Origin of the sequence: Janibacter sp. LM, from assembly GCF_039631275.1 — a bacterium.
GTDB lineage: Bacteria > Actinomycetota > Actinomycetes > Actinomycetales > Dermatophilaceae > Janibacter > Janibacter terrae.
Genome location: NZ_JBDIVG010000020.1, coordinates 115,344 through 161,903, shown reverse-complemented (window position 1 = coordinate 161,903; position 46,560 = coordinate 115,344). Strand labels below are relative to the sequence as shown.

50 protein-coding genes and 1 tRNA gene (1 of these 51 cut by a window edge) are annotated in these 46,560 nt (G+C 71.8%); 20 read left to right on the top strand and 31 right to left on the bottom strand.

All coding sequences use genetic code 11. From position 1 onward, the window contains the following. Positions 1-191: 191 nt before the first annotated feature. A tRNA-Leu gene (locus ABC138_RS12345) sits at positions 192-277 on the bottom strand. A gap of 115 nt (positions 278-392) precedes the next feature. Further along, positions 393-806: a VOC family protein gene (locus ABC138_RS12340; RefSeq protein ID WP_068421410.1), complete on the bottom strand. Its 414-nt coding sequence runs from the start codon at positions 804-806 to the stop codon at positions 393-395. 58 nt (positions 807-864) lie between these two features. Between ABC138_RS12340 and ABC138_RS12335 the strand changes: the two genes are divergently transcribed. The 3 genes from ABC138_RS12335 to ABC138_RS12325 are packed head-to-tail and all read left to right on the top strand — an operon-like array spanning position 865 to position 2,594. Continuing rightward, positions 865-1,632, top strand: coding sequence for a HipA family kinase (locus tag ABC138_RS12335; RefSeq protein WP_345913835.1), 768 nt, complete (start codon positions 865-867; stop codon positions 1,630-1,632). Further along, entirely contained in the window at positions 1,629-2,009 is a 381-nt protein-coding gene (locus ABC138_RS12330; RefSeq protein ID WP_345913834.1) for a DUF3037 domain-containing protein, read from the top strand. Before ABC138_RS12335 ends, ABC138_RS12330 begins: the two co-directional genes overlap by 4 nt. A gap of 39 nt (positions 2,010-2,048) precedes the next feature. Next, on the top strand, positions 2,049-2,594 hold the full coding sequence (locus tag ABC138_RS12325) for a YbhB/YbcL family Raf kinase inhibitor-like protein (protein ID WP_068421401.1): 546 nt from the start codon (positions 2,049-2,051) through the stop codon (positions 2,592-2,594). A gap of 6 nt (positions 2,595-2,600) precedes the next feature. Here the strand turns inward: ABC138_RS12325 and ABC138_RS12320 are convergent, their stop codons facing one another. The 6 genes from ABC138_RS12320 to ABC138_RS12295 are packed head-to-tail and all read right to left on the bottom strand — an operon-like array spanning position 2,601 to position 7,452. Next, entirely contained in the window at positions 2,601-3,410 is an 810-nt protein-coding gene (locus ABC138_RS12320; protein ID WP_345913833.1) for an RNA methyltransferase, read from the bottom strand. Positions 3,411-3,419: 9 nt separating this feature from the next. Further along, positions 3,420-4,145, bottom strand: a complete 726-nt coding sequence (locus tag ABC138_RS12315) for a sulfite exporter TauE/SafE family protein (protein ID WP_345913832.1) — start codon at positions 4,143-4,145, stop codon at positions 3,420-3,422. Further along, entirely contained in the window at positions 4,142-4,915 is a 774-nt protein-coding gene (locus ABC138_RS12310) for a sulfite exporter TauE/SafE family protein (protein ID WP_338538084.1), read from the bottom strand. The genes ABC138_RS12315 and ABC138_RS12310 overlap by 4 nt, the downstream gene beginning before the upstream one ends. A gap of 56 nt (positions 4,916-4,971) precedes the next feature. After that, complete coding sequence (locus ABC138_RS12305; protein ID WP_345913831.1) at positions 4,972-6,126, bottom strand: SPFH domain-containing protein; 1,155 nt, start codon at positions 6,124-6,126, stop codon at positions 4,972-4,974. Between the two features lie 37 nt (positions 6,127-6,163). Next, positions 6,164-6,619: an NfeD family protein gene (locus ABC138_RS12300; RefSeq protein WP_245634674.1), complete on the bottom strand. Its 456-nt coding sequence runs from the start codon at positions 6,617-6,619 to the stop codon at positions 6,164-6,166. Between the two features lie 44 nt (positions 6,620-6,663). Next, complete coding sequence (locus ABC138_RS12295) at positions 6,664-7,452, bottom strand: ABC transporter ATP-binding protein (protein WP_068323968.1); 789 nt, start codon at positions 7,450-7,452, stop codon at positions 6,664-6,666. A gap of 37 nt (positions 7,453-7,489) precedes the next feature. Here ABC138_RS12295 and ABC138_RS12290 point away from each other — a divergent pair, with 37 nt between their 5' ends. Further along, positions 7,490-8,245 carry a hypothetical protein gene (locus ABC138_RS12290; RefSeq protein ID WP_345913830.1) on the top strand — a complete coding sequence of 252 codons (756 nt, stop codon included), beginning with the start codon at positions 7,490-7,492 and terminating at the stop codon, positions 8,243-8,245. Next, the gene (locus ABC138_RS12285; RefSeq protein ID WP_068323962.1) at positions 8,227-8,763 is read left to right on the top strand and encodes a GNAT family N-acetyltransferase; all 537 of its coding nucleotides are present in this window, start codon (positions 8,227-8,229) and stop codon (positions 8,761-8,763) included. The genes ABC138_RS12290 and ABC138_RS12285 overlap by 19 nt, the downstream gene beginning before the upstream one ends. Here the strand turns inward: ABC138_RS12285 and glgA are convergent. Beyond that, positions 8,736-9,932, bottom strand: a complete 1,197-nt coding sequence (glgA, locus tag ABC138_RS12280) for a glycogen synthase (RefSeq protein WP_345913829.1) — start codon at positions 9,930-9,932, stop codon at positions 8,736-8,738. The genes ABC138_RS12285 and glgA overlap by 28 nt on opposite strands. Before the next feature lie 57 nt (positions 9,933-9,989). Between glgA and glgC the strand changes: the two genes are divergently transcribed. Continuing rightward, positions 9,990-11,240, top strand: a complete 1,251-nt coding sequence (gene glgC, locus ABC138_RS12275) for a glucose-1-phosphate adenylyltransferase (protein ID WP_345913828.1) — start codon at positions 9,990-9,992, stop codon at positions 11,238-11,240. Positions 11,241-11,250: 10 nt separating this feature from the next. After that, positions 11,251-11,949: a phosphoserine phosphatase SerB gene (gene serB, locus ABC138_RS12270; protein WP_068323952.1), complete on the top strand. Its 699-nt coding sequence runs from the start codon at positions 11,251-11,253 to the stop codon at positions 11,947-11,949. A 138-nt stretch (positions 11,950-12,087) separates the two neighbouring features. Here serB and fabI read toward each other — a convergent pair whose 3' ends face one another. Together fabI and fabG are read right to left on the bottom strand one after the other, a co-directional pair. After that, positions 12,088-12,843, bottom strand: coding sequence for an enoyl-ACP reductase FabI (gene fabI / locus ABC138_RS12265; RefSeq protein WP_068323893.1), 756 nt, complete (start codon positions 12,841-12,843; stop codon positions 12,088-12,090). A gap of 48 nt (positions 12,844-12,891) precedes the next feature. After that, positions 12,892-13,602 carry a 3-oxoacyl-ACP reductase FabG gene (fabG, locus tag ABC138_RS12260; RefSeq protein ID WP_345913827.1) on the bottom strand — a complete coding sequence of 237 codons (711 nt, stop codon included), beginning with the start codon at positions 13,600-13,602 and terminating at the stop codon, positions 12,892-12,894. A 134-nt stretch (positions 13,603-13,736) separates the two neighbouring features. Between fabG and ABC138_RS12255 the strand changes: the two genes are divergently transcribed. The 3 genes from ABC138_RS12255 to ABC138_RS12245 are packed head-to-tail and all read left to right on the top strand — an operon-like array spanning position 13,737 to position 15,000. Continuing rightward, on the top strand, positions 13,737-14,018 hold the full coding sequence (locus ABC138_RS12255; RefSeq protein ID WP_245634673.1) for a DUF3099 domain-containing protein: 282 nt from the start codon (positions 13,737-13,739) through the stop codon (positions 14,016-14,018). Next, a complete protein-coding gene (locus tag ABC138_RS12250) occupies positions 14,015-14,230 on the top strand; it encodes a hypothetical protein (protein ID WP_068323887.1) in 216 nt (71 codons plus the stop codon). Before ABC138_RS12255 ends, ABC138_RS12250 begins: the two co-directional genes overlap by 4 nt. After that, complete coding sequence (locus tag ABC138_RS12245; RefSeq protein ID WP_345913826.1) at positions 14,230-15,000, top strand: SURF1 family protein; 771 nt, start codon at positions 14,230-14,232, stop codon at positions 14,998-15,000. Before ABC138_RS12250 ends, ABC138_RS12245 begins: the two co-directional genes overlap by 1 nt. A gap of 4 nt (positions 15,001-15,004) precedes the next feature. On the opposite strand, the gene ABC138_RS12240 is transcribed toward ABC138_RS12245, so the two are convergent. The 5 genes from ABC138_RS12240 to ABC138_RS12220 form a co-directional block, all read right to left on the bottom strand. Beyond that, on the bottom strand, positions 15,005-16,888 hold the full coding sequence (locus ABC138_RS12240; RefSeq protein ID WP_068323882.1) for an ABC transporter ATP-binding protein: 1,884 nt from the start codon (positions 16,886-16,888) through the stop codon (positions 15,005-15,007). An 80-nt stretch (positions 16,889-16,968) separates the two neighbouring features. After that, positions 16,969-17,616 (bottom strand): CbiX/SirB N-terminal domain-containing protein, encoded by a 648-nt coding sequence (locus ABC138_RS12235; protein ID WP_068323880.1) that lies wholly within the window; start codon positions 17,614-17,616, stop codon positions 16,969-16,971. 10 nt (positions 17,617-17,626) lie between these two features. Further along, positions 17,627-18,367, bottom strand: a complete 741-nt coding sequence (locus tag ABC138_RS12230) for a phosphoadenylyl-sulfate reductase (protein WP_345913825.1) — start codon at positions 18,365-18,367, stop codon at positions 17,627-17,629. Beyond that, positions 18,364-20,013: a nitrite/sulfite reductase gene (locus ABC138_RS12225; protein WP_345913839.1), complete on the bottom strand. Its 1,650-nt coding sequence runs from the start codon at positions 20,011-20,013 to the stop codon at positions 18,364-18,366. The genes ABC138_RS12230 and ABC138_RS12225 overlap by 4 nt, the downstream gene beginning before the upstream one ends. Before the next feature lie 80 nt (positions 20,014-20,093). Beyond that, positions 20,094-21,692 carry an ABC-F family ATP-binding cassette domain-containing protein gene (locus tag ABC138_RS12220; RefSeq protein ID WP_345913824.1) on the bottom strand — a complete coding sequence of 533 codons (1,599 nt, stop codon included), beginning with the start codon at positions 21,690-21,692 and terminating at the stop codon, positions 20,094-20,096. A 115-nt stretch (positions 21,693-21,807) separates the two neighbouring features. On the opposite strand from ABC138_RS12220, the gene ABC138_RS12215 reads away from it, so the two are divergent. Further along, positions 21,808-22,728, top strand: coding sequence for a neutral zinc metallopeptidase (locus ABC138_RS12215; RefSeq protein ID WP_345913823.1), 921 nt, complete (start codon positions 21,808-21,810; stop codon positions 22,726-22,728). 10 nt (positions 22,729-22,738) lie between these two features. Here ABC138_RS12215 and ABC138_RS12210 read toward each other — a convergent pair whose 3' ends face one another. From ABC138_RS12210 to ABC138_RS12165, 10 genes are all read right to left on the bottom strand, one after another. Beyond that, entirely contained in the window at positions 22,739-24,454 is a 1,716-nt protein-coding gene (locus ABC138_RS12210) for a BNR-4 repeat-containing protein (RefSeq protein WP_345913822.1), read from the bottom strand. Between the two features lie 114 nt (positions 24,455-24,568). Beyond that, positions 24,569-25,129: an acVLRF1 family peptidyl-tRNA hydrolase gene (locus tag ABC138_RS12205; protein WP_345913821.1), complete on the bottom strand. Its 561-nt coding sequence runs from the start codon at positions 25,127-25,129 to the stop codon at positions 24,569-24,571. Between the two features lie 13 nt (positions 25,130-25,142). Further along, positions 25,143-25,472, bottom strand: a complete 330-nt coding sequence (locus ABC138_RS12200) for a metal-sulfur cluster assembly factor (protein ID WP_068323856.1) — start codon at positions 25,470-25,472, stop codon at positions 25,143-25,145. Continuing rightward, positions 25,469-25,939: a Fe-S cluster assembly sulfur transfer protein SufU gene (gene sufU / locus ABC138_RS12195; RefSeq protein ID WP_068323853.1), complete on the bottom strand. Its 471-nt coding sequence runs from the start codon at positions 25,937-25,939 to the stop codon at positions 25,469-25,471. Before sufU ends, ABC138_RS12200 begins: the two co-directional genes overlap by 4 nt. Next, positions 25,939-27,219 carry a SufS family cysteine desulfurase gene (locus ABC138_RS12190; protein ID WP_345913820.1) on the bottom strand — a complete coding sequence of 427 codons (1,281 nt, stop codon included), beginning with the start codon at positions 27,217-27,219 and terminating at the stop codon, positions 25,939-25,941. The genes sufU and ABC138_RS12190 overlap by 1 nt, the downstream gene beginning before the upstream one ends. A gap of 2 nt (positions 27,220-27,221) precedes the next feature. Beyond that, positions 27,222-28,001 carry a Fe-S cluster assembly ATPase SufC gene (gene sufC / locus ABC138_RS12185; protein WP_068323850.1) on the bottom strand — a complete coding sequence of 260 codons (780 nt, stop codon included), beginning with the start codon at positions 27,999-28,001 and terminating at the stop codon, positions 27,222-27,224. Positions 28,002-28,032: 31 nt separating this feature from the next. After that, positions 28,033-28,368 carry a non-heme iron oxygenase ferredoxin subunit gene (locus ABC138_RS12180; RefSeq protein WP_068421328.1) on the bottom strand — a complete coding sequence of 112 codons (336 nt, stop codon included), beginning with the start codon at positions 28,366-28,368 and terminating at the stop codon, positions 28,033-28,035. Beyond that, positions 28,365-29,534 carry a Fe-S cluster assembly protein SufD gene (gene sufD / locus ABC138_RS12175; RefSeq protein WP_068323841.1) on the bottom strand — a complete coding sequence of 390 codons (1,170 nt, stop codon included), beginning with the start codon at positions 29,532-29,534 and terminating at the stop codon, positions 28,365-28,367. The genes ABC138_RS12180 and sufD overlap by 4 nt, the downstream gene beginning before the upstream one ends. Continuing rightward, complete coding sequence (sufB, locus tag ABC138_RS12170; RefSeq protein ID WP_068323838.1) at positions 29,534-30,955, bottom strand: Fe-S cluster assembly protein SufB; 1,422 nt, start codon at positions 30,953-30,955, stop codon at positions 29,534-29,536. The genes sufD and sufB overlap by 1 nt, the downstream gene beginning before the upstream one ends. After that, positions 30,952-31,602, bottom strand: coding sequence for a MarR family transcriptional regulator (locus tag ABC138_RS12165; protein ID WP_345913819.1), 651 nt, complete (start codon positions 31,600-31,602; stop codon positions 30,952-30,954). Before ABC138_RS12165 ends, sufB begins: the two co-directional genes overlap by 4 nt. 162 nt (positions 31,603-31,764) lie before the next feature. Between ABC138_RS12165 and ABC138_RS12160 the strand changes: the two genes are divergently transcribed. The 3 genes from ABC138_RS12160 to ABC138_RS12150 all read left to right on the top strand — a co-directional run bounded on the left by ABC138_RS12160 (position 31,765) and on the right by ABC138_RS12150 (position 34,253). Then, entirely contained in the window at positions 31,765-32,475 is a 711-nt protein-coding gene (locus ABC138_RS12160; protein WP_345913818.1) for an ABC transporter ATP-binding protein, read from the top strand. After that, on the top strand, positions 32,465-33,235 hold the full coding sequence (locus tag ABC138_RS12155) for an ABC transporter permease (protein ID WP_068323829.1): 771 nt from the start codon (positions 32,465-32,467) through the stop codon (positions 33,233-33,235). The genes ABC138_RS12160 and ABC138_RS12155 overlap by 11 nt, the downstream gene beginning before the upstream one ends. 76 nt (positions 33,236-33,311) lie before the next feature. After that, positions 33,312-34,253 (top strand): COX15/CtaA family protein, encoded by a 942-nt coding sequence (locus ABC138_RS12150; RefSeq protein ID WP_082807473.1) that lies wholly within the window; start codon positions 33,312-33,314, stop codon positions 34,251-34,253. A gap of 338 nt (positions 34,254-34,591) precedes the next feature. On the opposite strand, the gene ABC138_RS12145 is transcribed toward ABC138_RS12150, so the two are convergent. Then, positions 34,592-35,542, bottom strand: a complete 951-nt coding sequence (locus tag ABC138_RS12145; protein ID WP_068323824.1) for a heme o synthase — start codon at positions 35,540-35,542, stop codon at positions 34,592-34,594. Positions 35,543-35,864: 322 nt separating this feature from the next. On the opposite strand from ABC138_RS12145, the gene tkt reads away from it, so the two are divergent. From tkt to pgl, 6 genes are read left to right on the top strand one after another with little or no spacing between them, the layout of a single operon-like run. Then, entirely contained in the window at positions 35,865-37,955 is a 2,091-nt protein-coding gene (gene tkt, locus ABC138_RS12140; RefSeq protein WP_345913838.1) for a transketolase, read from the top strand. Next, complete coding sequence (gene tal, locus ABC138_RS12135) at positions 37,952-39,094, top strand: transaldolase (RefSeq protein WP_338538064.1); 1,143 nt, start codon at positions 37,952-37,954, stop codon at positions 39,092-39,094. The genes tkt and tal overlap by 4 nt, the downstream gene beginning before the upstream one ends. Next, positions 39,091-40,710, top strand: a complete 1,620-nt coding sequence (locus ABC138_RS12130; RefSeq protein ID WP_345913817.1) for a glucose-6-phosphate isomerase — start codon at positions 39,091-39,093, stop codon at positions 40,708-40,710. Before tal ends, ABC138_RS12130 begins: the two co-directional genes overlap by 4 nt. Further along, the gene (zwf, locus tag ABC138_RS12125; protein ID WP_068323816.1) at positions 40,707-42,251 is read left to right on the top strand and encodes a glucose-6-phosphate dehydrogenase; all 1,545 of its coding nucleotides are present in this window, start codon (positions 40,707-40,709) and stop codon (positions 42,249-42,251) included. The genes ABC138_RS12130 and zwf overlap by 4 nt, the downstream gene beginning before the upstream one ends. Next, complete coding sequence (locus ABC138_RS12120) at positions 42,248-43,372, top strand: glucose-6-phosphate dehydrogenase assembly protein OpcA (RefSeq protein ID WP_068323813.1); 1,125 nt, start codon at positions 42,248-42,250, stop codon at positions 43,370-43,372. The genes zwf and ABC138_RS12120 overlap by 4 nt, the downstream gene beginning before the upstream one ends. Beyond that, entirely contained in the window at positions 43,369-44,097 is a 729-nt protein-coding gene (gene pgl, locus ABC138_RS12115; protein ID WP_345913816.1) for a 6-phosphogluconolactonase, read from the top strand. Before ABC138_RS12120 ends, pgl begins: the two co-directional genes overlap by 4 nt. Here pgl and ABC138_RS12110 read toward each other — a convergent pair. The 4 genes from ABC138_RS12110 to ABC138_RS12095 form a co-directional block, all read right to left on the bottom strand. Further along, positions 44,087-44,437 (bottom strand): RNA polymerase-binding protein RbpA, encoded by a 351-nt coding sequence (locus ABC138_RS12110; RefSeq protein ID WP_082807470.1) that lies wholly within the window; start codon positions 44,435-44,437, stop codon positions 44,087-44,089. The two genes, pgl and ABC138_RS12110, sit on opposite strands and share 11 nt — an antisense overlap. Before the next feature lie 31 nt (positions 44,438-44,468). Continuing rightward, positions 44,469-44,714: a preprotein translocase subunit SecG gene (gene secG / locus ABC138_RS12105; protein WP_338538059.1), complete on the bottom strand. Its 246-nt coding sequence runs from the start codon at positions 44,712-44,714 to the stop codon at positions 44,469-44,471. 115 nt (positions 44,715-44,829) lie between these two features. Continuing rightward, the gene (tpiA, locus tag ABC138_RS12100; protein WP_338538058.1) at positions 44,830-45,624 is read right to left on the bottom strand and encodes a triose-phosphate isomerase; all 795 of its coding nucleotides are present in this window, start codon (positions 45,622-45,624) and stop codon (positions 44,830-44,832) included. A gap of 1 nt (position 45,625) precedes the next feature. Further along, positions 45,626-46,560: the 3' portion of a phosphoglycerate kinase gene (locus ABC138_RS12095; protein WP_068323803.1), read on the bottom strand. It continues 274 nt past the right edge of the window; the window shows 935 of its 1,209 coding nt (coding positions 275-1,209); its start codon lies off the right edge, out of view; the stop codon is at positions 45,626-45,628.

The window sequence follows — 46,560 nt, the reverse complement described above, 5'->3', positions numbered from 1 at the left end:
TCACCGCCACCACCACCCCCCGCGGCGTCACCTGGCACACCTAGCTGCCCCGCGCTGTCCTGAGGTGCGACGAAGGAGCCTCGAAGGGCCCCGCACCCGGCCCCCACGGACCGGGCCACAGGCACGCCCACACTCCCTGGGACACGCAAGAGGCCCCCCGCTCCGATGGAGCGAGGGGCCGATCTCTGCTGTGTCCGAGGGGGGACTTGAACCCCCATGCCCTAATACGGGCACTAGCACCTCAAGCTAGCGCGTCTGCCAATTCCGCCACCCGGACGAGTGGTGCATTCCGGTGGCTGGGGGCCACCGGGGCAACGACGTGAAACTTTACACGCGGATGACCGGAGTGCGAAATCCGGTTCGACGGCGAGATCGCGCGGCTCGTGCGCCGCTCACCCAGGTGTCTGCGCCGCCTCCTCGGCGGCCCCCACGTAGAGGCAGAAAGGATGGCCGGAGGGGTCGATGATGACGCGCACGCCGAGCTGCGGCTGGTGCTCCGCGACGTGCCCGCCGAGCCGCTGGGCGGCGGCCACAGCGGCATCGAGATCGGAGACCTCGATGTCGAGGTGCATCTGCATCTGCTGCTCCCCCGGCTGGGCCGGCCAGGCCGGCGGGGTGTGCTCGCGCTCGAGCTGGAAGCCGAGGTAGACCTTGCCCTGGTCCGGCGCGATGGTCGCCCAGTCCTCCTCGTCGGAGTGGATGCGCCACCCGAGGACCTCGGCGTAGAACCGTGCCAGTCCCCTCGGGTCGGGAGTGCCGAGCACGGTGCCGAGGTAGTCGTGGGGAGGTCGTCGTCCGGACAGCATGCGCTCCAGACTGCGTGAATCGGCGGCCAGACGCCAGCCGGGGGCCTACTGTGGGCCCGTGCTCGAGACCGTCACCGCGACCCGATTCGCCGTACCGCTGCGCGAAGGGGGCTCCCTCCCGGGGCTCGTCGAGGCCGACGACCTCGGGATGTACGTCGTCAAGTTCCGCGGCGCCGGACAGGGCGTCAAGGTCCTGGTCGCCGAGGTGGTCGTCGGTGAGATCGCCCGCGTGCTGGGCATCCCGGTCCCCCGCCTCGCCGTCGTCGACCTCCCGCGTGACATCGCCCGCTACGAGGCCGACGAAGAGGTCCAGGACCTCCTCACCGCCTCTCTCGGCACCAACCTCGGGCTGGACTACCTGCCCGGGTCCTTCGGCTACGACGGCAGCCGACCGGCGACCCCGGAGCAGGCGGCGCCGATCATCTGGCTCGATGCGTTCACCGCCAACATCGACCGGACGTGGGCCAACCCCAACCTGCTGGTCTGGGGCGGCCGGCCGTGGGTCATCGACCACGGGGCCGCGCTCTACTTCCACCACGCGTGGGCGCGACGGGCACCAGATGCCCAGCGGTTCGCCGAGCAGCGCTTCGACCCCTCGGACCACGTCCTCGGCGACCTCGTCGACGACGTGCGTCCGGCGCACGAGGACCTCGCCGCGCGGCTCGACGACTCGACGCTCGCTGCCGTCCTCGACCTCGTCCCCGACGCGTGGCTCGAGACGTCCGAGCAGCTCGCGACCCCGACCGACACCCGCCGGGCCTACCTCGAGCACCTGGTCGCCCGACGTGACCAGCCGGCTGCCTGGCTCCCCGGAGGTGCCCGATGACCCGCCTGCCCTACCAGTACGTCGTGCTGCGCTGCGTGCCGCGCGCGGAGCGCGAGGAGTTCATCAACGTCGGGATCGTCCTGCACAGCCAGGCCGGCGAGCACCTCGAGGCGGCCTTCGCCGTCGACCGCGACCGCCTGCGGGCCTTCGCCCCGGACCTCGACCTCGACGAGCTGGACGCCGCGCTGCGGACCGTCTGCGACGTCGCCGCAGGGCACGAAGGGGGCGGACGCCCACGTCTCGGGGACGACGGGCGACGGTTCGGCTGGCTGAGTGCCCCCCGCTCGACGGTCGTGCGGGGGGGACCGGTGCACAGCGGCCTCACCGACGACCCGGCGGCCGAGGTGCAGCGGCTCCTCGACCGCCTCGTGCGGTGAGCAGTTGACGCACGACGCGCACGTCCTAGGGTCGGGTTCATGGACCTCACCCGACCCACTGCACCAGCCCCCTACGACCTGCTCCCGGAGACCACCCCCTTCGAGGTGACGAGCGAGAGCTTCACCGACGGCGGCGAGCTCGCCGAGGCCCAGGTCTTCGACGACTGGGGCTTCTCCGGCGGCAACCGCAGCCCCCAGCTCAGCTGGAGCGGCGCGCCCGAGGGCACCAAGTCCTTCGCCGTCTCCTGCTTCGACCCCGACGCCCCGACGCCGGCGGGGTTCTGGCACTGGACGGTCGTCGGCCTCCCCGCCGGCACCACGTCCCTGCCCGAGGGCGCCGGGGCCGAGGGCGGGGCGCAGCTGCCCGAGGGTGCCTTCATGACGGCCACGGACTATGGCACCAAGGCCTTCGGCGGCGCGGCTCCGCCGGAGGGCGACGGTCCCCACCGGTACGTCTTCGCCGTGCACGCGCTCGACACCGACGACCTGGGCATCGACGACTCGGTCAGCTGCACGGTCGCGGCCTTCACCTACCTCCAGCACACGCTCGGTCGCGCGGTGATCACCGGCCTCTACACGGCCTGACCGGCCTCAGCGGACCCGCAGCTCCCAGACCGCGACGGCACCGGCCGCCGCGACGTTCAGCGAGTCCACGCCACCGGCCATCGGGATGGTGACCGTGACGTCCACGCGGCCGAGGGTGCGACGGGCCAGCCCGTCCCCCTCGGTCCCGAGGACGAGGGCGAGCCGCTCGGGGGCGTCGGCGGCGAGCTCGTCGAGCCCCACGGCATCGTCCGCCAGCGCCAGCGCGGCGACCGTGAACCCGGCGGCACGCAGGTCCTCGATCCCCGCGGGCCACGGCTCGACACGAGTCCACGGCACCTGGAAGACCGTCCCCATCGACACCCGGATCGCCCTGCGGTACAGCGGGTCCGCGCACCGGGGGGTGACGAGGACCGCGTCGGTCCCGAGTGCGGCGGCCGAGCGGAAGATCGCCCCGACGTTGGTGTGGTCGACGACGTCCTCGATGACGAGCACCCGGCGGGCACCGTCGAGGACGTCGGCGAGCGAAGGGAGCTCCGGCCGGTGCATCGAGGCCAGCGCCCCGCGGTGAAGGTTGTACCCGGTGATGCCCTCGATGACCTGCGCCGATCCGGTGTAGACCGGCACGCCGTCCGCCTCGGCCTGCTCGACGACGTCGGCGAGGTCGGTGAGCCAGCGCTCCCCCATGAGCAGCGCCCGCGGCCGGTGGCCGGCCGCCAGCGCCCGACGGATGACCTTCTCGCTCTCGGCGAGGTAGAGACCGCCCTCCGGCTCGAGGACGCGCCGCAGCTTGACGTCGGTGAGCCCGACGAAGTCGCGCAGGCGCTCGTCGGTCGGGTCGATGATGAGGATCGGCACAGGCGAAGGCTAGAGCAGCGCCCGGGCGATGACGCTCACGCTTGCGACGACGCAGAAGGCGAGGACCCCCCTTCGCACCGCCTCTGCCGGCATCCGGCGACGCAGCGGTCCCGCGAGGAGGTGGCCGACGACGACGAAGGGGATCCACAGCAGCCCGGTGCGCAGCTGCTCCCACGTCGCCTGCCCGGCCAGGGCCAGCCCGCCGATACCCATCACCGAACCGGCGATGAAGAAGACGGCGAGCGTCGAACGCAGCCGGTCAGGCGGCTCGTGGCGCAGGACGAGGGCGAGGAAGGGCCCGCCGATCGACGCGGCCGTCCCGGAGACTCCACTGATGGCACCCGCCGCCATCGCGCTCCCCCGCGTCAGCCGGATCTCGATGGCGACGACGGACGCGACCACGGTCACGAGGATGAGCACGCCCACGGCGAGGGCGATGGCGTCCGGGGAGGTCGACGCCACGACGAGCACGCCGATCGGGGTCGCGACCACGCGGGCGGCGACCGCCCAGCCGAGCGGCCGCCAGGCGATGTCCCGCGGCCCGCTCGCGAGCTGCACGACGGGCAGGACGAAGGAGCACACGAGGAGGGCGACCGGCATGAGCTCCGGTCGCAGGACGACGACGAAGGGGGCCGACACGACGGCGATCCCGAAGCCGATGGAGGACTGGACGAAGGAGCCGCAGAGGACGACCAGCCCCAGGGTCAGGATGGTGGGGTCGAGCCAGTCCGTCACGGGAAGAACACGAACTTCACGAGCCCGGCGACGCCGACGACGACGATGACCGCGCGCAGGGCGTTGGGCGGCAGGCGCCGGCCGTACCGTGCGCCGAGCACGCCACCCAGGAGGGCGCCGACGCCGACGAGGGCGGCGATGCGCCAGTCGATGAGCTCGGGCGCGGTGACGATGAAGACGAGCGAGCCGACGGCGTTGACGATCATCCCGAGCACGTTCTTCAGGCCGTTGAGCGTCTGGAGGGGTTCGGTCGACAGGGCCGACAGCAGCCCGATGAGGATGACCCCCTGGGCGGCACCGAAGTAGCCGCCGTAGATGCCGGCGACGAGCACGCCGGCCATGAGGGCGACGAGGTGACCCCTCGGCATCCGTCCGCCGTCGTGGTGGTGCCGCTTGGACCAGGCCTGCAGCCTGGGTCCGGCGATCACGAGGACGATGCCGATCCCGATGAGCACCGGGACGATCGCCTCGAAGGCCTCGGGCGGCAGCCAGAGCAGCAGCACGGCCCCCAGGACCGCGCCGAGGACGGACATCGGCACCAGCTGGGCGACCCGCTTGCCCATCCCCTTCAGCTCGGGGAGGTAGCCGATGGACCCGCTCACGCCGCCAGCGACGAGCCCGACGGAGTTGGAGACGTTGGCCGTCACGGCGGGCGTCCCGAGGGCGAGGAGCACCGGGAAGGTCACGAGCGTGCCCGACCCGACGAGGGTGTTGATGCCACCGGCCCACACTCCCGCGAGGACCACGGCACCCATCTCTACCCACGACACCCGGACACCCTAGATGGGCGGTACCGGGCGTCGCGCGGTGGGCCTCGGACCGAGGATCAGCGCGTGGTGTCGGGGCCCTCGACGGGTGGCGTCGGGTCCTCGGGGAGCGCCGGCGCAGGAGGCGCCTGGGGCAGCCGGACGCCCGGGCCCTGGGCGGGCTGGACCCGTGAGGCCGGGGTCGCGTGCTCGGTCGCCTCGCGGCTGGCCTGGCCGGCCTGGCCGCGTGCCTCGGCGAGCGCCTGCGCAGGGTCCTCGAGCGTGGTCTCCCCGAAGGCATTGCCCTCCTCCGGGCCCGGGTCGACCCAGTCCTCCGCGTCGAGCCCGCCGTCGGGGCCCCCGTCGGACTGGCCCAGCGCTCCCCCGATGCCCCGCAGGGCGTCGGTGAGCTCGCTCGGGATGATCCACATCTTGTTGCTGTCTCCTTGGGCGATCTGCGGGAGGACCTGCAGGTACTGGTAGGCGAGCAGCTTCTGCGTCGGCTTGCCGCGGTGGATGGCGTCGAAGACCTGCTTGATGGCCCGGGACTGGCCCTGCGCCTCCAGGACACGCGCCTGGGCCGAGCCCTCGGCCCGCAGGATCTGCGCCTGCTTCTCCCCCTCCGCGGTGAGGATCTGCGACTGCTTGAAGCCCTCCGCGTTGAGGATGGCCGCGCGCCGGTCCCGCTCGGCCTTCATCTGCTTCTCCATCGACTCCTGGATCGACATCGGCGGGTCGATCGCCTTGAGCTCGACGCGGTTGACGCGGATGCCCCAGCGACCGGTCGCCTCGTCGAGCGCGCCGCGCAGCTGGCCGTTGATCTGGTCGCGGCTGGTGAGCGTCTGCTCGAGGTCGAGCGAGCCGATGACATTGCGCAGCGTGGTGACGGTGAGCTGCTCGATGCCCTGGATGAAGTTGGCGATCTCGTACACGGCGCTCTTGGCGTCGATCACCGTGTAGTAGATGACCGTGTCGATGTTGACGACGAGGTTGTCCGAGGTGATGACCGGCTGCGGCGGGAAGCTCACGACCTGCTCGCGCAGGTCGATGCTTGCGCGCACCTTGTCGACGAAGGGCACGAGGATGTGGATGCCGCCCTCGAGGGTGCGGCTGTAGCGGCCCAGTCGCTCGATGATGAGCGCGGTCTGCTGCGGCACGATGCGCACCGTCTTGAAGAGGATGACGAGCGCGAAGACGAGCAGCGCCGCCAGGAAGATCAGGATGCCGCTGGGCATGTCGGTCCTTTCGTCGGGTGGGACGCTCTGCGTGCCTTCACGCGCTGGGTGCTCGGGTGACGATGGCGGTCGCGCCGTCGATGGACACGACCCGGACCTCCTCGCCGGGCTCGCAGGGCGCCTGCCCGGGGGGCACCCGGGCGCTCCAGGTCTCGCCGGCGAGACGGACGCGTCCGTCGGTGTCGGTCACCGTCTCGAGGACGCGGGCGGTGCGACCCGCGAGCGCGCGGGAGCCGATGTCCTTGGAGGCCGCGGGGTCGGTGAACTGACGTTGGACGATCGGGCGCACGACGGCGATCAGGAGGAGCGCGACGACGACGGCCAGGACGATCTGCACGGCGAGCGGCGCCCCGAGCGCGGCGGCCAGGGCACCGACGAGCGCACCACCGGTGAGCATGACGAAGACGAAGTCGACCGTGGCCGCCTCGATCGCGATGAGGACGAGGGCCAGACCCATCCAGACCAGCCAGAGGTTGTCTCCCAGGAAGTCCACGTCATCCCCCTTCGTCGCGTCGTGCCCTCATCATGCCCTGTCGCTCACTGGGTGCGGGCGCGTGCGGACCACCTGTTGCCGTGCTGCTCCAGGACGAGGTCGACCCCGAAGGTCTGCGACAGGTTGGCCTCCGTCAGGGTGATCTCGATCGGTCCCTGCGCGACGACCTCGCCCTCGCGGAGCAGGAGCACGTCGGTGAAGTGCGGCGGGATCTCCTCGACGTGGTGCGTGACCATGACGAGTGCCGGTGCCTCGAGGTCGCCGGCGATGACGCCCAGCCGGTGCACGAGGTCCTCGCGACCACCGAGGTCGAGACCCGCGGCCGGCTCGTCGAGGAGCATCAGCTCCGGGTCGGTCATGAGCGCGCGGGCGATCTGCACGCGCTTGCGCTCTCCCTCCGAGAGGGTGCCGTAGGTCCGGTCGACGAGGTGCCCGGCGCCGAGGGCGTCGAGCAACTCACGGGCCCGCTCGTGGTCCAGGCCGTCGTACGACTCCCGCCACCGGCCGACGACCCCCCAGGAGGCGGTCACGACGACGTCCGCGACGCGCTCGTCGCCCGGGATGCGCTCGGCCAGCGAGGCGGACGCCAGGCCGATGCGCGGACGCAGCTCGAAGACGTCGACGGCGCCCAGGACCTCCCCGAGGATCCCGACGACGCCGCGGGTCGGGTGCATGCGGGCCGAGGCCAGCTGGAGCAGCGTCGTCTTGCCGGCACCGTTGGGGCCGAGGACCACCCAGCGCTGGCCCTCCTCGACCTCCCAGTCGATGTCGCTGAGGAGGGTCGTCTCCCCGCGCACGACGGTGGCTCCGGCCAGGGCGAGGACGTCACTCATGCTCCGACCCTAACCGCCGCGAACTACCATCTGACAGATGCCCGAGCTGCCCGCCTCCGTCCGTGTCGCCCTGTGGGTCACGCACGCGTGGTCCGTCGGCTCGAGCCCTGCCCGCGCGGTCGAGCGGGCCCTGCCTGACGTCGACCACACCGAGGGGCTCGTGGAGCAGGTCGGCCTCTGGCACGACCTCGGGGAGGGAGCGCTCCTCGTCGCGCTCCCCGGCCCGGGTGACCTCGCCGGGCTCCCCCGCTGCGGACCGGTGGCCGCCGAGGCCGCCACCGTGGCCGGCGAGGCGCTCTACGTCGCCGGCATCGGCGGGATGCTCGTGCCGACGGTCTCGACCTACGGCTCGGCCGGCGCCCGGGGCCTGCGCATCGACTGGATGGCGCACGACGCCGACCCCGTGCCGCCGCACCGCGTCGAGGCCCTCGAGCTGTCCCAGCTGGAGCGCCATCTGCGGCGCCAGCTGCTCGAGTCGGTCACCGAGCTCGACGAGATCGGCGGCACCCCGTGGTCCGACGACCTCTCCCGCGACCTCGTCGACGAACGCCTCGGCACCGACTGGGCCCTGCCGGACGCCCTGCCGGACCGGGCGCGCCGGGTCATCGGCCTCGCCGGGACCGTCGCCGTCGCGACCGATCTGGGGCTGCAGGCGTCGGGGGCCGTCACGGCCGCGCACGACAACGCGCGCTCCGCCGCACTTCGCCGACTGGCCCGGGAGTGCGAGCGGACGCTCGCCGACGCGACCAACGCGGCCTGCGCCCAGCTGGCCGGGTGGGTGCCGAGCCGGTGACCCGCCGGCTGCGGACCGGCCGGATGACGCTCGTGCCGGCGACCGCGGCGCACCTCCCCTTCCTCGTCGAGCTCGACGCCGACCCCGAGGTCATGCGACACCTCACCGGTCGGGCGCGGACCGCCCGGGAGGCCAGGGAGTACTGGGCCCCGCGGCTGCCCGGCCCGATGTGGGTCGGGTACGTCGATGGGCGTCCCGTGGGGTGGTGGGCCCTGTGGCCGCGCGAAGGGGGGACCGCCGAGCTCGGCTACCGGCTCGCCCGGCGCGCGTGGCGGCAGGGCCTGGCCGTGGAGGGCTCCCGGGCCGTGCTGGACGACGGCTTCGCCGACCCCGCGCTGCGACTCGTGCGTGCCGAGACGATGTACGTCAACGCCGGGTCACGGGGCGTGATGCGTCGCCTCGGGATGCGGGAGGTGCGCGTCGAGGTCCGTCACTGGCCGGACCCGCTGCCCGGCGCGGAGCTCGGCGAGGTCGTCGCCGAGATGACCCGTCAGGAGTGGCCGAGCACGGCAGAGTAGACCTCGAGGGTGCGTTCGCCGATGCTGCCCCACGAGAAGTGCTCGACCGCCCGCTGCCGGCCGGCGCGACCCCGCTCGGCGGCACGGGCCGGGTCGGAGAGGGCGTCCGTGAGGGCGGCGACGAGGTCGCTCTCGAAGCGGTCGGCGTCGACGGGCGCCCCGGTCCCGTCCTGGACCTGCTCGATCGGGACCAGCCACCCGGTCCCCCCGTCGACGACGACCTCCGGGATCCCGCCCGTGGCCGTCGCGACGACGGGCAGCCCGCACGCCATCGCCTCGAGGTTGACGATGCCGAGCGGCTCGTAGACGGACGGGCAGGCGAAGACCGTGCCGGCCGTGAGCAGCGCGATGACCTCGGCCCGGGGGAGCATCTCGCGGATCCACACGACCCCGTCGCGCGACGCGCGCAGGTCGCTCATCAGCGCCTCGACCTCGGCGAGGATCTCGGGGGTGTCCGGCGCACCCGCGCACAGCACGAGCTGGACCTCGGGCGGCAGCTCGCGAGCCGCGCGCAGGAGGTGGGGCAGGCCCTTCTGCCGGGTGATCCGGCCGACGAAGACGACCGACGGACGGTCGGGGTCGACCCCGTGGCGTCGCACGACCTCCTCGTCGGGCTGCGCCCGCCACAGCTGCGCGTCGATCCCGTTGTGCACGACGTGGACCCGCTCGGGGTCGATCGAGGGGTAGCTGCGCAGGATGTCGGCCCGCATGCCGTGGCTGACGGCGATGACCCCGGCTGCCGCCTCGTAGGCGGTGCGCTCCACCCACGACGAGAGGGCATAGCCGCCGCCGAGCTGCTCGGCCTTCCACGGGCGCAGCGGCTCGAGGCTGTGCGCCGAGACGACGTGCGGCACGCCGTGCAGCAGCGAGGCGGTGTGGCCGGCGAAGTTGGCGTACCAGGTGTGGCTGTGCACGAGGTCCGCTCCCCCGCAGTCCGCCGCCATGGCCAGGTCGACGCCCATCGTCGTCAGGGCGGGGTTGGCCCCCACGAGGCCGGGCGGGTCGGGGTAGCCGGTCGTCCCCCCTTCGTCCCTGGGGTCGCCGAAGCAGCGCACGCGCACGTCGATGTCACCACGCTCCCGCAGGGCGCGGCTCAGCTCCGCGACGTGGACCCCGGCACCGCCGTAGACCGCCGGGGGGTACTCCTTGGACAAGATGTCGACGCGCACCCGCCCAGCGTAGGCCCGGAGGGACTAGGTTCGGCGGTGGAGCGAAGGGAGCACCGCATGGTCAAGCGTGGTCAGCCCAAGGTCCTGGCGATCGTCCTCGCCGGGGGCGAGGGCAAGCGCCTCATGCCCCTCACCGCGGACCGGGCGAAACCGGCCGTCCCCTTCGGGGGGATCTACCGCCTCGTCGACTTCGCGCTGAGCAATGTCGTCAACTCCGGGTACCCGAGGGTCATCGTCCTGACCCAGTACAAGTCGCACAGCCTCGACCGGCACGTGAGCCAGGCCTGGAACCTCGCCTCGCCGCTCGGTCACTACGTGGCCGCGGTCCCGGCGCAGCAACGTCGCGGCAAGAGCTGGTACACCGGCAGCGCGGACGCGATCTACCAGTCGCTCAACGCCATCACCGACGAGCGGCCCCACCTCGTCGTCGTCGTCGGCGCCGACCACGTGTACCGCATGGACTTCTCCCTCATGGTCGAGCAGCACCTGGACACGGATGCCGCGTGCACCGTCGCGGCGATCCGCCAACCGATCGCCATGTCCGACCAGTTCGGCGTGATGGAGGTCGGCGCCGACGGGCGCCGCATCACCGCCTTCCGCGAGAAGCCGACCGACCCGCAGGGACTGCCGGACGCGCCGCACGAGATCTTCGCGTCGATGGGCAACTACGTCTTCAGCACCGAGGCGCTCATGGACGCCGTGACCTCGGACTCCAACCACGGCGGCAGCAAGCACGACATGGGCGGGGACATCATCCCCTCCTTCGTCACCCAGGAGCGCGCCTACGCCTACGACTTCGCGGACAACGTCGTCCCCGGGTCCACCGACCGCGACCGGGGGTACTGGCGGGACGTGGGCACGCTCGACAGCTACTTCGATGCCCACCTCGACCTGACCTCGATCCATCCGGTCTTCAACCTCTACAACTACGACTGGCCGATCAACACCCTGCACGGCACCTACCCCCCGGCGAAGTTCGTCCACGGTGACGGCGAGCGGGCGGGTGGGGCCACGAACTCACTCGTCTCCCCGGGGGTGGTCGTCTCCGGTGGGCACGTGGACAACTCCGTCCTCTCCCCCGGGGTCTTCGTGCACAGCTACAGCCAGGTCCTCGACAGCGTCCTGCTCGACGGGGTCGACGTGGGGCGCCACGCCCAGCTGCGGCGCGTCATCATCGACAAGGGCGTGCGCCTGCCCGAGGGGATCCGGATCGGGCACGACCGCGAGGAGGACCGCGCCCGAGGGCTGCTCGTCACCGAGTCCGGGATCACGGTGGTCGGCAAGGGCCACGTCTTCGACCACTCCTAGACTGCGGGGCATGCCACGCACCCTCCCCGGCGACGGTCCGCTCGCCCTGGTCATGGACGTCGACAGCACCCTCATCCGGGACGAGGTGATCGAGCTCCTCGCGGAGCACGCGGGGACACGCGAGGAGGTCGCCGCCGTCACCGAGGCGGCGATGCGGGGCGAGCTGGACTTCGCGCAGAGCCTGCACGCGCGGGTCGCGACCCTCGAGGGCCTGCCCGTGGAGGTGCTCGACCGGGTCCGCAGCGCCGTGCGCCTCACCCCGGGCGCACGCACGCTCGTCACGACCCTCACCGAGGCCGGTCACACGGTCGGGATCGTCTCGGGCGGATTCACCGAGGTCGTCGACGACCTCGCCCGTGAGCTCGGCATCCCGTCGGTCCGTGCGAACCAGCTCGAGGTCGTCGACGGGCACCTCACCGGCCGCGTGCTCGGCGACGTCGTGGACCGCGCGGCCAAGGCCGAGTTCGTCATCCGCCTCGCCGCCAGTGCCGGCATCGACATGGACCGCACCGTGGCCGTCGGGGACGGCGCCAACGACCTGGACATGATGGCGGCCGCGCACCTCGGCATCGCCTTCTGCGCCAAGCCCGCGGTCCGCGAGCAGGCCGACGTCGCGATCGACGAGCCGGACCTACGTCTCGTCCTCGACGTCCTCGGCATCGACCCGCTTCCGCAGGCCGACGACGAAGGGGGCCACCCGCTCGCCTGAGCGTCCTTCGAGACGGTCGCTTCGCGACCTCCTCAGGGAGCGGGGCGCGGGGGCGCGGAGCGCGGGGGCGCGGAGCGGGGGCGGAGCGGAGCGCGTGGAGCGGAGCGCGGGGGCGCGGGGCGGGAAGGCGGTCGAGCCTCAGATGCCCATCGCGTGGACGCCGCCGTCCACGTGCAGGATCTCGCCGGTCGTGGCGGGGAACCAGTCGGACAGCAGCATCGTGCAGGCCTTCGCGGTCGGTACCGGGTCGTTGACGTCCCAGCCCATCGGTGCGCGGCCGTCCCAGGACTCCTCGAACTGCTCGAAGCCGGGGATCGACTTCGCGGCGGTCGTGCGGATCGGGCCGGCGGCGACGAGGTTGCAGCGGACCCCCTTCGGCCCGAGGTCACGCGCGAGGTAGCGGTTGGTCGACTCGAAGGCGGCCTTGGCCACGCCCATCCAGTCGTAGACCGGCCAGGCGAAGCTCGCGTCGAAGGTCAGGCCCACGACGGAGCCACCCTCGGTCATCCGCGGCAGCGCGGCGACGGCCAGGGCCTTGAGCGAGTACGCCGAGACGTGGACCGCGGTCGAGACGTCCTCCCACGACGCGTCGAGGAAGTTGAAGGCCCCCTCGGGCGCGAAGCCGATGGAGTGCAGGACACCGTCGAGGCGCTCGGCGTGCTCACCGATGCGGTCGGCGAGGGCGGCGAGGTCCTCCTCGCTCGTGACGTCGAGCTCGATGACGGGCGCCTCCTGCGGGAGCCGCTTGGCGATGGTCCTGGTGATCTTCATCGTCCGGCCGAAGCTCGTGAGGATGACCTGCGCGCCCTGCTCCTGCGCGAGCTTGGCGACGTGGAAGGCGATCGACGACTCCATGAGGACGCCGGTGATGAGGAAGGTCTTGCCGGTGAGCATCTGCTGGTGCCTTTCGTGCTGCGCGGAGGATGGGCTGTTGGGGCTCACTCAGTGGCCCATGCCGAGGCCACCGTCGACGGGGATGACCGCGCCGGAGATGTAGGACGCCTCGTCGGAGGCGAGGAAGGCGACGGCGGCGGCGACCTCGTCGCCCTGGCCGTAGCGACGTGCGGGGATGGCGCTCTCGTACTCGGCGCGGGTCTTCTCGGGCAGCTCGGCCGTCATGTCGGTCTCGATGAAGCCAGGGGCGACGACGTTGGCGGTGATCCCTCGGGCGCCGAGCTCGCGGGTCATCGAGCGCGCCATGCCGACGAGGCCCGCCTTGGAGGCGGCGTAGTTGGACTGGCCCGGCGACCCGTAGAGCCCGACGACGCTGGAGATCATGATGACCCGACCGAAGCGGGCCTTGACCATGGCGGTCGCGGCCCGGCGGACGCACCGGAAGGTCCCGTGCAGGTTGGTGTCGACGACCGCGGAGAAGTCGTCGTCGGACATGCGCATGAGCAGCGTGTCCTTGGTGATCCCGGCGTTGGCGACGAGCACCTCGATGTCACCGCCGAGCAGCTCCTTGGCCGCGGCGAAGGCCGCGTCCACCGAGTCGCTGTCGGTGATCTCGCAGGCGACGACGTCGAGTCCGTCGACCGCGTCACCCGACCTCGAGGTCACGACGACCCGGTGGCCGTCCGCCTGCAGCCGGCGGGCGATGGCCTCGCCGATCCCTCGGTTGCCTCCCGTGACGAGCACTCGCCGCGATGTCATCCCACTCCCGTCGTCGCTGGACCGGATGTGCCTCCGGTCACCTCGGCTCCGACGCTAGAGCACTACCGCCCGGTACGCGGAGTCCTCCCCGCCCCGCGGGACCCGCTCACGGGCCCGCGGCGTACCCTGAAGACGTGTCCCACGTCCCCGTCCAGTCCGTCACGACGGCCCCGATCTCGCTGCACGACGAGCAACGCGGCCGGATGCGTCAGTACCTCATGACGATGGCGCTGCGCACGGTGTGCTTCGTAGGGGCCTACTTCTTCGAGGGCTGGCTGCGCTGGACCTGCGTCCTGCTCGCGGTGGTCCTGCCCTACGTCGCGGTCGTCCTCGTCAACGCGGTCAACACGCGCGACGTCGACCCGGACGCCAGCCTGCGGACCTCCGACGCGCCCCGCCAGCTCGGGCCGCGATGAGCGAGCCCGACCTCGTGTGCAGCCGCAAGGCGTGCCGCGCCGCGGCGACCCGGGCGGTCCTGTGGCGCAACCCCCGCATCCACGACGAGTCCCGCCGCAAGGTCTGGTTGGCCTGCGACGAGCACGAGAGCGTCCTGCAGGAGCACCTGTCGGTCCGCGGGTTCCCCGTGACCACGTGCGCCCTCGACGAGATCCCGGCCGACGCGGGCTGATGCTGCGCCGTGCCCTCACCCCGAGGTGGCTCGGGTGGTTCTCCCTCGTCCTCCTCGTCTCGCTCGCATGCGTCTGGCTCGGCCAGTGGCAGTGGGGCAAGTACGAGGACCGCTCCGCGCGCGCCGACCGGATCACCGAGCACTACGAGGCCGAGCCGGTCCCGGTGGCCGACGTCCTCACTGCGGCACCGGTCGGGGTCGACGACGAGTGGACGCGGGTGAGCGCCACCGGCGAGTACCTCGCCGACGAGCAGCTCCTCGTGCGCAACCGTCCGCTCGACGGGACGTACGGCTACGAGGTGCTCGTCCCCCTTCGCCTCGGTGACGGGGACGTCCTCGTCGTCGACCGGGGCTGGGTCCCCAACAGCCCGAAGGGGGCCGACGTCGCCCCCGAGGTCCCAGCCGTCCCCTCCGGGGAGGTGACCGTGACCGGGTGGGTGCGCCTCGGCGAGGCGAGCCTGGGCCGGGACCTGCCCGCCGGACAGGTCGCGAGCATCAACCTCGACGAGGTGTCCGAGCAGGTCGACGGGCAGGTGCTCGGCGCCTACCTCGAGCTGCAGCAGGAGTCCCCGGAGGGCGAGCGCCCCGAGCCGCTCGAGGTGCCGGACACCGACACCGGGCCGCACCTGGCCTACGCCATCCAGTGGTGGCTCGTGATCCCGGCACTGTGGGTCTTCGTGGTCGTCGCGCTGCGCCGCGAGGCGCAGGAGGCCGACCCGTCCACCCCCCGCCCCAGGAAGGTGCGCATCTGGGACGAGGAGGACGGCTGAGCCGTCAGCCCACCTCGATCGGCTCCTCGCTCTCCGCGTACTGCGTGGTGTAGAGGTCGGCGTAGACGCCGCCCCGGGCGATGAGCTCGGCGTGCCGGCCTCGCTCGACGACGCGCCCGTCGTCGACGACGAGGATCTGGTCCGCCTTGCGGATCGTCGAGAGCCGGTGCGCGATGACGATCGCCGTGCGCCCCTCGAGCGCGGTGTCGAGCGCCCGCTGCACGGCCACCTCCGACTCGCTGTCCAGGTGCGCCGTCGCCTCGTCGAGGATGAGCACGGCGGGTGACTTCAGCAGCAGCCGGGCGATGGCGAAGCGCTGCTTCTCGCCGCCGGACAGGCGGTGGCCCCGGTCCCCCACGACGGTGTCGAGGCCGGCGGGCAACGAGTGCACGAGGTGGCCGATGCGCGCGGCCTCGAGGGCCGCCCACATCTCCTCCTCGGTCGCGTCCGGCTTGGCGTAGGCGAGGTTGCCGCGCAGGGTGTCGTGGAAGAGGTGTGCCTCCTGGGTGACCATCCCGACCGTGTCGGCGACCGACTCCAGGGTGGCCTCGCGCAGGTCGACGCCGCCGATCCGCACGGCTCCCTGCGTCGGGTCGTAGAAGCGGGTGACGAGCGAGGTGATCGTGCTCTTGCCGGCGCCGCTCGGGCCGACGAGCGCCACGAGCTGGCCGGGCTCGGCGCGGAAGGTCACGCCCTGCAGCACCGGGCCGCCCTCCTCGCGGTCACCGGTCGTCGCGCCCTCGAGGGAGCGCAGCGAGATGGTGTCCGCACCGGGGTAGGTGAAGTGCACGTCGTCCAGCTCGACGGCCAGGGCCTCGCCCTCCGGGAGCCGTCGGGCGTCCTCGGTCTCGACGATGCTCGAGGGCATGTCGAGCAGCTCGAAGAGGCGGGCGAAGGAGACCAGCGCGGTGAGCACGTCGACGTGCACGTTGGAGATCGCGGTGAGCGGCCCGTAGAGCCGCGCGAGCAGGGCCGCGAGGGCGAGGAGCGTGCCGACGGTGAGCCCGCCCTCGACGGCCATGAGGCCACCGACGCCGTAGACCATGGCCGTCGCGAGGGAGGCGAGGGCGGTGAGCATGACGAAGAAGAGGGCGCGGTTGACGGCGATCCGCACACCGATGTCCCGCACGCGCGCGGCCCGCAGGTCGTACTGCTCGATCTCCCGGGCCGGCTGGCCGAAGATCTTCACGAGCAGCGCGCCGGCGACGTTGAACCGCTCGGTCATCTGCGTGCCGAGGTCGGCGTTGAGGTTCATCTGCTCCGAGGACAGACCGGCGAGACGCCGGCCCATGAGCTTGGCGGGGACGATGAAGAAGGGCACGAGGGCCAGCGCCGCGAGGGTCAGCTGCCACGAGAGCGTGAGCATCGCGCCGATGATGAGCACGAGCGAGATGACATTGCTGACGACCGAGGACAGCACGGTCGTGAAGGCCTGCTGGGCGCCGATGACGTCGCTGTTGAGCCGGCTGACCAGGGCCCCGGTCTGGGCGCGGGTGAAGAAGGCGATGGGCTGACGGAGCACGTGCGAGAAGACCTCGGTGCGCAGCAGGTGGATCAGCCCCTCACCGATGCGCGCGGAGAACCACCGCTGCGCGAGGGTCGTGACTGCCTCGACGACCGCGATGAGCGCGACGAGCAGCGCCAGCGTCACGACGACGCGGCGGTCCTGCGGTGTCACCCCGTCGTCGATGAGGCGCTGCAGGAGCAGCGGCACGGCGACGACCGTGAGCGAGCCGACCGCGACGAGCGCGAGGAAGGCCGCGATCGTGCGCTTGAAGGGTGTGGCGTAGCCCAGGACCCGTCGGGCCGTGCCGGGCGGGAGGGGTGTCCCCTTCGCGCTCTCGCCGTGGCTCATCGACTGCATGAGTCCCCAGGCGCTGTTCATCATCATCTGCTGCTCCTCGTCGTCCGGGGACGACAACCGCCCGGGCGCCTGCGGGATTCCCCCGCACCCCCAGTGTGCGCGGTTCAGCCCAGGACGCGGCGCAGGACGAGTCGTGCGACGGCGCCGGTGTCCGCGAGCCCGCCGGGGACGAAGGGGGCGCCCGCCGCCCGGGCGAGCGCGGCCACCTTGTCGTGGAGCACGCCCTCGGCGAGGGTCGCGGGCACGACGACCCGACCGCTCGCCGCGCCGGCGCGGGGGGCGGCGAGCGTCATCGTGAGCCACCCCGGGCGAGGGTGGGCGTCCAGGAGCGTGCGGATGCTCTGCCCGGCCTGCCCGGAGCTGGACCCGCCGGCGACGAGCAGCACCGCGGCGTCGGCGTCGTGGCCGGCCGCGCGCAGGCGCTCCTCGACGGCGAGCAGGAGGAGCGGGTCGCCGCCCAGTGCCGGCGCGACGCGCACGGGCGCCCCGCCGGCGCCGAGGGCCCGCGCGGCTGCGGGGACGTCGACGCGGGCGTGGAAGGCGGGGGTGATGAGCATCGGCAGGAGGGTGACCTCGTCGGTCAGCTCCGCACCCAACTCGTGCGGTTGCGGATGGTCGTGCTCGAGGTAGACCAGTCGGGTCGCGCCCCGACCCATCGCCTCGAGCGGGGCCTCGACGCGTTGCCGCAGTCGCTCGAGGGTGCTGGCGTGCCGCGGGTCCGGGGACCCGTGTGCCAGCAGGACGGTCGTCACGGACCGACCATCACGTGTGCAGCCCGCACTCCACCTTGTCCGTGCCGGACCAGCGTCCGGCGCGCGCGTCCTCGCCCTCGGCGACGGGTCGGGTGCACGGGGCGCAGCCGATGGAGGCGTATCCGCTCTGGCGAAGGGGGTTGAGGAAGACCGACTGCTCGGCCGCGTACTGGTCGACGTCGTCCTGGGTCCAGCCCGCGATCGGGTTGAGCTTGACCATGGCGCGCTTGTCGTCCCAGCCGACGACGGTGATGTCCGTGCGCGTCGGGGCGTCCTCGCGCCGCATGCCGGTGACCCACGCGTCGTGCTCCTCGAGGGCACGGTCGAGCGGCTCGACCTTGCGCATCGCGCAGCACAGGTTGGGGTCGCGGTCGTGCAGCCGGGGGCCGTGCTCCGCGTCCTGCTCGGGGACGGTGAGCTTCGGGTAGATGGTGCGCAGCCGGATCGGCAGCATGGCCTCGTAGGCGTCCCGCGTCCCGATCGTCTCCGCGAAGTGGTAGCCGGTGTCGAGGAAGAAGACGTCGGCGTCCTGCAGTGTCGTGCCGACGAGGTGGACGAGCACCTCGTCGCCCATCGAGCTGGCGACGGTCAGGCCGGCGCCGAAGGTCTCGTGGGCCCAGGCCAGCGCCTGACGGCCCAGCTCGACCCTCCCTTCGTGCGTGTCGCCGAGCTCGCGCTCGAGCGCGGCGAAACGCTCCTCGCCGGCTCGGGCGAGCTCCTGCAGACGGTCGGTCGAGATGGTGCTCGTCATCGGATGTCGTCCTCCTCGGCGCGCCGGACCCACAGGCGGAAGGGCTCGCCCTCCTCGCGCTGGGCGAGGTAGGTGCGGGCCAGCCGCTCGATGTAGTCGGGCAGGTCGTCGCCGCGGACCTTCAGCGCGCGGGTCTTGCGCGCCAGTGCGGTGTCCTCGGCGAGGGCACCACCGAGGTGCACCTGGAAGACCTCCTCGTGGGAGCCGTCCTCCTTCTTCTCGAGCATGCCCTTCAGGCCCACGTCGGCGACCTGGCTGCGGGCGCAGCTGTTGGGGCAGCCGTTGAAGTGGATGCTGAAGGGGACGTCGATGTCGAGGCGCTTCTCGAGCTCCTCGACGGTCCAGCGGGCCCGGTTCTTGGTGTCGGTGAGGGCGAGCTTGCAGAACTCCAGGCCGGTGCAGGCCAGGACGTTGCGGCGCCACTCGCTCGGGAAGACCTCGAGGTCGAGGTCCTTGAGGTCGACGGCCAGCTGCTCGGACCGCTCGGGCTCGACGTCGAGCACGAGGACCTTCTGGTGCGGGGTGAAGCGGATGCGCTCGCTGCCCGCGGCCTCGGCGAGCTCGGCCAGCCGGGTGAGCTTGGTGCCCGTCATGCGACCGGCGATGGGGGCCGCGCCGACCCACACCCGGCCGTCCTGCTGCTCGTGGATGCCCACGTGGTCACGGCGGCTGCCGGGGGCCGCGACCGCCTCGGGCCCGTCGGGCAGGGCCCGGCCGAGGTAGTCCCGCTCGAGGACCTGACGGAACTTCTCCGGCCCCCAGTCGGCCATGAGGAACTTCAGCCGCGCCTTGTTGCGCAGCCGGCGGTAGCCGTGGTCGCGGAAGATCGAGGTGACGCCGTGCCAGACCGCCGGGACGTCCTCGAGGGAGACCCAGACGCCGAGCCGCTGGGCGAAGATCGGCTTGACCGAGAGGCCACCGCCGACCCACACATCGAAGCCCGGGCCGAGCTCGGGGTGCACGACGCCGACGAAGGAGATGTCGTTGATCTCGTGGGCGATGTCGAGGTGCGGCGAGCCCGAGATCGCCGTCTTGTACTTGCGCGGGAGGTTGGAGAACTCGGGGCTGCCGATGTACTGGCGCTTGATGATGTCCATCGCCGGCGTGCCGTCGATGATCTCGTCCTTGTCGATGCCGGCGACCGGCGAGCCGAGCATGGTGCGCGGGCAGTCGCCGCAGGCCTCGGTCGTCGACAGTCCCACGGACTCCAGGCGACGCCAGATCTCGGGGACGTCCTCGATGCGCACCCAGTGCAGCTGGATGTTCTGCCGGTCGGAGATGTCGGCGGTGTCCCGGGCGAACTCGGTGCTGATGCCCGCGATGGTGCGCAGCTGCTCGGTGCTCACCCGGCCGCCGTCGCTGCGCACGCGCATCATGAAGTACTCGTCGTCGAGGCCGTCCTCACCCGTGTGGGTGCCGTCGAGCCCCTGCTTGCGCTGCGTGTACAGGCCCCACCAGCGGAAGCGACCGCTGAGGTCGTCCGGGGCGATCGAGGCGAAGCCACCCTCGGCGTAGACGTCCTCGATGCGCGCGCGCACGTTGAGCGCGTCGTCCTCCAGCTTGAACTCCTCGTTGTGGTTCAACGGGGTGCGGTCGCCGTCGGCCCAGGCGCCGTTGGACTTGCTGCGGGTGGGGCGGGTGGTCACAGTCACCCGCTCATCCTACGGCCCGGGTTATCGGATCCATAACCTGTCGTTATGCATCTCACCTGCCGGGCAGCGGGGCCTCACGCCAGCGTGACGAGGTCCCGGTAGTCCGCGCCGTAGAAGTCCTCGACGCCGTCGGGCAGCAAGAGGATGCGTTCCGGCTTGAGCGCGTCGACGGCACCCTCGTCGTGCGTCACGAGGACGACCGCGCCCTTGAAGGTCGACAGCGCCCCGAGGATCTCCTCCCGGCTCGCCGGGTCCAGGTTGTTGGTCGGCTCGTCGAGGAGCAGGACGTTGGCGCTGGAGACGACGAGCAGGGCGAGCGACAGGCGCGTCTTCTCGCCGCCGGAGAGCACCCCGGCCGGCTTGTCGACGTCGTCCCCGGTGAAGAGGAAGGAGCCGAGCACCTTGCGCACCTCGGTCTCGCCGAGATCGGGGGCGGCCGACTTCATGTTGGCCAGCACCGTGCGGTCCACGTCGAGGTTCTCGTGCTCCTGCGCGTAGTAGCCGAGCTTGAGGCCGTGGCCCGGCTCGACCTGGCCGGTGTCGGGGGCGTCGACGCCGGCGAGCATCCGCAGCAGCGTCGTCTTGCCGGCACCGTTGAACCCGAGGACGACGACCTTGCTCCCCCGGTCGATCGCGAGGTCGACGTCGGTGAAGATCTCCAGGCTCCCGTAGGACCGGGACAGGCCGGAGGCACGAAGGGGGGTCCGCCCGCAGGGGGCGGGGTCCGGGAAGCGCAGCTTGGCCACGCGGTCCTGCGTCCGCTCTCCCTCGACGCCGGCGAGCATCCGCTCGGCGCGCTTGATCATCTGCTGCGCGGCCGTCGCCTTGGTCGCCTTGGCGCGCATCTTCTCGGCCTGGTCCAGGAGGGCGCCGGCCTTCTTCGTCGCGTTCTGCACCTCGCGCTTGCGGCGCCGCTCGTCGGTCTCGCGCTGCTGGAGGTAGTTCTTCCAGCCCATGTTGTACTGGTCGATCTCGCAGCGGTTGGCATCCAGGTGGAAGACCCGGTTGACGACGACCTCGAGCAGCTCGACGTCGTGGCTGATGATGATCAGCCCGCCCTTGTAGCTCTTCAGGTGGTCGCGCAACCAGCCGATCGAGTCGGCGTCGAGGTGGTTGGTCGGCTCGTCGAGCAGGAGGGTCTCGTTGCCGGAGAAGAGGATGCGGGCCAGCTCCACCCTTCGCCGCTGGCCGCCGGAGAGGGTCTCGAGGCTCTGGTCGAGCCGGCCCTCGTCGATGCCGAGGGCGGAGGCGATGCTCGCCGCCTCCGACTCCGCGGCGTAGCCACCGGCTGCCTCGAACTCCTCCTGGAGCCGGCCGAAGCGCGCCATGGCGCGCTCGAGGGTCTCGGGGTCCGCGCTGGCCATCCGCTGCTCCGCGGTCGCCCGGTCGGTGACGATGCGGTCGAGCCCGCGGGCGGACAGGATGCGCTGGCGCGCGGTGACGGTGAGGTCGCCGGTGCGCGGGTCCTGCGGGAGGTAGCCGATGCCACCGCTGGAGGTGACCGAGCCCGCCGCCGCCTGCCCCTGGCCCGCGAGGACCTTGGTGAGCGTCGTCTTGCCCGCCCCGTTGCGCCCGACGAGGCCGACCCGGTCGCCCGCGGCGACCCGGAAGGAGGCGTCCTCGAGCAGGATGCGGGACCCCGCGCGCAGCTCGATGCCGCTGGCTGTGATCACGGGTGGTTCTCCTGCAGGTACGAAGGTGGGTCGGCGGTTAGTGTAAGTCGCAGATCCCACCGTCACCGCATCCGTGCCGGTCCGACCGGACCGCACCCCCCCCTGGAGGACCGCCGTGAGCATCAACGACAACGCCTCGCTCGACACCTCGCGCATGGGTGGCGGAGGTGGCGGACGGGGTCGCGGTCCTGTCGTGGCCGGTGGCGGCATCGTCGGTCTCATCATCGCCGTCATCCTCGTCCTCACCGGCAACGGCGACATGCTGAACGGCGGGGGCGCCCCCCAGGACACCAGCGCCCAGGGTGGCGACAACCGCCTCGCCGAGAAGTGCCGGACCGGTGCCGATGCCAAGAAGGACCGCGAGTGCCTCATGGTCCTCGGCGAGAACAGCCTGCACGACTTCTGGAGCCAGCAGCCCGACCTCGCCAAGGCGCTCGAGGGAGCCAACCAGCAGTTCCGCGGACCGGACAAGGTCGTCGTCTACACCGGGCAGACGCAGTCGCAGTGCGGCACCGCGAGCAACCAGGTCGGCCCCTTCTACTGCCCCGTCGACGAGCGCATCTTCATCGACACCGACTTCTTCGACATCATGGAGCAGCAGCTCGGCGCGCAGGATGGCACGCTGGCCGAGCTGTACGTCCTCGCCCACGAGTACGGGCACCACATCCAGAACGTCTACGGCGTCCTCGACGAGGCCCAGAAGGACCCGCAGGGCGCCAGCTCGGGCGCGGTGCGGGTCGAGCTCATGGCGGACTGCTTCGCCGGCATGTGGATCCAGGACGCCACGCAGACCAAGGACGCCAACGGTCAGGTCCTGCTCACCGACATCAGCGAGGCCGACGTGAAGAACGCCATGGGCGCGGCCAAGTCCGTCGGCGACGACGAGATCCAGAAGAAGTCCGGCGGGGGCGTCAACCCCGAGGGCTGGACCCACGGCTCGGCCAAGGCCCGTCAGGCCTGGCTGCTGCGCGGGATGAAGGCCGACTCGGTCGGCTCGTGCGACACCTTCGAGGTCGCCGACCCCAACAACATCTGAGCCTCCGGAGCTACTTCTTCCTGCCCTCCGACTTGCCGGCGCCCCACTGGCCCTCCGCCGGGGCGAAGACCCACACCGTCGTGCCCTTCGGGTAGTAGCGGTTGATGCTGAACTTCACGTAGCCGGTCGAGCTGGTCCGCGCCGACTTGATGTACTGCTGCGGCTCGCCGGGCTTCTTGACGAGCAGCCAGGTCTTGATGCCGCGGGCAGCCGGCCCCCCAATGCCCTGCTTGACCCGGGCGGAGACGCCCCCACCCGTGGCCCAGGTCTTCGGCCACGTGGCCCGCAGCTCGATCGGCGTCCGCCCGGTCGTCTCGGCGACGATGCCCGTCGAGTAGTCGGTCCAGTCGGTGTAGGAGCCGGTCATCCACATGACCGAGAAGGGCCCCACCGCACCCGCGGGCGCCGCAGGCGTGCGCTGCACGCCCCGCTGGAGGGCGATGGGCCGGGAGAGCCACGACGCGCCCCGGTCGCTCGTCGACAGCTCCGACAGCTGGGTCTCCTCGCCCGCGCGGGTGACGACGTAGGCCGTGTTGGCGTTGAGCGCGTCGAGCGTGATGCCCTCGGGGTACTCCTCCTGCCGCGCGACCGTCCGGGTGGTCCACGAGCCGCTCACGGTGGTCGCCCACTTGTAGGTGTAGCCGCTGCTCCCGGTGGTCCGGTCGGTCGTGGTGAAGGCGACCGTGGGATAGCCACCGGAGCGCAGTCCGAAGTCGTAGACGCGCACCCGACCGTCGAGGCTGCGTCCGTCGTAGATCTGGGTGCCCGAGCGCGGGTAGGCGGGGCGAGCGACGGCCGTGCCGTTGGTCCGACCCAGCTTCTTGGTCGCGGCGTCGTAGGTGAAGTGGTAGAGCGAGTTGTTGACGTCCTGGGCCGGGTGCCCGTCGCTCACGGCCAGATGCATCTGCTTCCAGCCCGAGGAGGCCGCCTCGAGGTAGGGCCAGGTGCGCAGCCCGCCCCCGGAGTTCTTGAAGAGCTGGACGGGAGCGGACCAGTTGACGAGGTCCTTGCTCGTCGAGACGACCCAGTTCTGGTCGGAGTAGCGACGGGTGAGCACGTGGTACTGGTTGCTCACGCCGCGCATCCGGAAGACCTGGACGTACGTCGACTTCGCATTTTCCATGCTCGAGCCCTTGAGCTTGCGCACCGCCGACATCTTCGTGACGTCACCCGCGGTGTTGCTCACGCGGTACTGCACCGGCGCCTTGCCGTGGCCTCCCCAGAAGGCCGCGATCCGCCCGTCAGCCGTCTCGACGAGGCCAGGGACGTTGTGGTCGTCGCGCAGCTGGTACTGGCTCAGCGTCGTCGTGGCCATCCGCTGGTCGGCCTTGCTCAGCGAGGTGAGCATGACCGAGCCCGCCCTCGTGACGTAGGCGAAGTAGGTGTAACGCGAGGTCTGCAGGACCCGCGGGTCGGAGTACCAGGTCCACGCGCCGTTGGAGGTCATCCGCACCGTCCGCGCCTCGAGCGAGTCGGCCGTGGCCGGCGCCGCCGCCACCGGCTGCGCCGGCTGCTCGGCGGTCTGGAGCGACTCGTCGGCCACCGAGTCGGCGACCCGCTGCTGCTGGGCCGTGGCGCGCTGGGTCATCGGCGTGCCCTTGGCGGCGGGCGGGACGGGGTCCGGCGGTGCCTGCTGCGCCTGCGGCGCGGTGGTCGCCGTCGGCGGTGGTGCCGCAACGGCGGCGGTCCCCGTCAGCAGGGCCGCCACGAGGGCGACGGTGGACATGACGGCAGTACGTGAAGAGCGCACGGTGCTTCCCCCGAAGGAATGTGGCAAGGCTCTCCCCGTCCTCGCCTACGCGCACAGATTACACCCGCCGACGCGCTCCCCTGCGCAGGCTCAGTCGCTGATCTGCAGGCGCACGCACCGGGATCGTCGCGCGGCCTCCTGGAGCACCACGAGCCGCGGGTCGGGCAGGTCCCACAGGGTGCGCTGCGGCAGGTCGCGCAGGTGCTCCAGACGCGGGTCCTCAAGCACCTGCTCGGCCATCCGCCGGTCGCCGCCGAGGACGAGGGCGTCGACGGCGTCCCGCCCCAGATGACGAAGGGAGATCTCCCGCACCTTGTCGAGCACCCCGTCGGCCTGGTTGCCGCGACGCCGGGCGTAGCGCTGCTGGCTCCACCCGCCCTTCTTCGTCCGCGACTGGACGTAGGCGGTGCCGCACGTGTGGGCGGTGAGCTCAGCCCCTTCGTCACGGCCGACGGCGTAGCCGCCGCGTCGCACGAGGACCAGACCGATGCGCTCGTGGGCGAAGCCCTCCCCCGTCGCCGTGACCCCGTCGCCGCCGGTGAGCACGACGGTGCCCGGCCCGTCGGCGCGCGTGACGCCGTCGTGCCGGGCACCGAAGCCCTCGACCCACCGGTCGAGCCGAGCCGGGTCGACCTCGACCGTGCGGGTCATCGTGAGGAGTGGCTCAGATGTTGAAGCCGAGGGCGCGCAGCTGCTCGCGCCCGTCGTCGGTGATCTTGTCCGGACCCCACGGCGGCATCCAGACCCAGTTGATCCGCGAGTCGGTGACGAGGTCGGTGAGGGCCTGGTCGACCTGGTCCTCGATGACATCGGTCAGCGGGCAGGCAGCGGAGGTGAGGGTCATGTCGATGACCGCGTGGTTCTGCGGGTCGACGGTGATGCCGTAGACGAGGCCGAGGTCGACGACGTTGATGCCGAGCTCGGGGTCGACGACATCGCGCAGCGCCTCTTCGACGTCCGCGACATTGCTCGGGGTGGGTGCCTGGGCGGTCATGCGCTCTCTCCTTGGGAAGTGGTCGAGACGTCGACGCCGGCCTGGGCCAGCGCGTCGGTGAGGGCCATCCAGCCGAGCAACGCGCACTTGACGCGTGCCGGGTACTGCGCGACGCCGGCCAGGGCGACTCCGTCGCCGATGACCTCCTCGTCGCCGGCGTCCTGGCCGCGGCTGGTCAGCATGCGCCGCATCGCCTCGTGGACGTCCATCGCCTCGTCGACGGTCTCACCGGTGACCTCCTCGGCGAGGATCGAGGTGCTCGCCATGGAGATCGAGCAGCCCATCGCCTCGTAGGAGATGTCGGTGATCCGAGCGTCGTGACCGGTGCCGTCGAGGTGCACGCGCAGGGTCACCTCGTCGCCGCAGGTCGGGTTGACGTGGTGCACCTCGGACGCGTGCCCCTCGCGCAGGCCGTGACCGACCTTGCGCTTGGAGTGGTCGAGGATCAGCTCCTGGTAGAGGTCCATCAGGCGGCTCCTGCGTCGACGCCGAAGATCTGCGGCACCCGGTCGAGCGCCGCCACGAGCGTGTCGATCTCGGCCGGGGTGTTGTAGACGGCCAGCGACGCGCGGGTGGTGGCCGCGACGCCGAAGGCCCGGTGCAGAGGCCACGCGCAGTGGTGGCCCACCCGCACGGCGACGCCCTGGTCGTCGAGGACCTGCCCGACGTCGTGCGCGTGCACGCCGTCGACGACGAAGGAGACGGCGGCACCGCGGTGCACGGTGTCGGCGGGGCCGACGAGGCGCACCCACGGACGCTCGGCCAGGGCCGCGAGCAGCTGCGCGGTGAGCGCCTGCTCGTGGGCGGCGATGCGCTCGAGACCGATGTCGCGGATCCAGCGCACGGCCGCGCCCAGCCCGATGGCCTGGCTCGTCATCGGCACGCCGGCCTCGAAGCGCGTGGGCGGCGGCGCGTAGGTGCTGCCCTCCATGCGCACGAGCTCGATCATCGACCCGCCGGTGAGGAAGGCGGGCATCTGCTCGAGGAGGTCGTAGCGGCCCCAGAGCACACCGATCCCGCTCGGGCCGTACATCTTGTGGCCGGAGAAGGCGAGCAGGTCGACGCCGAGCTCACGCACGTCCACCGGCAGGTGCGGCACGGACTGGCAGGCGTCGAGGACCGTGATCGCGCCGACGGACCGGGCCGCCGCGACGAGCCGGGGCACGTCGCTCACGGCGCCCAGGACGTTGGACGCGTGGGTGAAGGCCATGACCTCGGTCCGCTCGGTGACCAGCTCGTCGAGCTGGTCGAGGTCGAGACGGCCCTCCTGGGTCACCCCGATCCAACGCAGGGTCGCCCCGGTGCGGCGGCACAGCTCCTGCCACGGCACGAGGTTGGCGTGGTGCTCGGCCTCGGTGATGAGGACCTCGTCGCCCTCGCCGAGGCGAAGGGGGGACCCCGCCTCGGCGTTGGAGAAGGCGTACGCGGCCAGGTTCAGCGCCTCGGTGGCGTTCTTCGTGAAGACCACCTCGCGCTCTTGGGCACCGATGAGCGCGGCGATGTCCGCGCGGGCGCCCTCGTAGGCCTCCGTGGCCTCCTCCGACAGCGCGTGCGCGCCGCGGTGGGGAGCCGAGTTGGAGGTCATGAGGAAGTCACGCTCGGCGTCGAGCACGGCGAGGGGCTTGTGCGAGGTGGCGCCGGAGTCGAGGTAGACGAGCGGCTTGTCCCCGCGCACCGTGCGCTCGAGGATCGGGAACTGACCGCGGATCGCGGCCAGCTCACCGTCGGGGATCAGCTGCGGTGCCATCATCAGGCCCCTGCGGTCGTGGCGGGCTCCCCCGTCGCGAGGAACCGGTCGTAGCCCTCGGCCTCGAGCTGGTCGGCCAGCTCGGGGCCGCCCTGCTCGGCGATCCGTCCGTCGACGAAGACGTGGACGAACTCGGGGGTGATGTAGCGCAGGATCCGCGTGTAGTGCGTGATGAGCAGGACGCCGGCGTCGGTCGTGCCCTTGGCCCGATTGACGCCCTCGGAGACGACGCGCAGGGCGTCGACGTCGAGACCGGAGTCGGTCTCGTCGAGGATGGCGAACTTCGGCTTGAGCAGCTCCATCTGGAGGATCTCGTGGCGCTTCTTCTCGCCGCCCGAGAAGCCCTCGTTGACGTTGCGCTCGGCGAACGCGGGGTCCATGCGCAGCTCGTCCATGGTGCCGCGCACCTCCTTGACCCAGGTGCGCAGCTTGGGCGCCTCGCCGTCGATGGCGGTCTTTGCGGTGCGCAGGAAGTTGCTCACCGTGACGCCGGGGACCTCGACCGGGTACTGCATGGCGAGGAAGAGGCCCGCACGGGCGCGCTCGTCCACGGACATCGAGAGCACGTCCTCGCCGTCGAGGGTGACCTCGCCGGAGGTGACGGTGTACTTCGGGTGGCCGGCGATGGAGTAGGCCAGCGTCGACTTGCCCGAGCCGTTGGGACCCATGATCGCGTGGGTCTCGCCGGAGTTGATGGTGAGGGTGACGCCCTTGAGGATCTCCTTGGGGCCGTCTTCGGTCTCGACGCTGACGTGCAGGTCGGTGATCTGGAGAGTTGCCATGTCGGTGTCTTTCGGTGTGGAGGTCTGTGGGTCAGTCGGCCAGGGCGACGAGGACGTCACCGTCGTCGGTCACCTGGACGGTGTGGACCTTGACGGGGACGGTCGCCGGCAGGCCGGTGGGGCGCCCGGAGATGAGGTCGAAGCGCGAGCCGTGCAGCCAGCACTCGATGGTGCAGCCGTCGACCTCGCCCTCGGAGAGCGAGACCTTGCCGTGCGTGCACTCGTCGTCGATCGCGTGGACGGTGCCGTCCTCGACGCGCACGATGGCGAGGAGCCGACCGGAGACGTCCGCCTTGGCGGCCTGCCCCGGCGTCAGCTCGTCGATCCCGCAGACCCGGATGAACTCGGGCTGCGCGACGGCACTCATGCCCGGCCCCCTTCGAGCTCGATGTCGATCGCCCGCATGACGCGCTCGCTGATCTCGGCGTCGCCGATCCGCTGGACGATGGTGTTGAAGAAGCCGCGCACGACGAGACGACGGGCCTCGTCCTCGGGCACACCGCGCGACTGCAGGTAGAACAGCTGCTGGTCGTCGAAGCGACCGGTCGTCGAGGCGTGACCGGCGCCGACGATCTCGCCGGTCTCGATCTCCAGGTTGGGGACCGAGTCGGCGCGCGCGCCGTCGGTGAGCACGAGGTTGCGGTTGAGCTCGTAGGTCTCGGTGCCCTCGGCCGCGGCGCGGATGAGGACGTCGCCGACCCACACCGTGTGCGCGGTCTCGCCCTGCAGGGCGCCCTTGTACTCGACGTTGCTCGTGCAGTGCGGCGCCTCGTGGTCGACGAAGAGCCGGTGCTCGAGGTGCTGGCCGGCGTCGGCGAAATAGACGCCGAAGGCCTCGAAGGAACCGCCGGGCCCGCTGTAGGACGCGTTGGTGTTCAGGCGCACGATGCCTCCACCGATCGTCACGGCGATGTGCCGCACACTCGCGTCCCGGCCGACGACGACGTCGTGCTGGCCGAGGTGCACGGCCTCGTCGTCCCAGTCCTGGAGGGAGACGATCGTCAGCTGCGAGGAGTCACCGGAGAGCACCGACAGCAGCTCGGTGTAGTCGGCGCTGCCACGGTGCTCGACGACGACCGTGGCCTTCGCGAAGGCCCCGACGCGCACGATGTGGTGGGCACGCACCGGGTCGCCGGGCTCACCGGTGAGGTGGATGCGCACCGGCTCGCCGAGCTCGGCCTCGGCCGGGATGTCGATGACGACGACCGAGTCGCCGCTCGCGGCGACGGCCGCGGCGCGGTCGGCCGGCAGCGGGACGCCCGTGGCCCGGGCCTGCTCCGCCGGGATCTGCGAGCGGGTGACACCCTGCGGCAGGGTGTGCTCGACGCCCAGGGCACCGGTCCCCCCTTCGTCGGAGAAGAGGTCGGTGAGACGCCCGACCGGGGTGAACCGCCAGTCCTCCTCCCGGCCCTGCGGCACGGGGAAGTCGGCGAGGTCCCAGGAGCGGGTCCGCTCGGCGCGGGACTGGTCCGGGACCAGCGTCTCGGCGGAATGGGTGTGGGCCTGCTGGCCCGGGTCAGCCAGAAGGCTCATCAGCCGACGGCTCCTTCCATCTGGAGTTCGATGAGGCGGTTGAGCTCGAGGGCGTACTCCATCGGCAGCTCGCGCGCGATGGGCTCGACGAAGCCACGCACGATCATCGCCATGGCCTCCTCCTCGCTCATGCCGCGCGACATGAGGTAGAAGAGCTGGTCGGCGGAGACCTTGGAGACGGTTGCCTCGTGACCCATCTGCACGTCGTCCTCGCGGACGTCGACGTAGGGGTAGGTGTCGGAGCGGCTGATCGTGTCCACGAGCAGCGCGTCGCAGACGACCGAGGACTTGCTGTTGGTCGCACCCTCGAGCACCTGGACGAGGCCGCGGTAGGAGGTGCGGCCGCCACCGCGGGCCACCGACTTGGAGACGATCGAGCTCGAGGTGTTGGGCGCCGCGTGGACCATCTTGGCGCCGGCGTCCTGGTGCTGGCCCTCACCGGCGAAGGCGATCGACAGCGTCTCGCCCTTGGCGTGCTCACCGAGGAGGAAGCACGCGGGGTACTTCATCGTCACCTTGGAGCCGATGTTGCCGTCGACCCACTCCATCGTCCCGCCCTCGGCGACCGTGGTGCGCTTGGTGACGAGGTTGTAGACGTTGTTGGACCAGTTCTGGATCGTCGTGTAGCGCACGCGGGCGTTCTTCTTCACGACGATCTCGACGACGGCGCTGTGCAGCGAGTCGGTCTTGTAGATCGGGGCGGTGCAGCCCTCGACGTAGTGCACGTAGGAGCCCTCGTCGGCGATGATCAGCGTCCGCTCGAACTGGCCCATGTTCTCGGTGTTGATCCGGAAGTAGGCCTGCAGCGGGATGTCGACGTGGACGCCCGGCGGGACGTAGATGAAGGAACCGCCGGACCACACCGCGGTGTTCAGCGCGGAGAACTTGTTGTCGCCGGCCGGGATGACGGTGCCGAAGTACTCGCGGAAGAGGTCCTCGTGCTCGCGCAGGCCGGTGTCGGTGTCGACGAAGATGACACCCTTCTCCTCCAGGTCCTCACGGATCTGGTGGTAGACGACCTCCGACTCGTATTGGGCGGCGACGCCCGCGACGAGGCGCTGCTTCTCCGCCTCGGGGATGCCGAGCCGGTCGTACGTGTTCTTGATGTCCTCGGGCAGGTCCTCCCAGGAGGTCGCCTGCTTCTCGGTGGACTTCACGAAGTACTTGATGTTCTGGAAGTCGATGCCGGTGAGGTCGCTGCCCCAGCTGGGCATGGGCTTCTTGTCGAACAGACGCAGGGACTTCAGGCGCAGGTCGCGCATCCACTGCGGCTCGCCCTTGCGGTCGGAGATGTCGGTGACGACGTCCTCGCCCAGGCCGCGTTTGGCGCTGGACCCGGCCGAGTCGGTGTCCGACCAGCCGAACTCGTAGCGGCCGATGTCCTTCAGTCCTGGGTTGAGCTCTTCGATGTTCGTGCTCATCGGGGGGACCTCTCTGTGTGGGGACGCATCCCCGGGGTGGGGACGAAGGTGGTGCAGACGTGATCGCCCTGGGCCAGGGTGGCCAGGCGTTGGACGTGGACGCCGAGGAGCCGGCTGAAGGCATCCGTCTCGGCCTCGCAGAGCTCGGGGAACTCCGCGGCGACGTGCCGGACCGGGCAGTGACCCTGGCACAGCTGGAGGCCGACGACGACATCGTCGCCGACCGTGCGGGCGCTGGCACCGTAGCCCTCGGCGCGCAGGGCCGTGACCAGCGCCTCGGTGCGGGCCCGGGGTTCCTCCCCCGCGGCCTCGACCTGGTCCGCGCAGCGCTCCTCGAGCGCGCTGATGCGGTGGTCGGCGAAGTCGCGCACCGCCTGCTCGCCGACGGACTCGCGCAGGAACCGCATCGCGTCGGCGGCCAGGTCGTCGTAGTCGGAGGTGAGGTGCTCGTGACCGACGTCGCCGACGACCCACTCGCGCGCGGGACGTCCGCGGCCGCGCTTGCCGGCGTGCGGCGCACGGCTGGTGACGGCACCCTCCTCGGCGAGCTGGTCGAGGTGGCGGCGCACACCGGTGGCGGTCAGACCGAGGTGGGCGGCGAGGTCGGCGGCCGTGATCGGGCCGCGCTCGCTGATGGTGCTCAGCACGCGATCGCGCGTGCGGGCATCACGACTGGAGGCGTCGGTGTCCGACGGCCTCGCTGCTCGCGATGCAATAACCACACATCCATGTTACGTAATTGGCGTCCCAACACAACAAAGGCATGCCTAACCGTGGAGCGGCGCGCGCGCTGCCTAGACTCGCCTCCCGTGACACGTGCCGTCGTCGTGGAGGACCTGCGCCGCGTCTTCGGTGACCGGGTCGCCGTGGACGGGGCCAGCTGGAGTGCCGCCGCCGGCGAGATCACCTGCGTGCTCGGCCCCAACGGTGCCGGCAAGACGACGACGATCGAGTGCCTCGAGGGCCTGCAGCGGCCGGACTCCGGCACGGTGCGCGTGCTCGGCAGCGACCCCTGGCAGGCCGATGCGGACCACCGGGCGCGCGTGGGCGTCATGCTGCAGGACGGCGGGCTGCCGCAGAGTGTCTCCGCCCACCGGCTCCTCACGCACCTCGCCCGGCTCTACCGGACCACCTGCGTCGACGAGATCGTCGACCGGCTCGACATCGCCCCCTTCGCCACGACGCCCGTGCGGCGACTGAGCGGTGGGCAGCGCCAGCGCGTCGCCCTCGCGGCCGCACTCGTCGGCTCCCCTGCCGTCGCCTTCCTCGACGAGCCGACCGCCGGGCTCGACCCACACGCGCGCCTGGACGTCTGGGACCTGGTGCGCGAGCGACGCGAAGGGGGGATGGCGCTCGTCGTCACGACGCACGGCTTCGACGAGGCAGAGCGCCTCGCCGACCGGATCGTCATCCTCGACCGTGGCCGCGTCGTCGCCGACGGCACGCCGAGCGAGATCGCCGGGGACGGCGGGCTCGAGCACCGGTACTTCGAGCTCACCGGAGGCCGACGTGCCGACTGACCCCTCGCTCCCCACCACGGCGCCCGCCGCGCAGTCGCGGCGCCGACGGGTGATCGCCCAGGCGCGCTTCGAGGCCGCGATCCTCCTGCGCAACGGCGAGCAGCTCCTCGTCGCGCTCGTCCTGCCCGCCATGGCGCTCGTGGCGCTCGTCCTCGCGGGCTACCCGGAGCTGCCCGAGCCGCGCATCGCCACCGTGGCCCCCGGCGTGCTGGCGCTGGCCGTCGTGTCCACGGCCTTCACCGGCCAAGCGATCCAGACGGCCTTCGACCGCCGCTACGGCGTCCTGCGCATGCTGGCGACCACCCCCGTCGGGACCGACGGCCTGCTGCTCGGCAAGGCGGTCGCGATCTGCGCGGTCGCCGCGGTGCAGGTCCTCGTCCTCGGCGTCATCGCCGCCCTCCTCGGGTGGCGTCCCGATCCCCTCGGCCTGGTCGTCACCCCGGTCACCGCAGCCCTCGGTGTGTGGGTCTTCGTCGCCCTCGCGCTCCTGCTCGCCGGGACCCTCCGCGCCGAGGCCGTCCTCGCGGTGGCCAACCTCGTGTGGGTGCTGCTCGCCGGCGTCGGCGGGCTGCTCCTGCCCGGCGACACGATCGGCGGGCTCGACGCGGTCGTGCGCTGGCTCCCCTCCGGCGCCCTGGGCGACGCCTTCCGCGACGCCCTCGCCGAGGGCTCCCTGCCCCTGCTGCCGTGGCTCGTGCTCGTCGTGTGGGGTGCCGCGCTCACGCTGGCCGTGGTGCGCACCTTCCGCTGGCGCGACTGACGGGCCCTCGCCGCCCCTCCTCGCGGACGCCGGGCCCGACGCCGGTGTGGCGCCGGGCACGGCTTACCGTTGCTGGGTGAGCACCGCGCAGACCGCAGCCCCGGCACCGACCGGGGGCACTCCCCCTTCGTCCCACCGGTGGCTGGCGCCGCTGCTGCTCGCCAACCTCGTCGTCGAGGTCGGCATCGTCGTCACCGGCGGGCTCGTCCGGCTCACCGGGTCCGGCCTCGGGTGCCCCACGTGGCCGCAGTGCGTGCCCGGCTCCTACGTGCCCACGGTGGAGCAGGAGGAGGGCATCCACAAGGTCATCGAGTTCGGCAACCGCACCCTCACCGGCCTGCTCGGGTTCGTCGCGCTGGCGCTGCTCATCGCCCTCTACCGCTGGGCGCGGGAGCGCCGCGAGCTCATCACCGGCACCTGGGTCGTCATGGCCGGCATCCTCGCGCAGGCGGTCGTCGGCGGCATCACCGTCCTCACCGGCCTCAACCCGTGGATCGTCGCCTTCCACTTCCTGTGCTCCATGGCGCTGATCGCCGTGTCCGCCTGGCTGTACTGGCGCCACACCCAGCCCGCCGGCAGGACCCGCTCCCTGCTCCACCCCCTGGTCACCCGGCTGCAGCAGGTCCTCGTCGCCGTGGCCGCCGTCGTCCTCGTGCTCGGCACGGTCGTCACCGGCTCGGGCCCGCACTCCGGTGACGCCGACACCCCGGCCCGCACCGGCTTCGACCCGCGGACGATCTCGTGGCTGCACGCCGACGCCGTCATGCTCTTCATCGGCATCTGCGTCGCCGTCTGGCTGGGTGCGAAGCTCACCGAGCGCGCCCCCGGTCCCGCCCGCGCCTGGTGGGTCGTCCTCGTGGTCACCCTCGCCCAGGGCCTCGTCGGCTACGTGCAATACCTGACCAAGCTCCCCGAGGTCCTCGTCCTCGCCCACATGCTCGGCGCCAGCCTCCTCGTCGTCGCCATCGTCCGCGCCGTCGTCCTCTCCCGCGAGCCCGCGACGGCCGTCCCTGCCTGAGCCTCGCAGCTCGTCATACCTGCGATCGTCCGGCACGCAGGGAGGGGCTTCGCTGGGCCGAAGTCCCTTCGTTCACGAGACATCTCACGTCGGTCCGTCGGACTTCGGCTTGATTCGCTCAGCCCCTCCCCGCGCGCCCTCCTCCCCCCGCCTCACCTCAGCGGATGGCCACGCCGGAGGAGGTGGTTGGAGAGCGCCCACGCACCGGCGGACGAAGGGGTAGGTCGGCGCGAATCAAGCCGAAGTCGAGAACGAGAAGGTCACCACGCGACGACGAAGGACTTCGGCGCAGCGCCGGCCTGCCCCCTCGGGAGCCGGGGCTCAGCCGTCCACGCGGCTCAGGCGAGGCCGGGCAGGGGCAGGTGCACGAGGGGGTCGATCGCGACGCCGAGGAAGAGCAGCGTGACGTAGGTGATCGAGAAGTGGAAGAGGCGCATGGGCTTCAGGACGGCCTGGGAGACGCCCTTGGACGCGGCGGAGAGCAGGCGGTGGGCCTCGGTGACGAAGAGCCCGCCGGAGACGAGCGCGGCGACGAGGTAGACCCAGCCCATGTCGGCGACCGGGATGAGTGCCAAGGAGGTCAGGACCATCGCCCACGAGTAGACGACGATCTGCTTGGCCACGGTCGTCTGCTGCTCGAGCACCGGCAGCATGGGGACGCCGGCGGTGGCGTAGTCGTCGATGAAGCGCATCGAGAGCGGCCAGTAGTGCGGTGGCGTCCAGAAGAAGATCACGAGGAAGAGGATGATCGCCGGCCAGCCGACCTCGTTGGTCACGGCGGACCAGCCGATGAGCGTGGGCATGCACCCGGCGATGCCGCCCCAGACGATGTTCTGCGCGGTCCGGCGCTTGAGGATCATCGTGTAGCCGACCGCGTAGAGCACGATCGCGGCGAGCGAGAGCATCGCCGACAGCGGGTTGACGAGGAGCCACAGCCACGCGGTCGACAGGGCGGTGAGGACGAACCCGAAGATCATCGCGCCCCGCGGGGTGGCCTCGCCGGTGACGAGCGGGCGGTTCTGGGTCCGGCCCATCTTCGCGTCGATGTCACGGTCGTAGACCATGTTGAAGGTGTTGGCCGCGCCGGCGCTGAGGCTGCCTCCGACGAGCGTCAGGACGATGAGCCCGAGCGAGGGGACCCCACGCTCGGCGAGGAACATCACCGGCACGGTCGTGACGAGCAGCAGCTCGATGATCCGCGGCTTCGTCAGGGCGACGTACGCACGCACGGTGCGACGCCACGAGCGGGTCGTCGGCGAGAGCTCGCGCGTCGACTCGAGAGTGGTCACGGACAGCCTTTGACGAAGGGGTGGGACGGGGGGTCGCGCAATGCGCGGACTGCCCTGAGTCTACCCGTGCCGGGGGCGAGGGCGGCCCCCACCCCGTGGATCCGTCGTCCACGGCGCCGCGCACTAGGGTTGGTGGCGAGCACATACGCGCCACCGAAAGAGAGATCCCTCCGTGAGCACGGACACCGGCACCTCCCCCAAGGCCCCCGCGAAGAAGGCGGCCGCCCAGTCGCGCCCCTCGGGCACCACCCGCACGGTCGCCTCGGCCAACCCTGCCGGACCGGCCGGGACCTCCTCCCGCTCCGAGGCACTCCCCCGTCCCCTGGCGAAGAAGGCCGGCTGGAGCGACCTCGACGTCCGCGCCGTCGACACCGGACGCCTCCTCGCCGCCGACGCCGTGCAGGAGTGCGGCAGCGGCCACCCGGGCACCGCGATGAGCCTCTCCCCCGTGGCCTACCTGCTCTACCAGCAGGTCATGACGCACGACCCGTCCGACCCGACGTGGCTCGGACGCGACCGCTTCGTCCTCTCCGTCGGGCACTCCTCGCTCACCCAGTACGTCCAGCTCTTCCTCTCCGGTTACGGCCTCGAGCTCAGCGACCTGAAGTCCCTGCGCACGTGGGACTCGCTGACGCCCGGCCACCCCGAGGTGCACCACACCCCCGGTGTCGAGATCACGACCGGCCCCCTCGGCTCCGGCCTCGCCTCCGCGACCGGCATGGCGATGGCGCAGCGCCGCCAGCGCGGCCTGCTCGACCCGGACGCCGCGCCGGGGACCTCCCCCTTCGACCACACGATCTGGTGCCTCGCCTCCGACGGCGACATGCAGGAGGGCGTCTCCGCGGAGGCCGGCTCGCTCGCCGGCCACCAGGAGCTCGGCACCCTCAACGTCATCTACGACGCCAACCAGATCTCGATCGAGGACGACACCGACATCGCCTTCAGCGAGGACGTGGGCGCGCGCTACCGCGCCTACGGCTGGGAGGTCATCGACGTCGACTGGCGCCGCAGCGGTGACGGCAACGCGTACGTCGAGGACATCGACGCGCTGCTCGCCGCCTGCACGCAGGCGAAGGAGAACACCAAGGCCCCCACGCTGATCGTCCTGCACACGATCATCGCCTGGCCCGCCCCGACCAAGCAGGACACCGGGGCCTCGCACGGCTCGGCCCTCGGCGAGGACGAGGTCGCGGCGACCAAGGAGCTGCTCGGTTTCGACCCGAAGAAGTCCTTCGCCGTCGAGAAGGACGTGCTCGCCCACGCCCGCGAGGTCAAGAAGCGCGGCAAGGCCGCCCGCAAGGACTGGGACAAGGGCTTCGCCACGTGGCGCAAGGCCAACCCGGAGCGCGCTGCCCTGCTCGAGCGCCTGCAGGCCGGGGAGCTGCCGGCCGGGCTGGACCAGGCGCTGCCGACCTTCGACGCCTCCGACAAGGGGATGGCGACCCGTGCCGCGTCCGGCAAGGTCCTCACCGCCCTCGCCGACGTCATGCCGGAGCTGTGGGGCGGCTCCGCCGACCTCGCGGGCTCCAACAACACGACGATGGACGGCGAGCCCTCCTTCGTGCCCAGGAGCAAGCAGACCGACACGTGGAAGGGCGACCAGTACGGCCGCACCCTCCACTTCGGCATCCGCGAGCACGGCATGGGCATGGCGATGAACGGCATCGCCCTCGAGGGCCTCACCCGGGTCTACGGCGGCACCTTCCTCGTCTTCTCCGACTACATGCGCCCCGCCGTCCGGCTCGCCGCGCTGCAGCAGCTGCCGGTCACGTACGTGTGGACCCACGACTCCATCGGCCTGGGCGAGGACGGCCCGACGCACCAGCCGATCGAGCACCTCGCCGCGCTGCGCGCGATCCCGGGTCTGGACGTCGTGCGCCCGGGCGACGCCAACGAGGTGAGCGTCTGCTGGGGTGAGGTCCTGAGGAACCGCACCACCGCGGCCCTCGCCCTCTCCCGCCAGGGCACCCCGATCGTCGACCGCGGCGAGTACGCGGCGGCGAAGGGAGCGGCCAAGGGCGCCTACGTCCTCGCCGAGTCGAGCACGGACACGCCCGACGTCGTCCTCGTCGCCACCGGCACCGAGGTCGCCGTCGCGCTGGCTGCACGCGCGACGCTCGAGAAGGCCGGGACCGGCACCCGCGTCGTCTCCATGCCGTGCCGCGAGTGGTTCGACCGCCAGTCCACCTCGTACAAGAACAAGGTCCTGCCGCCCGCCGTCCGGGCCCGCGTGTCCGTCGAGGCCGCGACCACCTTCGGCTGGCGCGAGGTCGTCGGCGACGCCGGTGAGTGCGTCGGCATCGACCACTTCGGTGCCTCCGCCGACGCGGCCACCCTGTACGAGAAGTTCGGCATCACGCCGGCGGCCGTCGTCAAGGCCGCCAAGGCATCCATCAAGAACGCGAAGGGATGATCGACATGGCAGAGCAGCTCCCCGCCGCACCCGCCCCCGTCGCCGCGCTGCGCGCGGCCGGTGTCTCCGTCTGGCTCGACGACCTCAGCCGGGAGCGGCTGCGCTCGGGCAACCTCCAGGAGCTCATCGACACCAAGGGCATCGTCGGTGTCACGACCAACCCCTCGATCTTCCAGGCCGCCCTCGCCGAGGGCGAGGCCTACACCGAGCAGCTCTCGGACCTCGCCGCGCAGGGCAAGGACGTCGACGAGGTCGTCTTCGCACTGACCACCGACGACGTGCGCGAGGCGTGCGACCTCTTCGCCCCGATCTTCGAGGCGACCGACGGCGTCGACGGTCGCGTCTCCATCGAGGTCGACCCGCGGCTGGCGCAGGACGCGGAGCAGACCGCGGTCGTCGCCCGTCAGCTGTCCGACGCCGTCGACCGCCCGCAGGTCTACATCAAGATCCCGGCGACCGAGGCCGGCCTGCCGGCGATCACGCAGACGCTCGCCGCGGGCATCAGCGTCAACGTCACCCTGATCTTCAGCCTCGAGCGCTACCGCGCGGTGATGAACGCCTTCGTCGAGGGGATCGAGCAGGCGCTCGCCGCCGGCAAGGACATCTCGAGGATCCACTCGGTCGCCTCCTTCTTCGTCTCCCGCGTCGACACCGAGGTCGACGCCCGGCTCGAGGCGATCGGCAGCGACGAGGCGCTCGCCCTGCGCGGCAAGGCCGGCGTCGCCAACGCCCGCCTCGCGTACCAGGCCTACGAGGAGGTCTTCTCGACGCCCCGCTGGCAGCGCCTGCAGGGCGAAGGGGGGCGCCCCCAGCGTCCGCTGTGGGCCTCCACGGGCGTCAAGAACCCCGACTACCCCGACACGCTCTACGTCACCGAGCTCGTCGCGGCCAACACGGTCAACACGATGCCGGAGAAGACGCTCGACGCGACGATCGACCACGGTGAGATCACCGGTGACCAGGTCACCGACCGGTACGCCGAGGCCGCCGAGGTGCTCGACGCGCTCGACCGCCTCGGGATCAGCTACACCGCGGTCACCGACCAGCTCGAGACCGAGGGCGTCGACAAGTTCGAGAAGGCGTGGGGCGAGCTGCTCGACGGTGTCCGCGCAGAGCTGGACAAGGTGGCCTCGAGGTGACCAGCCTCTCCGTGGCCGCGTCCGGCGCGGCGGCGGAGGCCGTCGCCGCGCACGTCCCGACCCTCGTCGATGACCGCGTCGCGAGCCGGATCTTCGCGCAGGACCCCACCCTGTGGGGCCCGACCGCCGAGGAGGAGGCCGCCAAGCGGCTGTCCTGGGTCGGGCTCGGTCGCACCTCGCGCCACCTGGTGGGCGAGATCGCGGCCCTGCGCGACGACCTGCGCGAGCAGGGTGTCGACCGCGTCGTCCTGTGCGGCATGGGCGGCAGCTCGCTCGCCCCGGAGGTCATCTGCGCCACCGCCGGCGTGCCGCTCGTCGTCCTCGACTCCAGCCACCCGGACGTCGTGCGGGCCGCCGTGAGCGACCTCGAGCGGACGGTCGTCGTCGTCTCGAGCAAGTCCGGCTCCACCGTCGAGACCGACAGCCAGCGCCGGGTCTTCGAGCAGGCCTTCGCCGACGCCGGCATCGATGCCGCCCGCCGGATCATCGTGGTCACCGACCCCGGGAGCCCGCTCGAGGAGGACGCGCGCGCCAAGGGCCAGCGCGTCGTCACCGCCGACCCCGCCGTCGGCGGGCGCTACTCGGCGCTCACCGCCTTCGGCCTCGTGCCCTCCGGCCTGGCCGGCGCCGACGTCGAGGCCCTCCTCGACGACGCCGAGTCGGTCGCCGACCTGCTCGCCGAGGACGACGAGGCCAACCCCGCGCTCCGTCTCGGCGCCGCGATGGGCGGGACCTCCCCCCTTCGCGACAAGCTCTACCTCGTCGACCACGGCACTGCCGCCAAGGGACTCGGTGACTGGGCCGAGCAGCTCATCGCCGAGTCCACCGGCAAGGAGGGCAAGGGGCTGCTGCCCGTCGTCCTCGACGCGCCCGGCCGGTCCTCCGCGCCCGACGACGCGACGGTCGTGCGACTGGTGCCCGAGGACGGCGACGAGAGCGCTCCCCGCGCCGTCTCGAGCGTCGACGTCGGCGGCTCGCTGGGTGCACAGTTCCTCCTGTGGGAGACCGCCACGGCGGTCGCCGGGCGACTGCTCGGGATCAACCCCTTCGACCAGCCCGACGTCGAGAGTGCCAAGCAGGCCGCCCGCGACCTGATGGCCGGTGACGGTGCGACCGCGTCCACCCCGGACGCCGTCGATGGCAACGTGACGATCAGCCACCACGGCGGGGACTGGCTCGGGGACGCCGCGACGCTCGAGGACGCGGTCAGCGCGCTCCTCGCGCAGCTCGACCCCGAGCACGGCTACGTGGCCGTCATGGCCTATCTCGACCGCGACCGCAGGGCACCCTTCGCCGGGGTGACCGATGCCCTGGCCGAGCGGGTCCAGCGACCGGTGACCTTCGGGTGGGGACCACGGTTCCTGCACTCCACCGGCCAGTACCACAAGGGTGGACCCGCCACCGGTGTCTACATCCAGGTCACCGACGAGCCGCGCGCGGACCTGGCGGTACCTGGACGCGACTTCACCCTCGGCGAGTTCATCGCGGCGCAGGCGGGCGGCGATGCGCAGGTGCTCGGCGAGCACGGACGGCCGGTCCTCGTGCTGCACGTCGACGACCCGGCGTCGGACCGTCTGACCCGGATCGGTGCCGCCCTGATGGGCGGCCGGGCATGAGCCCCGCGCGCGTCACCGCCGACTCCAACCCCCTGCGGGACCCTCGGGACAAGCGGCTGCCGCGCATCGCCGGTCCGTGCAGCCTCGTCCTCTTCGGGGTCACCGGGGACCTCGCCCGCAAGAAGCTCATGCCGGCGATCTACGACCTCGCCAACCGGGGGCTGCTGCCGCCGGGCTTCTCGCTCGTGGGCTTCGCCCGACGTGACTGGGCCGACCAGGACTTCGGCAAGGTCGTCTACGACGCGGTGCGCGAGCACGCGCGCACCCCCTTCCGCGAGGAGGTCTGGCGCAGCCTGTCCGAGGGCTTCCGCTTCGTGCCGGGCACCTTCGACGACGACGCGGCCTTCGACCTGCTGGCCCAGACCGTGCGCGAGCTCGACGAGCAGCGCGGCACGGGTGGCAACCACGCGTTCTACCTGTCGATCCCTCCGGGTTTCTTCTCCACGGTCTGCGAGCAGCTCCAGCGGTCCGGGCTGGCGGCGCAGACCGAGGACTCGTGGCGTCGGGTCGTCATCGAGAAGCCCTTCGGGCACGACCTGGAGAGCGCGCAGGAGCTCAACAGGATCGTCGAGGCGGTCTTCCCGCCGGACTCGATCTTCCGGATCGACCACTACCTCGGCAAGGAGACGGTCCAGAACCTCCTGGCGCTGCGCTTCGCCAACCAGATGTTCGAGCCGGTGTGGAACAGCCACTACGTCGACCACGTGCAGATCACCATGGCCGAGGACATCGGCATCGGTGGCCGCGCCGGGTACTACGACGGGATCGGCGCCGCCCGCGACGTCATCCAGAACCACCTGCTGCAGCTCCTCGCGCTCACCGCCATGGAGGAGCCGACGAGCTTCAAGGCTGGGGCCCTGCGCACCGAGAAGGAGAAGATCCTCGAGGCCGTCCGCGTCCCCGAGGACCTCGCCGGCGGCACGGTCCGCGGCCAGTACGCCGCCGGGTGGCAGGGCGGGACGAAGGTCATCGGCTACCTCGAGGAGGACGGGGTCGCCGCCGGCTCCGCGACCGAGACCTACGCCGCCATGCGCCTCGACGTCGACACGCGGCGCTGGGCGGGCGTGCCCTTCTACCTGCGCACCGGCAAGCGGCTCGGGCGCCGGGTCACGGAGATCGCGGTCGTCTTCAAGCGCGCGCCGCACCTGCCCTTCACCGACACGGAGACCGAGGAGCTCGGGCAGAACGCCGTCGTGATCCGGGTGCAGCCCGACGAAGGGGTGACGATGCGCTTCGGCGCCAAGGTCCCGGGCAACCAGATGGAGGTGCGCGACGTGACGATGGACTTCGGCTACGGCCGGGCCTTCACCGAGTCCAGCCCCGAGGCCTACGAGCGGCTCATCCTCGACGTCCTGCTCGGCGACCCGCCGCTCTTCCCCCGGCACGAGGAGGTCGAGCTCTCGTGGCGGATCCTCGACCCGATCGAGCGCTTCTGGAGCTCGCAGGAGGGCGGCGTCGAGCAGTATGCGGCCGGCACCTGGGGCCCGGCCGCCGCCGACGAGATGATGCAGCGTGACGGACGCACCTGGAGGATGCCGTGATCGTCGACCTGCCCAACGCCAGCACGTCCCAGATCAGCCACCGGCTCGTCGAGATCCGTGAGGACGTCGGGGCGATGGCCCTCAGCCGCGTCCTCACCCTCGTCATCGTCGTCGGCGAGGACGAGGCCGAGGACGCTCTGGCGGTCGCCAACGCCGCGAGCCACCAGCACCCGGCCCGCATCGTCTGCGTCATCCTCGCCAACGCCCGCGGCAAGGCGCGCCTCGACGCGCAGATCCGCGTCGGCGGCGATGCCGGTGCCTCCGAGGTCGTCGTCCTGCGGCTGTACGGGGAGCTCATCGGCCATGCCCGCAGCGTCGTGACGCCCTTGCTCCTGCCCGACTCCCCCGTCGTCGCGTGGTGGCCCCACGACGCGCCCAAGGACCCCGGTGGCGACCCCGTGGGTGCGATGGCCCAGCGACGGATCACGGACTGCGCCGTCGCTGACAACCCCGGTGCGATGCTGCGGCGGCTGGGCAAGGCCTACCGCCCCGGCGACACCGACCTGGCGTGGAGCCGGATCACCCTCTGGCGCGGGCTGCTGGCCACGGCCCTGGACCGAGCACCCTTCGAGTCGGTCACCGCGGCCACCGTCGTCGGCGGCGCGGACTCCCCCTCGGCCGACCTGCTGGCGGCATGGCTGCGCCACAGCCTGCGGTGCCCGGTCAGCCTGGTCCGCTCCCGCGAGGGCTCGGGCATCGTCAGCGTGCGCCTCGAGCGCGCCTCCGGCCCGACCGACCTGGTGCGGCCGCAGCTCGGGGACACCGCGACGCTCGACCAGCCCGACCAGCCGCAGCGGGCGATCGCCCTGGCCCCGCGCTCCGATGCCGAGTGCCTCGCCGACGAGCTGAGCCGCCTCGACCCCGACGACGTCTACGCGGACGCGCTCATCTCGGGGCTGCCGAAGATCACCCGGCGGCGCACCACCATGACCGACGCGGTCCGGGCCGGCGAGGTCCCCTCGCCGAGCGAGGCCCGTCAGGAGGTCGAGCGACTCACCAAGGAGTCGAGCAAGATCATCCGCAACGCGATGGTCGAGGCCGCCCCCGAGGACGCCAGCAGCTCGACCGAGGCCGTGCGGACCGCTGTACGCGACCGGTTGCGCACCGAGGACGAGGCGTGACCGGGGCGGCCCCCTTCGTCCTCGTCCACCCGGGCGCGCAGGACCTCGCCGCGATGACCGCGAGCCGTCTGCTCGTGGCCCTGCAGGACGCCATCACGGCACGCGGGCGGGCGGACATCGCCCTCACCGGCGGGTCCATGGGGTCGGCGGTCGTCGCCGCGCTCGCCGAGCACCCGGCCCGCCACGCCATCGACTGGGACGCGGTCCACGTCTGGTGGGGCGACGAGCGCTACCTGCCCGCCGGTGACGCCGAGCGCAACGACACCCAGAACGACGCCGCCGGGCTGACCGGCCTGGGGCTGCGGGCGGAGCACGTCCACCGCCTCGCCGGCCCCGAGGCCTCCGGCTCGCCGGAGGAAGCGGCCGCGGCCTACGAGCGGACGCTGCGCGAGGACGGCAGCGGCAGCTGGGACATCGTCCTGCTCGGCGTCGGTCCGGACGGGCACGTGGCCTCGCTCTTCCCCGGCCACCCGGCCCAGCTGCTCTCCGACACGCTCGTCGTCGCGGTCCACGACTCCCCCAAGCCGCCGCCGACGCGGGTGTCGATCACGCTCGAGTGCCTCGGCAACTCACGTGAGGTGTGGTTCGTCGTCGCCGGTGCGGACAAGGCCGAGGCGGTGGCGAAGGGGGTCGGCGGCGCCCCGGCGCAGGAGAGCACCGCCGCCCGGCTGCGCGGCCTGGAGCGGACCCTGTGGTTGGTGGACGAGGCCGCAGTCAGCGGATGAGGCCGCGGTCGCGCAGCTCGCCGAGGCGCTCCTCGAGGATCGCCTCGCCCTCGCTGTCGGAGCGGCGCTCCTTCACGTAGGCCAGGTGGGTCTTGTAGACCTCGGCCGTGGGCGGGGCGGGCGGGTTGTCCTTGTCCCGGCCGGCAGGCAGCCCGCAGCGCGTGCACTCCCACTGCTCCGGGATCTCGACGCTCTCGTCGAGGGAGAAGGACGGGGTCACCTCGTGCCCCCTGGAGCACCAGTACGTGACGAACGCGCGCGGTGCCGCGTCACCCCGCTCGGCCTCTCCCATGGGTCCGGCGCCGATGCGGCTGCCACGGATAGCGTTTCCACCTGCCATGTCGAAGCTCCTAGGGGTGTGCGGGACGCGGTCAGGCGTCGAAGCGGTCGATGAGTCCGATCCCGACGACGGCCGTGAACCAGATGAGCCCGATGATGACCGTGAACCTCGAGAGGTTGCGCTCGGCGACCGATGAGCTGCCCAGGGAGGCGGACATGCCGCCACCGAACATGTCGGACATGCCGCCGCCCTTCCCCTTGTGCATGAGGATGAGCAGGGTGAGGATCAGGCCGGTGATCACGAGGATCACCTGCAGTCCGATGCGGACGGCGTTCACGCGATCAGGTCCTTGTCGGTCGGGTCAGTCGGTGGGGAGCCGCCGTGGCGGCAGCGCCCGCGTCAGGATACCCCGGTTGCCCGGTCCACCCGCGCTCCGGGCGCCGCCGACACGCTCAGGCCGTGAGGTGCTGCTGGTAGCGGCAGATGGCCGCGAACTCCTCGGGCTGGAGGGAGGCGCCGCCGACGAGCGCCCCGTCGACGTCGCCGCCGGCCATGATCGAGGCGATGTTGCCGGACTTGACCGAGCCGCCGTAGAGGACGCGGACGCCGTCGGCGACCTCCGGCGAGTAGAGCTCGCCGAGCTTGCCGCGGATGGCCTCGCAGACCTCCTGGGCGTCCTCGGGCGTCGCGACCTCGCCGGTGCCGATGGCCCAGACCGGCTCGTAGGCGACGACGACGCTCGCGGCCTGCTCCGGCGTGATCCCGGCGAGGCTGCCCTCGACCTGGGCGAGGACGTGGGCGACGTGCTCGCCGGCCTGCCGCACCTCGAGCCCCTCGCCGACGCAGACGATCGGGACGAGACCGTGGCGGAAGGCCGCGGCGGCCTTGCTCGCGACGACGGCGTCGTCCTCGTCGTGCCCGTCGCGCCGCTCGCTGTGGCCCACGACGACGTAGCTGCACCCGAGCCTGGCGAGGAAGGCACCGGAGATGTCGCCGGTGAAGGCGCCGGAGTCGTGCGGGCTGAGGTCCTGGGCGCCGTAGCGCAGGGCGAGACGGTCGCCCTCGACGAGCGTCTGGACCGAGCGCAGGTCCGTGAAGGGGGGCAGGACGACGACCTCGACCTGCGAGACGTCGTGCTTGGCGTCGCGCAGGGTCCAGTCGAGCTTCTGCACGAGGTGGGTGCCCTGCAGGTGGTCGAGGTTCATCTTCCAGTTGCCCGCCATGAGCGGGGTGCGCGCGCCGGCCATGTCAGGCCCCCTGCCCGTCGAAGACCGCGAGACCGGGCAGCTCCTTGCCCTCGAGGTACTCGAGGCTGGCACCGCCACCGGTGCTGATGTGACCGAAGTCGCTGTCGGCGAAGCCGAGCTGGCGCACGGCGGCCGCGGAATCGCCGCCACCGACGACGGTGAGAGCGCCCCCCTTCGTCGCCTCGACGAGCGCGGCCGCGACCGCCCGGGTGCCGGCCGCGTACGGGGCCATCTCGAAGGCGCCCATCGGGCCGTTCCAGAAGACCGTCCGGCAGTCGGCCAACCGGTCCGCGAAGACCTCGGCGGAGTCGGGGCCGATGTCCAGACCCATCCGGTCGGCCGGGATCGCGTCGGCGGCGACGACCTCGTGGTCGGCGTCCGCGGAGAACGCGGTGGCCGCGACCACGTCGGTGGGCAGGACGATCTCGACCCCGTCGCGCTCGGCGCGCTCGAGGTACTCCCTGACCGTGCCGAGCTGGTCCTCCTCGAGCAGGCTCGTGCCGACCTCGTGGCCCTGCGCCTTGAGGAAGGTGAAGACCATGCCGCCCCCGATGAGGAGGCGGTCGGCGGTGCCCAGGAGGTTGTCGATGACGCCGAGCTTGTCGCTCACCTTGGCACCACCCAGCACGACGGCATAGGGCCGCTCGGGCTCGCTCGTGAGCCGTCGCAGGACGTCGACCTCGGTCTGGACGAGGCCCCCCATGGCCGCCGGCAGACGGGTCGCGATGTCGTACACCGAGGCCTGCGCGCGGTGCACCACGCCGAAGCCGTCGGAGACGTACGCGTCGGCCAGCTCGGCGAGGCGGTCGGCGAAGGCGCCCCGCTCGGCCGCGTCCTTGCTCGTCTCGCCCGGGTTGAAGCGCAGGTTCTCCAGGAGGGCGACCTGCCCGTCCTCCAGGCCGGCGACGACCGACCGCGCCGACTCCCCCACCGTGT

Bases quoted from the DNA above. Each gene is read 5' to 3' on its own strand.
- serB (WP_068323952.1), top strand. From the start codon at position 11,251: ATGCCACGCACCCTCCCCGGCGACGGTCCGCTCGCCCTGGTCATGGAC.
- sufB (WP_068323838.1), bottom strand. From the start codon at position 30,955: ATGAGCACGAACATCGAAGAGCTCAACCCAGGACTGAAGGACATCGGC.
- ABC138_RS12330 (WP_345913834.1), top strand. From the start codon at position 1,629: ATGACCCGCCTGCCCTACCAGTACGTCGTGCTGCGCTGCGTGCCGCGC.
- ABC138_RS12325 (WP_068421401.1), top strand. From the start codon at position 2,049: ATGGACCTCACCCGACCCACTGCACCAGCCCCCTACGACCTGCTCCCG.
- ABC138_RS12200 (WP_068323856.1), bottom strand. From the start codon at position 25,472: ATGACCGCCCAGGCACCCACCCCGAGCAATGTCGCGGACGTCGAAGAG.
- fabI (WP_068323893.1), bottom strand. From the start codon at position 12,843: ATGCTCACCGGCAAGACCTTCCTCATCACCGGCGTCCTCATGGAGTCG.
- ABC138_RS12240 (WP_068323882.1), bottom strand. From the start codon at position 16,888: ATGATGAACAGCGCCTGGGGACTCATGCAGTCGATGAGCCACGGCGAG.
- ABC138_RS12340 (WP_068421410.1), bottom strand. From the start codon at position 806: ATGCTGTCCGGACGACGACCTCCCCACGACTACCTCGGCACCGTGCTC.
- ABC138_RS12190 (WP_345913820.1), bottom strand. From the start codon at position 27,219: ATGGCACCGCAGCTGATCCCCGACGGTGAGCTGGCCGCGATCCGCGGT.
- fabG (WP_345913827.1), bottom strand. From the start codon at position 13,602: ATGACATCGCGGCGAGTGCTCGTCACGGGAGGCAACCGAGGGATCGGC.
- ABC138_RS12250 (WP_068323887.1), top strand. From the start codon at position 14,015: ATGAGCGAGCCCGACCTCGTGTGCAGCCGCAAGGCGTGCCGCGCCGCG.
- ABC138_RS12290 (WP_345913830.1), top strand. From the start codon at position 7,490: ATGCCCGAGCTGCCCGCCTCCGTCCGTGTCGCCCTGTGGGTCACGCAC.
- zwf (WP_068323816.1), top strand. From the start codon at position 40,707: ATGAGCCCCGCGCGCGTCACCGCCGACTCCAACCCCCTGCGGGACCCT.
- tpiA (WP_338538058.1), bottom strand. From the start codon at position 45,624: ATGGCCGGCGCGCGCACCCCGCTCATGGCGGGCAACTGGAAGATGAAC.
- tal (WP_338538064.1), top strand. From the start codon at position 37,952: ATGATCGACATGGCAGAGCAGCTCCCCGCCGCACCCGCCCCCGTCGCC.
- ABC138_RS12295 (WP_068323968.1), bottom strand. From the start codon at position 7,452: ATGAGTGACGTCCTCGCCCTGGCCGGAGCCACCGTCGTGCGCGGGGAG.
- sufU (WP_068323853.1), bottom strand. From the start codon at position 25,939: ATGGACCTCTACCAGGAGCTGATCCTCGACCACTCCAAGCGCAAGGTC.
- ABC138_RS12180 (WP_068421328.1), bottom strand. From the start codon at position 28,368: ATGAGTGCCGTCGCGCAGCCCGAGTTCATCCGGGTCTGCGGGATCGAC.
- ABC138_RS12245 (WP_345913826.1), top strand. From the start codon at position 14,230: ATGCTGCGCCGTGCCCTCACCCCGAGGTGGCTCGGGTGGTTCTCCCTC.
- sufC (WP_068323850.1), bottom strand. From the start codon at position 28,001: ATGGCAACTCTCCAGATCACCGACCTGCACGTCAGCGTCGAGACCGAA.
- ABC138_RS12230 (WP_345913825.1), bottom strand. From the start codon at position 18,367: ATGACGAGCACCATCTCGACCGACCGTCTGCAGGAGCTCGCCCGAGCC.
- ABC138_RS12205 (WP_345913821.1), bottom strand. From the start codon at position 25,129: ATGACCCGCACGGTCGAGGTCGACCCGGCTCGGCTCGACCGGTGGGTC.
- ABC138_RS12110 (WP_082807470.1), bottom strand. From the start codon at position 44,437: ATGGCAGGTGGAAACGCTATCCGTGGCAGCCGCATCGGCGCCGGACCC.
- sufD (WP_068323841.1), bottom strand. From the start codon at position 29,534: ATGAGCCTTCTGGCTGACCCGGGCCAGCAGGCCCACACCCATTCCGCC.
- ABC138_RS12305 (WP_345913831.1), bottom strand. From the start codon at position 6,126: ATGCCCAGCGGCATCCTGATCTTCCTGGCGGCGCTGCTCGTCTTCGCG.
- ABC138_RS12210 (WP_345913822.1), bottom strand. From the start codon at position 24,454: ATGTCCACCGTCGCCCTCGTGGCGGCCCTGCTGACGGGGACCGCCGCC.
- glgC (WP_345913828.1), top strand. From the start codon at position 9,990: ATGGTCAAGCGTGGTCAGCCCAAGGTCCTGGCGATCGTCCTCGCCGGG.